Origin of the sequence: Methylorubrum thiocyanatum (assembly GCA_014138645.1) — a bacterium.
Classification (GTDB): Bacteria; Pseudomonadota; Alphaproteobacteria; order Rhizobiales; family Beijerinckiaceae; genus Methylobacterium; species Methylobacterium thiocyanatum.
Map to the genome: position 1 here is coordinate 1 of JACJIB010000006.1, position 56,841 is coordinate 56,841.

Here is a 56,841-nt window from a genome sequence, read left to right on the forward strand (position 1 = left end):
CGCAGTCCGGCCGAGGGGTTGGCCTGGTAGAAGTTGTAGATGTTGATGTCGAAGGTGAGCCCGCGCGCGGCCATGTCGGTGGCCCAGGGGGCGAGCGGTCCGGTGCGGACGGGATCGGCGGGTTTGGCGGCGATGTTGGGATCGGTGCGCGGCTGCGTCTGATCGTTGAACTGCCCCACCGGCGAGGGCTGCTGCGCCAAAGCGCCCGTCGCCGCAGTGAGACCTGCCGCCAGCAGGGCGCTCGCCGTGCCGATCCTGACGCCGCGGCGGCGGCTCGGCCTTGTCTGTGTCATTCGCTCAAGCATCGTCAGTCCCCAACCCGTCCTCTGCGCCGGCCTGTCCCACACGGTTCATCCCGCTTGTCGTGGCGCGGCCGGCGGCTCCCTCGCGGAGCGGTTTTCAGTCGTTTGCTTCCTCCGGAAGCGTGTCGGCGGGCGCGCCGGGCGCGTCCGCCGCAAGAGGTCGTCAGCTCAGTGGCTGATCATCCAGGGCCGCGCGTTCGGGAAGCTCTTGGCCGCAGCAGGCGCGGCCGCCGTCTTCTTCGGCGAGCAGCAGCCGCAGCCGGCCCCGTGGCCGCCGGAGCGCCGCGGCTCGTGGCGGCTGCGCTCGTTGGTGGCGTGGGCCGCCTTGAGGCCCGCATCCATCCCGGAGATCCGCGGGGCGGTGAGGAAGGCGCGCTGGCATTCGCCGCCGCAATCCGGGCAGTCATGCGGGTCCTTGAACTGCGCCATCGGACGCAGGACCGTGAATGGACCACAGCTCTCGCAGGCGTAATCGTAGACCGGCATGATCAGAGATCCGGCGAGAGCGGCATCTGGATCGAGCCGTCCAGGAACTTCGTCGGCCCGGCCGCGGACGGGTTGATGTCGAAGTCGAAGATCCCGGTCGGAATCCAGAGCGTGGCGCAGGCGTTCGGGATATCGACAACGCCGGAGATGTGGCCCTGGACCGGGGCGGTGCCGAGGATCGAGTAGGCCTGCGCGCCCGAGTAGCCGAACTTCTTGAGGTACTCGATCGCGTTGAGGCAGGCTTGGCGATAGGCCACGGTGACGTCGAGGTAGTGCTGCTTGCCGTACTCGTCGACGGAGACGCCCTCGAAGATCAGGTGATCGTCGTATTTCGGCGTAACGGGCGAGGGCTTGAAGATCGGGTTCTTGATCCCGTACTTGGCCATGCCGTCCTTGATCAGGCTGACCTTGAGGTGGACCCAGCCCGCCATCTCGATGGCGCCGCAGAAGGTGATCTCGCCGTCGCCCTGGCTGAAGTGCAGGTCGCCCATGGAGAGGCCGGCGCCCGGCACGTAGACGGGGAAGTAGATCTTCGAGCCGCGCGACAGATCCTTGATGTCGCAATTGCCGCCGTGCTCGCGGCCCGGCACCGTGCGGGCCCCGGTGGCCGCAGCCGCTTCCTTCGCGTCACCCTTCAGCCGGCCCATATGCGCGGTCGGGCCGAAGGGGAGGGTGGCCAGCGCCGGCACGCGGCTCGGATTGGTGTCGTAGAGCGCCTTCTCGCGGGTGTTCCAGGTCTCCAGCATCTTCGGATCGGGCAGGCAGCCGATCAGGCCGGGATGGATCAGGCCGGGGAAGCGCACGCCGGGCACGTGGCGCGACTTGGTGAACATGCCCTCGAAATCCCAGATCGACTTCTGCGCCTGGGGGAAGTGCTCGTCGAGGAAGCCGCCGCCGTTGTTCTTCGAGAAGAAGCCGTTGAAGCCCCACTGACTCTCGGGCTTGGCGCCGATGTCGAGCAGATCGACCACGAGCAGGTCGCCGGGCTCGGCGCCCTCGACACCGATCGGGCCGGAGAGGAAGTGCACGATCGAGAGGTCGATGTCGCGCACGTCGTCGGCGGAATCGTTGTTCTTGATGAAGCCGCCGGTCCAGTCATAGGTCTCGACGATGAAGTCGTCGCCGGGCTTCACGGTCGCGACCATCGGGATGTCCGGGTGCCAGCGGTTGTGCACCATGTCGTTGTCGTAGGCCGACTGCGTGAGATCGACCTTGATCAGGGTCTCGGGCATTTCCTTCGCAGCTCCTTGTACTGTCCAGAATTCAGGCAGCCGTCCCCGTTGCGTGTCCGGCATGAGTCCGGCCGCCCCCGTGGATCGTTGTTGTCGTTCTTCGTTCATCCGGCGCGGATCGGCGCCGGATCGGTTCGGGCGGGGCGCCGGAGCGCCCCGCCGATGGCTCAGCTCGCGAGCAGCTCCTTCAGCGCCGCATCCAGCACCGCGATGTCGTCGGGCGAGGTGCCGGGGCCGCCGGCGAAGTGGCCCCAATAGGTCTCGACCGTCCGCAGCTCCGCATTCGGCATGTGCTCGACCTCGATCGCGCTGTCTTCCGGCGGGAAATACAGGTCGGTGGAGGCCGGCATCACGACGGCCTTGGCCTTGATCGCGCCGAGCGCCTTCTTGACGTCACCGCCGTAAAGGTCGTTGGCGGAGATGTCGCCGTTCTGCCAGGTCCAGAGCATGGCGAGCAGGTTGTTGGCGTCCTTCTCCAGCAGCCAGCCCTCCCAGAAGCCGACGAGGAAGTCCTCGAGCGAGGCGTAGCCCATCTGCTTCAGGTCGGCCTCGACCCGGTAGAAGGTCTGCGAGAAGCCCCAGCCGGCATAGACCCGGGCGGCGGCGCGCAGGCCCTTCTGCGGCTGCTCGGCGTAGAACCCGTCGGCGAAGGCGGCATCCGCCTGGAGCGCCGCCTTGACGCCTTCCAGGAACACGAAGTTGTGCCGCGAGCACTTGGCCGAGCCCTGGAACGGCAGGATACGCTCGACCATGTCGGGGAAGATCGCGCCCCAGTGGAAGGTCTGCAGTGCGCCCATCGACCAGCCGGTGACGAGCTTGATCCGCTCGATGCCGAACTTTTCCGTGACCAGCCGGTGCTGCTGCACCACGTTGTCGTAGGCCGTCACCTTGGGAAAGCGCGGCCCGTTGAAGGGCGCGGGCGTGTTGCTCGGCGAGGACGACAGCCCGTTGCCGAACATGTTCGGCACGATGATGAAGTACCGGTCCGGATCGAGCGCCTTGCCCGGCCCGATCAGCCACTCGTTCTCGAGATGCGTGCCGGAATACCAGCAGGGATAGACGATGACGTTGTCCCGTGCCGCGTTGAGCGTGCCGTAGGTCTTGTAGGCCAGCCGCGCGCCGCGGATCGTCTGCTTCGACTGCAGGACGACGTCGCCGAGCTCGAAGATCTCGTAATCGGCCATCGCGGAGATCCTCAGACCGAGAGGAAGCGGGCGACCTGCGCCTCGTCGATGTCGGCACGGAGACTCTCGTGGACGATCGAGCCGTTCTCGATCACGAGAACCCGGTCGGCCACGTCCATGGCGAAGCTCAGCACCTGCTCCGAGACGACGATCGACAGACCGCGCTCGTCGCGAATCTTCTTCAGCGTACGCCCCATTTCACGAATAATCGAGGGTTGAATACCCTCGGTCGGCTCATCGAGAAGAAGAACCTTCGGATTGCTGGCGAGCGCCCGGGCGATGGCGAGCTGCTGCTGCTGGCCGCCCGACAGGTTGCCGCCGCGCCGGCCCTTCATCTCCAGCAGCACCGGGAACATCGTGTAGAGGTCCTGCGGCACCTTCCGCGAGCCGGTGACGGTCAGGCCCGTCTCGATGTTCTCCTGCACCGTCATGGTGGAAAAGATCATCCGGCCCTGCGGCACGTAGGCCAGCCCCTTCGCCACGCGGGCATGGCTCTTCAGGGTGGTGACGTCGGTGCCGTCCACGGTGATGGTGCCCGACTTCGTCGGGACGATGCCCATCAGCGTCTTCATGAGCGTCGACTTGCCCATGCCGTTGCGGCCCATCACGGCGACGATCTCGCCGGGCGCCACGTTGATGTCGATGCCGTGCAGAACCTCGCTCTGGCCGTAGGCGGCGTGGAGATCGGAGATCGCCAGCATCGGCCGCGCGCCGGTCATGACCGGCGGCACGATGGAAGAGGAGGCGGTGGCGGTCTGGAGCATGATCGGTACGCCTTCAATGGCCCAGATAGACTTCGATGACCTTCGGATCGTTCTTGACCCGCTCCATCGACCCTTCCGACAGAACCTTGCCCTGGTGGAGCACGGTGACGCGGTGGGCGATGTCCTCGACGAACTTCATGTCGTGCTCGATCACGAGCACCGAGCGGCCCTTGATGATCTGGTTGAGGAGTTCGGCGGTCTTGATGCGCTCGCCGACGCTCATGCCGGCCACCGGCTCGTCGAGCATCAGCAGTTCCGGGTCCTGGATCAGCAGCATGCCGATCTCCAGCCATTGCTTCTGGCCGTGGCTCAGGAACTCGGCCCGCTCGTCGAGCTGGTCCTTGAGGAAGATCGTCTGCGCGATCTCGTGGATGCGGTCGCGCACTTCGGCGTCGCGCTTGAAGGTCAGCGCCCCGAACACCGAGCGTCCGCGAGGGAACGAGATCTCGAGATTCTCGAACACCGTCAGGTCGTCGTAGATCGAGGGCGTCTGGAACTTGCGGCCGACGCCGGCCTGGACGATCGCGCTCTCGGAGAGCTTGGTCAGTTCCTGGCCCTTGTACTTGATCGAGCCGGAGCTGGCCCGGGTGCGCCCGCAGATCAGGTCGAGCACGGTGGTCTTGCCCGCACCGTTGGGGCCGATGATGACCCGGATCTCGTCCGGATCGACGTAGAACGAGACGTCGTTGACCGCCTTGAACCCGTCGAAGGAGACGGTCAGGGCCTCGACCGCCAGCAGGAAGTTCTTCTCGTCCGCCGGGGTGCCGATGGGAGCCGAAGAGGGGAGGATGGCCGCGTTCATGGGTGTGTCCTCACTCGGCCGGGGTGCCGTGGGGCAGGGCGGGGCTGGCGGCGGGAGCCAGGCCCTTGGCCTTGCGGAACAGGCGGGGTTCGATGTGCTCGCGCCAGATGCCGGCGAGACCGTTGGGGAAGATCAGCACAACGGCGATGAACAGGGCGCCGAGACCGAACAGCCACATGTCGGGGAAGCTCTCGGAGAAGCTCGTCTTGGCCCAGTTGACCAGCAGCGTTCCCCAGACTGCGCCGAAGAGCGAGAGGCGCCCGCCGACGGCGGTGTAGATCACCATCTCGACCGAGGGGACGATGCCGACGAAGGAGGGCGACATGAACCCGACCTGCAGGGTGAACATCGCGCCGCCGATCGCCGCGAAGGCCGCCGCGAGGCAGAAGGCGAAGACCTTGAAGCCCGCCACCGAGTAGCCCGAGAACCGGACACGGTCCTCCTTCTCGCGCATGGCGACGAGGATGCGCCCGAGCTTCGACTTCTTCACGTACTGCGCCATCAGGATGCAGCCGATGAGGAGCCCGCCATTGACGAAGTAGAGGATGAACTTCGCGCTATCCTGGCGGATGTCCCAGCCGTGGAGGGTGCGCAGATCGGTGATGCCGTTGATGCCGCCGGTGTAGCCCTGCTGGCCGACGATCAGGATGGTCAGGATCGCCGCGATCGCCTGGGTGATGATGGCGAAGTAGGTGCCGCCCACGCGCCGCTTGAACATCGCCACCGAGATGATGAACGCGAAGGCGACCGGCACCGCGACGACGAGGAGAAGCGTCAGCGGCAGGGAGTGGAAGGGTTGCCAGAACCAGGGAAGCGCGGTGATCTGGTTCCAGTCCATGAAGTCGGGAATGCCCGGCGTCGACTGGATCTTCGTATTCTCGACGCTCGAAGCCTCGAGCTTCAGGTACATCGCCATGCAGTAGCCGCCGAGACCGAAGAACACGCCCTGGCCCAGCGAGAGGATGCCGGCATAGCCCCAGCAGATGACGAGGCCGAGCGCGACGAAGGCGTAGGTGAGGTACTTGCCGACGAGGTTGAGGCGGAAGCCGTCGAGCATTAGCGGCAGGACCACCAGGATCACGCCGGCCAGCAGCAGCAGGCTCACCCACTCGATCGGCTTCATGAAGGGGTTGTCGTTGACGGTGACCGCCTTCGACAGGGACTGCATCGGACTTGTCTTCGGGTTCGTCATCGGGGCGCGCTCCTCAGCGACGGACCTTGAGGGTGAACAGGCCCTGCGGCCGCAGCATCAGGATCGCCACCACTGCGAGGAGGGTGAGCACCTTGGCCATCGAGCCGGAGAGGAAGAATTCGAGGGTCGACTGGGTCTGCGAGATCGAGAAGGCCGAGGCGATGGTGCCGAGCAGGCTGGCCGCGCCGCCGAAGACCACGATCAGGAAGGTATCGACGATGTAGAGCTGGCCGGAGGTCGGGCCGGTCGAACCGATCATCGTGAAGGCCGAGCCGGCGATGCCGGCAATGCCGCAGCCGAGGCCGAAGGTGGTGCGATCGACCTTCTCGGTGTCGATGCCGACGGCGCCCGCCATCGAACGGTTGCTCATCACCGCGCGGATCTGCGCGCCGAAGCGGGAGCGATAGATCAGCACCGCGACGCCGAGGGTGATGACGGTGGTGACCGCGATCACGAACAGGCCGTTGATCTGCACCTCGATCGAGTCGGTAACGGGGATCGAGCCCATCATCCATGAGGGCAGTTCCACGCCGACCTCGCGCGGGCCGAAGATCGTGCGGTAGGCCTGCTGCAGGATCAGCGAGAGACCCCAGGTCGCCAGCAGCGTGTCAAGCGGGCGCTTGTAGAGGTGGCGGATCAGGGCCCATTCCACCAGCATCCCCATCGCCCCCGATGCCAGGAAGGCGAGTGCCATGGCGACGAAGAAGTAGCCGCCGAACAGCGAGGGCAGGTAGGTCTGGAAGAAGGTCGAGCAGAGATAGGTGACGTAGGCGCCCAGGATCATGAACTCGCCGTGGGCCATGTTGATGACGCCCATCTGGCCGAAGATGATCGCCAGGCCCAAAGCCATCAGAACGTAGACGGAAAACAGGATCAGACCTGCGAAGCCCTGCATCACGAAGATCGAGCTGAGGTCTGCAAGCGAGTAGTCGCCGAACATGATCGGTGTCCCCGGCGGATTTTTCTGGGAGGGCGCAGCAAGTGTCGGGCCACGCCCGTCATTTCGCGGGCGTCCCCTCCCGCGGGGGAGGGGACCGGAGGGTCGCGACTACTGGTAGCCCTTCGGGAAGGGGTTCGGCTCGATCAGCTCGGGGCTCTCGTAGACCACCTCGAACTGGCCGTTCGGCAGGGCCTTGGCGACGCGGGTCTTCGACCAGAGGTGATGATTCGGGTGAATCTTCACGTAGCCTTCCGGCGCCTCCTTGAACTCGATGCCGGGGGAGGCCTCGACCACCTTGTCGACATCGAAGGAGCCGGCCTTCTCGACCGCCATCTTCCACAGGAACGGGCCGAGATAGGCGGCCTGGGTCACGTCGCCGATGACGGTCTTGTCGCCCCACATCTTCTTGAAGGCGGCCACGAACTTCTCGTTGTTCGGGTTCTTCAGCGACTGGAAGTACTTCATGCAGGAATAGGCGCCGGCGATGTTGTCGCCGCCGATGCCGTCGATCTCGTCCTCGGTGACCGAGATCGTCAGCAGGGTCTGCTTCGAGAGGTCGATGCCGGCTGCCTTGAGCTGCTTGTAGAAGGCGACGTTGGAGCCGCCGACGACGTCGGCGAAGATCACGTCGGGCTTCTTGAGCTTGATCTTGTTGATGACCGAGTTGAACTGCGTGTGGCCGAGCGGGAAGTATTCCTCGCCGGCGACGGTGCCCTTGAGCACGTTCTCGATGTGCTTGCGGGCGATCTTGTTCGAGGTGCGCGGCCAGATGTAGTCCGAGCCGACCATGAAGAACGACTTCGCGCCCTTCTCCTTCGCCACCCAGTCGAGGGAAGCGAGGATCTGCTGCGTCGCCTCCTGGCCGGTGTAGATCACGTTCTTGGACTGCTCCAGGCCCTCGTAGAAGGTCGGGTAGTAGAGCAGGCCGTTATACTGCTCGAAGACCGGCAGCGCGGCTTTCCGCGAGGCGGAGGTCCAGCAGCCCATCACCGCGGCGCAATGGTCGTTGACGAGGAGCTTCTTGGCCTTCTCGGCGAAGGTCGGCCAGTCGGAGGCGCCGTCCTCCTGGATGATCTTGATCTTGCGGCCGAGCACGCCGCCCATCTCGTTGATCTGGGCGATGGCGAGCTTCTCCGCCTGGATCGAGCCGGTCTCGGAGATCGCCATCGTGCCGGTGGCCGAGTGCAGGATGCCGACCGTGACCTCGGTATCGGTCACGGCGAGCCCGGTCGTGTTGACGGCCGAGGTCGGCGCGGCGGCGAACGCCCCCCGCGGCATCATCGCCAGGGCGGGCAGGCCCGCGAGGCCCATCAGAAGCTTGCGCCGCAGGGCCGAGTCCAGACCCTTTTCGCGATCCTTGCCCTTATCGTCCGCCATCGTGCCTCTACCCCTGATCTCGCGTCGGCGCGGCTCTGCCGGTCGGCGGCCCTGCTCGAACGGGGTGAAGGCTAGGCTTGATTGTGCGATGCACCCTATACGCTGTTTTGCGTATGTCCGCCGGGCATCCCGGGCCGTAGCCTGCCACTCTCGATTCCGTGAGCGCGAGGCGTTAGGGAAGTCTCCTGCGGCGCGGTCCGGACACCGTACGGTGTCGGCACCGTGACGGACACGCGGCCGGCCCATTGGCGGGCGGGCGGCGAACCGCCCATTGTGAGGACGGCCCCCTGAGCGCCCGGTCCATCATCCCGATCCGTCGCGACTACAACCGCTTCGTGGCGGACGAGACGCTGGAAGACTACGCCCTGCGCTTCACCGCCAAGTCGGCGCGGCGCTGGTCGCCCTTCCGCATCGCGCAGACGGCGCTCGGCTCGCTCTCGTTCCTGGCGCTGGAGGCGATCGGCGGCACCCTGGTGCTCGCCACCGGCTTCACCAACACCTTCGCGGCGGTGCTCGTCGTCGGGCTCATCATCTTCGCCACGGCGACCCCGATCACGATCTACGCCGCCCGCTACGGGGTCGATATCGACCTCCTCACCCGCGGGGCGGGCTTCGGCTATCTCGGCTCGACCATCACCTCGCTGATCTATGCCGGCTTCACCTTCCTGTTCTTCGCCATCGAAGCGGCGATCATGGCCCTGGCGCTGCAGCTCTGCTTCGGCCTGCCGCTGTGGATCGGCTACATCGTCAGCGCGGGGGCGGTGATCCCGCTGGTGGTCTACGGCATCCGCCTGATCAGCCGCTTCCAGCTCTGGACGCAGCCGCTCTGGATCGGCCTCAACCTGCTGCCGCTCGTCTGCATCTGGTTCTCGGGGCCGGTGCCGTTCGAGGCCTTCACCGGCTATCCCGGCCTGGAGGCGGCCGGCGCGGGCTTCGACCTGCGCCTGTTCGGGCTCGCCTCCGGCATCCTTCTGGCGCTGCTGGCCCAGGTCGGCGAGCAGGTCGACTTCCTGCGGTTCATGCCGCCGCCCCAACATTCCCCTCAAGGCAAGGGCGATTGGCGCTGGTGGACCGGGGTGCTCTCGGCCGGCGCCGGCTGGATCGTGCCGGGGATGCTGAAGATCCTGCTCGGCGCCTTCCTCACGGTGCTGGCACTCGGCCACGGCGTCTCGCCGGAGCACGCCGCCGAGCCGACGCAGATGTACGCCGTCGCCTTCAGCTACGTCTCGGGCTCGCCCGGCCTCGCCGTGGCGCTCACCGGCCTGTTCGTGGTGATCTCCCAGCTCAAGATCAACGTGACCAACGCCTATGCCGGCTCGATCGCGTGGTCGAACTTCTTCTCGCGCCTCACCCACAGCCATCCGGGGCGGGTGGTCTGGCTCGTGTTCAACGTCGCCATCGCGCTCCTGCTGATGGAGCTCGGCATCGACAAGACCATCGAGAGCACCCTGCCGCTCTATGCCTGCGTGGTCTCGGCCTGGGTCGGCGCGCTCGCCGCCGACCTCGCGGTCAACAAGCCGCTCGGCCTGTCGCCGCCGGGCATCGAGTTCAAGCGCGCGCATCTCTACGCCATCAACCCGGTGGGCACGGGGGCGATGGTGCTCTCGCTCCTCGCCGGCGGCCTGATCCATGTCGGCCTGTGCGGCGATGCGCTCCAGCCCTTCGCGCCGATCCTGGCGCTCGCCACCGCCTTCGCCGCGGCGCCTGCCATCGCCTTCGCGACCGGCGGCAAGCGCTACCTCGCCCGCACGCCGCAGACCGCCTGGGACCGGCCGGAGATCTCCTGCCGCGTCTGCGAGCACCCGTTCGAGGCCGAGGACATGGCGCAGTGCCCGGCCTATTCCGGGCCGATCTGCTCGCTCTGCTGCTCCCTCGACGCCCGCTGCGGCGACCTGTGCAAGCCGCATGGACGGCTCGAAGCCCAAGCCGGCGAGACGCTCGCCCGCGTCCTGCCCGCCCGCATCGCCGCCTGGATCGGCGCGCCGCTGGGCCGCTACCTCGCGCTGATGCTGACCCTGATCACGGTGATCGGGCTGATCTTCGTCATCGTCCATGCCGGCGCCGCCGCCGCGCATCCCGAGCACGGCGAGACCCTGCGCGCGGCGCTCACCAGCCTGTTCTTCATCCTGATCGTCATCCTCGGCGTGGTCGCGTGGCTGTTCGTGCTGGCGCAGGAGAGCCGCCGCGTGGCGCAGGAGGAGACCGCCCGCCAGACCGCCCTCTACGAGGCGGAGATCGCCGCCCACAAGGTCACCGACGCCAAGCTGCAGCAGGCCAAGGAGACGGCGGAGGCCGCCAACCTCGCGAAAAGCCGCTACGTCGTCGGCATCAGCCACGAACTGCGCACGCCGCTCAACGCCGTGCTCGGCTACGCGCAGTTGCTGGAGGGCGATCCCAGCATTCCGGAACCGCGCCGCAACGGCATCCGGGTGATCCGCCGCAGCGCCCAGCACCTCTCCGGCCTGATCGACGGGCTGCTCGACATCTCGCGCATGGAGGCAGGCCGCCTCCAGACCCACCGCAACGAGATCCGGCTCGCCGACTTCCTGGCCCAGATCGTCGACATGGTCCGCCTCCAGGCGGAGGGCGCGGGTCTGACCTTCCGCTTCACCCGGCCCGAGATCCTGCCGGCCGTGGTGGCGACCGACGAGAAGCGGCTGCGCCAGATCCTGCTCAACCTTCTCTCCAACGCGATCAAGTTCACGGCCGAGGGCGAGGTCGCCCTGGAGATGACCTATCGCGGGCAGGTCGCGGTTTTCACGATCCGCGACACGGGCCTCGGCATCCCGGAGGCCGATCTCGGCCGGATCTTCGAGCCGTTCGAGCGCGGCTCGATGCCCGCCGCCCGCGCGGCGCCGGGGACCGGGCTCGGGCTCACCATCGCGGGTCTGCTGGCGCAGGTGATGGGCGGCGAGATCACCGTCGAGAGCCGGGTCGGGCAGGGGACCAGCTTCCGGGTGCGGCTGATGCTGGCCTCGGTGAACCGCCCGGCGCCCGCCGCGATGCCGGCCCCGGCGGCGGCGCGCCCCGCCCTGGCGGAGCCCGGCCGCCTCGTCCTCGTCGCCGACGACGATGCGGCTCACCGCGCGCTGATGCGCGAGATTCTGGAGCCCCTCGGCTTCACCGTCGCCGAGGCGCCGGATGGCCCGGCCTGTCTCACCCTGGCGCGGGCGCGCGAGCCGGCCCTGATCCTGCTCGACATCGCCATGCCGGGCATGACCGGCTGGGAGGTGGCAAGGACGTTGCGTGAGACCGGCTTCACCGCTCGCATCGCGATGATGTCGGCCAATGTCCACGAAATCAGCCCGACCCGCGGCGCCGATGCGCCGCACGACGACATCATCGCCAAACCGTTCGACATGCAGGATTTCCTGGAGAGGATCACGGGGCTGCTCGGCACAGCCCGCCCGCTGCCCGCATCGCCCGCGGCGCTGCGCCCGATCCTGCGGCCCGAGCACCGGACGGAGCCTGCGAACGGGGCGGCCGGGGGTGGGGAGACGGTGCCGGCCGAGCATATCGCCGCATTGCTGCGTCTCGGCCGCATCGGCCATGTCCGCGGCATCGAGGCGAAGCTGAACGAGTTGGAGAGCGACGCCGCCGTGCCGCCGGCCTTCGTCGCCCGGATGCGCGGCCTCGTGACGGCCTACGACATGCGCCGCTACGTCGGCGTGCTGGAGGGGCTTGCCCGCGATGCCTGAGGCGCAGCGCGACATCGTCCTCGTCGTCGATGATTCCCCCGATACCCTGAGCTTCCTCACCGAGGCGATCGAGCGCTCCGGGGCCACGGTGCTGGTGGCGGTGGGCGGCGACCTCGCCCTCGACCTCGTCGAGGAGATCACCCCCGACATCATCCTGCTCGACGCGGTGATGCCGGGCATGGACGGGTTCGAGACCTGCCGCCGCCTCAAGGCCAAGGGCCGGCTCGCCCACGTGCCCGTCATCTTCATGACCGGGCTGTCCGAGACCGAGCACATCGTGAAGGGGCTGGAGGCGGGCGGGATCGACTACGTCACCAAGCCGATCGCCCCCGACGAGATCCTGGCCCGCATCCGCGTCCATCTGGCCAATGCCCGCTCCGCGCAGAGCGCGCGGGCCGCCCTCGACACCGCCGGGCGCACCCTGTTCGCGGTCGATGCCGCCGGTTCGGTCCTGTGGTGCACGCCGCAGGCCGCACAGGTGCTCGCCGCGCTCGGCAGTTCAGAGCCGCTCGCCTTGCCGCCGAGCGGGCGCGAGTGGCTGCAACGCTGCCTGAGCGGCCATGGCACGGCCCCCCTGGCGCTCACCGACGGGCAAGGCCGCGCCCATTCGCTCAGCTTCATCGGGCGCACCGGCCCCGAGATCCTTCTGCGCCTCTCCGGCGATCCCACCGCCGCCGGCCTGGAGCGGCTGCGCGAGCGCCTGCCGATCACCGGCCGCGAGGCGGAAGTGCTGCTCTGGCTTTCCCGCGGCAAATCGAGCCGCGACATCGGCGAGATCCTGGGCTTGAGCCCCCGCACGGTGACGAAGCACCTGGAGGGCATCTACGCCAAGCTCGGCGTCGAGAACCGCACCGCGGCCTCGGCGGTGGCGGCGCGGCACCTGCGCGATCTGGACTGAACGGCTCTTTCAGCGGCAAGCGAACGACCGCCTCCGCTCAGCGCCGCCTGCGCCCCACAAAACCCGGTCGACCTGCCCCGGTCGATCGATTTCCCGGTGGCCCGGCGAGACCCGGAGACGGATGCGCGAGAGGTGCGGCCGACAAAACAGCCGCCTGTGCGATCCGCGAGCGCAGTCCGTGACTTGAGGCGGAAGGCGCAGGGGTGTACGGCGCAGGCGTCATGCCTTCGCCGCATTCCACGGGGAAGCAGGCCGCCGTCTCGTTCGGGCAGGAATCGTTCTGCAATCGTGCTGCGCCCGAGGCCGCGCACGGCGATCCGGTGCACCGCGCCAGGAGGGCCGCGCCTCGGACCGACCGGCCGGGCCTGCCATCCCGCGGGGCTACGGCGGCCCGAGTGAGCACCGCGTCACGTTTTTACGCGCCATCCGTTGAAGGGGTCATAACGCCGATGTTCCTTGCCAAGTCTTCCATGGCCAAGCCTTCCGCGCGCGCGCTGCGCGTGGCCGCGATCCTCGCCATGGCGGGCCTGGGTGCCGGCCTGGGCGGAACCGCGCTCGCTCAGAAGAAGCCGGCCGCCCCGGCGCCGACCCCCGCGCCCGCGCAGGCCCAGCCGGCCGCGCCCGCCCAGCAGCAGGCTCAGGCCAACGGCCCGCAGCTCATCAACGTGAAGTCCGAGCCGAGCCAGGCCGACTGGACCAAGGTCTGCGGCAAGGATCAGGGCTCGGGCACCGACGTCTGCTACACCACCCGCGACTTCGTCTCGGATTCCGGCCAGCCGGTGCTCGCGGTCGCGCTCTACGACATGAAGAACGCTTCCACGAAGCAGGAGGTGAAGGTCGTCCGCTTCCTGCTGCCGCTCGGCCTGATGCTGGCCCCCGGCATGCGCTTCGACGTCGACGGCAAGGAAGTGACCGGCGGCAAGTTCGCCGTCTGCTTCCCCAACGGCTGCTTCGCCGAGGCCGGCGGCGTCTCGAACGAGCTGCTGAACGGCTTCAAGAAGGGCACCACGCTCAACGTCCGGGTTCAGAACCAGACCCAGCGCGAGGTGGTGTTCGCGGTGCCGCTCGCCGGCTTCGGCAAGGCCTTCGACGGCCCGGCCATCGACCCGAAGGTGCTCGAGGAGCAGCAGAAGAAGCTTCAGGCCGAGATGGAGAAGCGCAGCGAGGAAATGCGCAAGAAGCTGGAGCAGCAGGGCTCGGCCGGTGCCGCTCCCGCCCCGGCTGCTCCGGCCGCCAGCGCCGCGCCGAAGTAAGCCGCCCGCGCAAACGATCTTTGAGAGGAAAGCCCCGCCGTGCTCGCCACGGCGGGGCTTTCCTTTGGGCCACGGCGCAGAGGGCGCGGACGCTGCGTGCAACCATGTCCGGGGCACGGCGTTCAGCATGTCCCAGATCAGTGGGACGGCAACAGTCAATCGCCAAGTTGTCGTTAACGATGTTTCGCCGACCCGCCTTCGGGATAGCGGTAGCAATGGTGACGAAACGCACCGCGCAATCCCGCTGCACAAGGTTAGGGGTTATTTAACGGATCGAGGCGGCCGCGAAGGAGCCGCAACGGAGTTCAGGCGATGAGCCAGCGCATCGAAGACATCAAGTTCATGGCGACGATGACCTTCGTCACCCTGTTCGGCACCTGCCTCACGGCGCTGGTGGGCTGAAGCCCCCGGCCTGTTCGAGGCCCCATCCGATCCGGATGCTCCCCTTATGGCCCGGATCCGTTAAGAAGCCGCTTCTATCTCTCCCCTCCGCGGGGATGTCGCCGGGATCGGGCCCGGCCGGAAGCGTGAACCTTGCGACACATCCACGTCATCGGCATCGGAACGGGCAACCCTGAGCACCTGACCGTTCAGGGCATCCGGGCGCTCGAGGCGACCGACGCGGTCTTCGCCCTCGACAAGGGGGAGGCCAAGGCCGGCCTGCTCGGCCTGCGCCGGCAGATCTGCGACCGCTACATCGAGGGGCGGCCCTACCGCTTCATTGAGGCCGCCGACCCCGAGCGCGACCGCCGGCCAGCGGATTACGGCGTGGCGGTGGACGATTGGCACGCCGCCCGCGCGGCCCTCTACGAGGGCCTGATCGCCGAGCATCTGCGCGAGGACGAGCGCGGCGCCTTCCTCGTCTGGGGCGATCCATCGCTCTACGACAGCACCCTGCGCATCCTCGACCGGGTGCTCGCCCGCGGCCGCATCAGCTTCACCCACGACGTCATTCCCGGCATCACCTCGGTGCAGGCGCTCGCCGCCGCCCACCGCATTCCGCTGCACGCGATCGGCGAGCCGGTGCGGATCACCACCGGGCGAAGGCTGCGCGACGGGCTGGGCGAGGAGCCGGGCGCCACGGTGGTGATGCTCGACGGCGATCCGCGCTTCGAGGGGCTCGACCCGGCACTGACGATCTACTGGGGTGCCTATCTCGGCACGCCGGACGAATGTCTCGTCGCCGGCCGGCTCGGCGACGTGGCCGAGGAGATCCGCCGTGTGCGTGCGGAGGCGCGCGCGCGCCACGGCTGGATCATGGACATCTATCTGCTGCTCAGGCCGGCCGCCTGAGGCCGCGCCCGCCGGTCTTCGCACTGCGGCATAATGTCGAGGTAGGGAAGCCTCCCGCCACGATAGGCGCCGCCTGAGGCCGATTCTTCCGCGGCTCCCGGCTGCGGCGACAAGAGCCGTCTCCGGCCGTTTTTTCGCCCTGGCAGAGGCCTTGCTTCGCCGCCCTCGCGATGGACATTTCCGGGTCGAACGAACACCCGAACCATCCTGTGGGGGCGAGATATGGCGGCTGGCTCGCGGCGGGCCGTGCGCGGTGTTGCCTGCGCGTCGATCGGACTGGCCGTCGCGCTGACGGCGGGGATCCTGTTCGCCGGGCCAGACCGGCCGGCGAGCCCGCGCGGGGCGATCGATCCGGTCGGCAGCGGCCTCTCGACCCACAGCGCCCCCCTCGCGGCGGCCCCGGAGGCCCCCCCGACCCGGATCGTCCTCGGCCCCGGGGGGCGCGATCTGCGCCTGTCCGGCGAACTGACCGAGGGCGCCGCCGAGCGGCTCGCACGGCTGCTCGCGGCCCATCGCGGGGTCGAGCGCATCCATCTCACCAGCGAGGGGGGCCTGGTCGACGAGGGCGCAGCCATCGGCGCGCTGATCGCGGCGCACGGCCTCGTCACCTACGTGCCGGATTACTGCGTCTCCGCCTGCACCTTGGCGTTCGTGCGCGGGCGCGAGCGCTGGGTTCTGGCGGAGGCGCGGCTCGGCTTCCACGCCCCCTACGAGACCGATCCGTCGGGCGCCGAGATCGCGGTCGACAGTGCGCCCGAGCGGGCCGCCTACCTCGCCGCGGGCGTGAGCGCCGATTTCGTCGAGGCCGCCCTCGCGATCCGGCCGGACGATCTGATGATCCCCGAGGCCGAGACCCTGGTGAGGGCCGGCGTCGCCACCGGCATCGTCGAGGCCGACCGCTTCCCCGATTCCACCCTCGACGACGGCGCCGACGCGGAGCGGGCCCGTGCGGTGATCCTGCACGACGTGCCGCTGCTCGATGCGGTGGAGGCGGGCGTGCCGGGCACGGTCGCGCCGATCGCCGCGTGGTATCTCGACGGCTACCGCCGGGGCCGCCCGGAGGGGGACGCCTTCGCCGGCATCCGCGGGATGGCCGCTCATGCGGTTGCACGGAGCCTCGCGCAGGCCGATCCCGGCGTGCTGGTCGATCTCGGCCGGATGATCCTGCGGGCGATGCAGCGCCCGAGTCCGGACCGGCTGCAGGTCTGCGCGGCGGCGAGGGCGGGGGCAGGCGCCGTACTGACGCGGCCACGGCTCGACGCAGCGCAGCGGGCGCAGGGCCGCACTCTCCTGGCGCGAGCCCTCGGATTGAGGAGTACGGAGGCACCGCCCGCGCCGCAAGGTGTCGGGGATGGGGACCCGGATCGGCCCGATCTTACAACGGCCGCGGCGTCACCCCCCTTCCGCGGGCGCGGCTGCTCGGCCCTGCGCAAAGCTTTCACGGCCGCTCTGGCCCGCCCCGCAGCCGAGGCGGCGCAGGCCCTGCGCCCGCTGCTCTTCCCGGCCGCGCCGGCACAGGTACGTCCGGCGCTCGAAGCTTCCGCGCAGCCGCGATAAGCCGGCGCCCCTCAATGCACCTGCCGCCCGCCGCCGCGCAGATGGCGGGCGAGTTCGTGGCCGACCTCGACGGCCACCTCATCGACGAGGCGGGCCAGTGGCGGGTTGCGCAGGCCGGCCACCAGCCCCTTCATCGCGGCGGCATGGTCGGCGAGGCGGTTGACCTGCCGCTGCGCCTGCTGCGCGTCCGAGCCGACGGGGCGGCGTCCCTCCGTCAGGTCGAAGGCGAGGCCCTGCGTCGTGACCGCACCGGTGGCGGGATCGCGGCCGCAGCGCCCCATCAGGCGCAGCCAGCGGGCGCCGTCCGGGCCGGGCCGTGTGCGGAACTCGGCCTCGAACGGGCGGCCGTCCTCCCCGGCCGCCCGCAGCACGCCAGCGACCCGGACGGCGTCCTCGGCCTCCACCGCCGCCAGCGCCAGCGTCAGGGAGGTGCCGGTGGCCGCCTCAGACGGCACGGCAAGCAATCGGGCGAGGACCGGCGACAGGGCGATCCGGTCGGACGCCGGATCGTGGGCCCAGGCACCGAGGCAGGCCGATCCGGCAAGGGCGGAAGAAAGGTCAGGTTGGAAAGCCGTCATCTCGGGTACCGGCAGGCTTTCTCCGGACGCACGAATCCGCGGCCCGGGGCGCGCTCACGAAGCTCGGGCTCACCGAACGGCACCGCTCCGGTCGCCGCGCCGGAGACGCATCGCGCAATTTGAGGTAAATTCGCTTCGCTGAATCAGCTTGAGGTTAGATTAACAGAGGTTGGTCCGGTGCGTAAAGCGCTCAGGTAGCGGGCGAACTCAATTCCAACCTCAGGTCACATCAGCGACCGGTAGGGACGGCGCCCTTAACGGCCGGTTAACCATGTTGCGCGAAATCCGGGATCTGGGCATCCCGGCATCACAGGACCGGACCGCCCGATAAAACCGAAAACGGTGGGGGTGGCCGGCATGAAAGCGATCACGTTCGTCACGCAGAAGGGAGGCAGCGGCAAGAGCACCCTGTGCATCTCGCTCGCGGTGGCCGCGCAGGAGGCCGGGCATACGGTCTGCATCCTTGAAATGGATCGGCAGGCCACGATCACCGACTGGCTCGATCACCGCGTGGCCGAAAGCCCCGAAGTGGCGCAGATCGACGCCACGCAGATCGACCTCGTGATGGAGCGGCTGGCCGAGTCCTCCTACGACTACGTGTTCATCGACACGCCGGGCATCGATTCCAACGGCACCCTTTCGGCGATCCGCGCGGCGGACCTGTGCATCATCCCCTGCCGGCCGACGCCCGCCGACCTGCGCGCCTTCAAGCCGACGCTCGCCGCCATCTATCGCCTCGAGAAGAAGTTCGCCTTCGTCCTCAACCAGACCCCGCCGCGCTCCTACCGCATCCGTGACGCCGCCGACGGACTCGCCGTGCTCGGCATCCTGCCGGACGTCAACATCGTGGCGCGCAACGACCATCAGGACGCCATCGGCGTCGGCCAGGGCGTCACCGAGTTCAATCCGAAGGGTCAGGCCGCGGGCGAAGTGCGCCGGCTGTGGAGCTGGATCGAGCGCCGGATGCAGGCGACGGGACAGCGCATCCGCAAGGGAGCGGCCGCGGAGACGGCCAAGGACACGAGGAAGCATGTCAAGGCCGCCTAAACTCGACCTCGCCTCGATCGTCGCCTCCGCCGGTCCGGCCGGCGGGGCGCGCAAGGGCGGCGCCCGTTCGGCCGCGCGGGCCAACCCGCCCACGGGCGCGGAGATTGTCCGGCTCGACGTTTCGGCGCCGGCTCCCCGGGCCGCGACCCTGAAGGAGCGGGCCAAGCAGATGTCGGTCTATCTGGAGCCGCCGGTCTACGACCAACTCCGGGATCTCGCCTATGCCGAGCGCACCAAGATGCACGCCCTCATGCTCGAGGCGCTCGACCTGCTGTTCAAGCAGCGCGGCGCCCGCTCCATCGAGCAGGTGCTGGGCGAGAACGCGCGCTGACCGGACCGGCAGGCGTCCCGCGGGTGTGGCCGGCCGGATTGCCGATCCCGTCCGCCGGGCGCCTCCGGGCCCTCCCCACGGATGCGGGCGCGACGTTTCGGACCGTTTCGTCCGCCGCATCAGGGACCTGCGCGCCGTTGCTCGTGCGATCGGTCCGCTTTCCTGCGCCGCCGGGGCCGCTGTTCAGCCTTCCTTTACCGCGTCCGGACGATCCTCTGGGGACGGCCGGATGTGTTCGGCCGTGAGCGTAGCGTGATCCCTGAGGCCCAGCTTTCCGCGGCCCTGAGGGAGCCTGTGGCGTAGGCGGGGAGCGGGCGGGCGACATGACCCATGTCATGCCACGGGATTTGGCGCGGGGCGGGAAGACCCCGGAGGATCCGGCGCGCGTCGCGGCGCCGGTCCTGCGGCCGGCCCTGCAGCTCCTGGCGGTCTGCGCGGTGGCGCTGACCACCGCCAACTGTGCCAACAACCCGGCCAAGTTCGCGGGCGGCGCGTCCTCCGGCAACGAGGTCGATCCGAAATACGGCGTGAAGGCGAGCCGCCGCCTCTACAACGAGGGCGACGTGATCCCGAAGGGCGGCGGCCGGCGCTTCTCGGGCAAGCCCTACGTGGTGGCGGGCAAGACCTACGTGCCCCGCGAGGATGCCCGCGGCTACGTGCGCGAGGGCCTCGCCTCCTGGTACGGTAGCGCCTTCCACGGCCGCGTCACGGCTAACGGCGAGATCTTCGACCGCCATTCCATCGCCGCGGCCCATCCCACCCTGCCGCTGCCGAGCTATGTCCGGGTGACCAACCTCGACAACGGCCACTCGATGATCCTGCGGGTCAACGACCGCGGGCCCTACCATGCCGGACGCCTCATGGACGTGTCCGAGGAGGCGGCCCGCGCCCTCGAGTTCCACCGCAAGGGTACGGCGCGGGTGCGGGTCGAGTATGCCGGCAAGGCCTCGATCGCCGGCAGCGACGACCGCAAGCTGCTCGCGACCCTGCGCACCGACGGCAGCCCCGCCGTGATCGGGCGGGCGCCGGTCATGATGGCCGATCTCGGCCCCTCCGAACCCGATCCCGCCCCGGAGCGTCTCGAACGCGCCTCCCGCGCGCTCGCCTTCCGCCCGGCGGGTGAGCGCGACGACGACGCGCCGGAGACCGCGCCCGCCGCGCGTCCGGCCCGGCCGGCTCCGGTCGTGCTGGCGAGCGCCGCCGTCGCAGTGCCGGCGGCGCTGCAGCCGACCGCCGCCCGCGCCGCCCCGTTCCGCCCGAACCCGGTGGCGCTCGCCGCCGCTCCGGCGAAAGCGACTCCCGCCAAGCCTGGCCTGTCCGAGCCGCGCCGCATGGTGGCCGAGACCGGACGCGCCGCTCAGCCGGCGCACGGCCGGTCCAAGGAGGCTCCCGCCCCGATCACGCCGTCGCGCCTCGTCGCCGCTCCGGTGAAGGGTGCGTCCGTATCGGTCCGCACGGCCCAAGCCGTGCCGATGAAGGCGGCGCCGCTCCAGCACGTCGCCACCAAGAACCCTGCCAAGCCCGCCGTGAAGACAGCGGCGGCCGAACCGGCGCACCGCATGGCGGCGTTGCCCCCGACCTCGAAACAGGCGATCGCCAAGCTCGCCGGCGCCGCGCCGGCCGGGACCGCCGCGAAGCCGGGCGCCAAGGCCGCGACCAAGGCAGTGACCAAGACCGCCGCCCAGACCCCCGCCGCATCCGGCGCCAAGTCGAAGCGCTCGCAGGTGGCGGCGGCGAACTGACCCCGCCTCGACCGAGGCGGGGTAGCGGCGAGGGGGAGGGCGAAGGCGTCTAATCCGCCTTGGCGCTCACATCGAGCTTGTCGAGGACCGCCGCCGGGGTCGGGGCCGTGCTGACATCGACCATGCCGAGACCCTCGCCGCTCTTCGCCTTGGCGCTGATCGAGAGGATGCCGGGCTTGGCCACGAACTTGCCCATCGCCGCGCCGATCGCCTTGGCGGCGGCCGAGTTGCCGAGGATCACCGGCACGCCGATCACGCTCGCGGTGACGTATTCCTTGCGCAGTTCGTCGGGCTTGAGGCTCAGCACCTTCGCCTGGGCGTCGATGAAGCGCTCGAACAGGCCGCCGTTCTCAAGCGTCAGGTCGAGCGCCTTGGCCGTGGCCGAGAGCATGGCGAAACCCGAGACCGCCGCGTCCGGGTCGAACACCTCGGGGCCGATGCCGCCGAGGGTCGCGTTGAGATGGAGGCGGCCCATATCCTTGCCCGAGAGCGACAGCTCCTTGAAGCTCAGCTCGCGCTTGTCCTCGCTCCAGGCGGTGTCGGCCGTGGCATCGAGATCGAGGTCGCGGTAGCCGAAGAGGCCCAGCGAACCGAGGCCCGGCACGCCCTCGACGGCGGAGGCCGGCATGGTGAGGCCGGTCAGGCTGAAGCGGCTCTCGGTCGGCACGCCGTCCTTCGGCGGCCCGAAGCTCATGCTGGCGCCGCGCAGGCCGATATGGAGCGGCGGGAGCGCGACCGGCTTCGGCGCCTTGAGCGGATCGCCGGAGGCGACCGGCCCCGGCGCCACCGCCGCCTGGGCGAGATCGAGCCCGAGATCGGACAGGGTCAGCGTGCCGATGACCGGCGTCAGGCGGCGCAGCTCCGCCTCCTGCGGGTCCTGGGCCGGTGCGGCGCCCCTGCTGGGATTCGCGTCGGCGGGCGCCGGCGCCTTGGCGAGGCGGCGCAGGGCGGTGATGGTCGGTTCCAGGGAGAAGCCGGTGAGCGTGAGGCGTCCGACCTTGCCCTGCGCCTCCTTGGCCCCGAAACCGACATCGGCCAGCTTGATCGCGGCCTCCGTCCCGCCGGCATAGCTCATGCGGCCGATGCTGAAGGAGAGCGGGTCCTCGCCCTTCACCTCCTTCACGTTCAGGTCCGTCGCCTCCAGGCTGCCGACCGAGACCGCCTCGGCGAGGTCGGCGAGCAGGCCCGCGGCACGGGCGCGCTTGGCCCGGTCATCCTCGGCGAGGCCGCCGTCGCCCAGCGCCTCCACCGCCCCGCGCCAAGTGGCCGGCGTCTGGCGTCCGGCGAGGTCGCGCCCTGTGAGACGGGCGATCGACACCGTCGTGCCGCGTTCGTCGATGAAGGCGATCGCCTCGACAGCAAGCGACGCGTAGAGGCGTAGGAACGGCGTGGTGGCGCTTCCGGCCTCGCTGTAGAGGCGGGCCAGGGCGGTGAGATCGACCTCCTCCGCACGGATCCGGCCGTAGCTGCCGCGGCCCGCCTGCGGCGCGCCCTCGACGGAGAGCGTCGCGCCGGCGGCGGTGAGCTCGCTGATCCGCCCTGCGCGGATCGTGCGCGCCGCCACGTCGCGATAGGTCACGACCTGCCGCTTCTCGCCGTCGCGGCGCTCGACACGCAATTCCGGCATGGTGAGGCTGCCGGCATCGAGGCGCTGGAGCCGGGCCGGCCAAGAATCCTTCGATGCGTCCTTCGCGTCCTTGGACTCGGACTTGAGGATCGCGAGCAGGTCGTCGCGGGAGAGCCGCGTGCCGCTCACCGTGACCTTCGGCGCGGTGACGAGGGTGTCGCCGAAGGCGAGGCTCACATTGTCGAGGACGAGATCCTGGACCGCGGAGGCCGCCTCCTGGGCGGCGGCCGGCGCCGACGGCGCGGGCCCGGCCAGCAGCGCCACCGCGCAGGCCGAGGCGAGCAGTGCCCGCAGGAGAACGGGACGGCGCGTCGATGACGTCATGGCTGGATCGGATCGCAGGCTGGCGGGAGATCGGAGATGGGCCGTGAGGCTCCATCCCTGCCGGTTTTCCACAGGCGTGGCAATTGCTCCCGCGCCACGGAGGCGGACGCATCGCCCCCGGATTTCGCCGGCGGCGCCTCAGATCGCGAAGGAGGTGCCGCAGCCGCAGGAGGCCGTCGCCAGCGGGTTCTCGATCTTGAAGGACTGACCGATCAGATCGTTCACGAAATCGATGGTCGCACCGCCCATATATTCGAGCGAGACCGGATCGACGAGCACGGTGGCGCCGTCGCGCTCGATCACGATGTCGTCGCCCTCGCGGGCGCTCGTGATGTCGAAGGCATAGGAGAAACCCGAGCAGCCGCCGCCGTTGACGCTGATGCGAAGCGACGAGCCGGGGGGCTCGGAGCCCATGATCTCGTTGATGCGCTTGGCGGCGCGGGGAGTGAGGGTGATGTCGGCCATCGTGGTACGGCCCCGTTTCTCGAACCGGTGTCGTGAAGCCTGTGCGTCCGCGATTGCCGCGGGCGACAGCCCACACAAGATATGAGGCATGAGGGCCGGCCGCAACGCGGCCAGGGAGGGGAAGGGCTGTGCAGGTGCGGCAGAACGGCGAGCGCTGGCGGGCGCCCTACGCCACCGATCCGGCGGCGACCCGCGGGCGGCTGATCCCCGAGGCGTTCTCGCCGACCCGCAGCGACTTCCAGCGCGACCGCGACCGGATCATCCATTCCACCGCCTTCCGGCGGCTGAAGCACAAGACCCAGGTCTTCGTGCATCACGAGGGCGACCATTACCGCACCCGGCTCACCCACAGCCTGGAGGTGAGCCAGATCGCCCGGGCGCTCGCCCGCGCGCTCGGCCTCGACGAGGATCTCGCGGAGGCGCTGGCGCTCAGCCACGACCTTGGCCACACCTGCTTCGGCCATACCGGCGAGGACGCGCTGCACGCCTGCATGGCCGATTACGGCGGCTTCGACCACAACGCCCAGGCGCTGCGCATCGTCACCCGGCTGGAGCGGCGCTACGCCGGCTTCGACGGGCTCAACCTGACCTGGGAAACGCTGGAGGGCCTCGTCAAGCACAACGGCCCGCTCCTCGACGCGTCCGGCGCGCCGACCCGGCGCTACGCGGCCACCGGCATCCCGGCGGCGGTGCTCGAGTACAACGCGGTCAACGACCTCGAACTGGCCTGCTTCGCCGGCCCCGAGGCGCAGGGCGCGGCGCTCGCCGACGACATCGCCTACGACGCCCACGACCTCGACGACGGGCTGCGGGCCGGGCTGTTCGATCTGGCCGACCTCGCCAGGGTGCCGTTTCTCGCCGGGCTCCTCGACGAGATCGATGCCCTCCATCCCGGCCTGGAGCCCTCGCGAAAGATCCATGAGCTGGCACGGCGCGTCATCACCCGCTTCGTCGAGGACGTGATCCGCGAGGGCGAGGCGCGCATCGCGCGGCTGGCCCCGGGCAGCGTCGGCGACATCCGCGCCGCCTCCGAACCGGTCATCGCATTCTCGCCCGCCATCGCGGCGGCGGATGCCGACATCAAGCGCTTCCTGTTCGCGCGGATGTACCGCCATCCCGAGGTGATGGCGGTGCGCGCCAAGGCGGCGGCCATCGTCGACGACCTGTTCTCGGCCTTCCGCGCCGACCCGGCGCGGATGCCGGCCGAATGGTCGGAGGGGCTGGAGAATGCCAGCGAAGCCCGCATCGCCCGGCGCATCGCCGACTACATCGCCGGCATGACGGACACCTACGCGGTGCTGGAGCACGGCAAGCTGTTTGCGGCGACGCCCAACCTGCATTGGAGCCCGCCGAGCCGCGGCCTGCCGCTGACGGAGCCGTGAGGCGCCGTCAGCCGATCATCCGAGGATCAGTTGCAGACGCAGGTCGCGCCGTAGCCGGTGTTGTAGAGCGGGGCGTAGCCGTTGCTGACGGGAGCGTAGCCGTAATCGTAGACCGGCGCGGCGTAGCCGCCGTAGCCGCCGCCCCATCCGTAGCCGCCGGTCAGCGCGCCGCCGGCCAGCCCCAAGCCGAGGCCCAGACCCGCGCCGGCCAGACCGATCCCGGCCCCCGCGAGGCCGAGCCCGACGCCCCGGCGATAACCGTAGCCCCGGCCGTAGAAGCCGCGGGCGGCGTAACCGCGGTCGCCGTAGAAGCCCCGGCCGCCGAAGCCGCGATGCCCGTAGGCGCCGCGGTCGCCCGCGAAACCGCCGCGATACCCGCCGAAGCGGGCGCCGTAGCCGTGGTGGCCGAAACCATGATGGCCGTAGCCGCCGCGAAACCCACCGCGATTGCCGAAGCCGCCGGCCTCGGCGCCTGCGGGGACGAGGACCAGGGCGGCGAGGGCCGTGGCGGCGAGGGCGAAGGACTTCATGTCGACTGTCTCCGGGGCAAGGATCTTGCCGCCGACAACGCCATCCCTCGCGCGAAGCGTGCAACGCTGCATTCTACCGAGACACCGTCTTGTCCCCGCGGGACGGGCGATGGAACGGCGGATGCGACAGGGCAGGGCCAGACCGAGGAGGGTCAGAGTTGAGCGCAGACCGCACCACCCCGCGCGAGACCCGCGCCGCCTATCCCCGACTCGTGCCGCTGGCGACGCGCTGGGGCGACAACGACGTCTACGGGCACGTCAACAACGTCGTGTACTACGCCTTCTTCGACACGGCGGTGAACAGCCTGCTGGTGGAGGCCGGCGCCCTCGACATCGCGCGCTCCCCCGTCATCGGCCTCGTGGTCGAGACGGGCTGCCGCTACTTCGCCCCGGTCGCCTTCCCCGACCGGATCACCGCCGGCGTGCGGGTGGCCCATCTCGGCCGCACCAGCGTGCGCTACGAGATCGCGATCTTTCGCGAGGACGAGCCGGAGGCCGCCGCGCAGGGCCACTTCATTCACGTCTATGTCGATCGCGAGACCCGCCGGCCGGTGCCGCTGCCGGAGCGGTTGCGGGCGGTGCTGGCGGAGCTCGTGCCCGGCCGGAGCGAGGCGCCGTGACACTCCCGTCCGTGATTGCTATGCCGCCCCACGGTTCCGGCCGCCCGACGCGCGGGCCCGCCGGCACGCGGTCACGACGAAACACCTGAGCCCCATGAACATCTTCGCCCTCTTCGAGACGCGCGTGCGCGAGGCGCTCGAATCGCTCACCCGCTCCGGCCGGCTGCCCGAGGGGCTCGACCTGTCGCGCGTGGTGGTGGAGCCGCCGCGCGATCCCGCGCACGGGGATCTGGCCACCAACGCCGCCCTGGTGCTGGCGAAGGACGCCAAGCAGAACCCGAAGGCGCTCGGCGAGGCTCTGGCCGAGGAATTGCGGGCCGATCCCCGCATCGTCGAAGCGAGCGTGGCGGGGCCGGGCTTCATCAACCTGCGGCTCGCGCCGGAGGTGTTTCACGAGGTGATCCGGGCGGCGCTCCGCGAGGGCGAGGCGTTCGGACGCGGAAACATGCCGGGCGGGCCGGTCAACATCGAGTACGTCTCGGCCAACCCCACCGGCCCGATGCATGTCGGCCACGGACGTGGCGCGGTGTTCGGCGATGCGCTCGCGAACCTTCTCGCCGCCGCCGGGCGGCCGGTGACGCGCGAGTACTACATCAACGATGCCGGCGCGCAGGTCGACGTGCTGGCCCGCTCCGCCTACCTGCGCTACCGCGAGGCGCTGGGCGAGACGATCACGATCCCCGAGGGGCTCTATCCCGGCGACTACCTCAAGCCCGTGGGCGAGGGGCTCAAGCAGGCGCACGGCGACGCGCTCCTCGGCAAGCCAGAGCACGAATGGCTGCCGACGGTGCGCCGCTTCGCCATCGACGCGATGATGGACATGATCCGGGAGGATCTCGCGGCGATCGGCATCCGCCACGACGTGTTCTTCTCGGAAGCCACGCTCCAGGGCGGGAGCGGCGACCAAGGGGGCAACCGCGTCGCCGAACTGCTCGACGCCCTGCGGGCGAAGGGGCTCGTCTACGAGGGCCGCCTGCCGCCGCCCAAGGGGCAGTTGCCCGAGGACTGGGAGGACCGGGAGCAGACCCTGTTCCGCTCGACCCAGTTCGGCGACGACGTGGACCGGCCTCTGTTGAAGTCGGACGGCTCCTACACCTACTTCGCCTCCGACATCGCCTATCACCGCGACAAGTGGCTGCGCGGCGCGAGCGAGCTCATCGACGTGCTCGGCGCCGACCACGGCGGCTACGTGAAGCGCATGCAGGCGGCCGTGAAGGCCGTGAGCGATGGGGAGGCCCGCCTCGACGTCAAGCTCTGCCAGTTGGTGCGCCTCTTGCGCGCGGGCGAGCCGGTGAAGATGTCGAAACGCGCCGGCGAGTTCGTGACGCTGCGCGACGTCATCGACGAGGTCGGGCGCGACGCGATCCGCTTCATGATGCTCTACCGCAAGAACGACGCGACGCTCGATTTCGACCTCGCCAAGGTCGTGGAGCAGTCGAAGGACAATCCCGTCTTCTACGTGCAGTACGGGCATGCCCGCCGCTTCTCGGTGCTGCGCCAGGCCCGCGAAGCGCTCCCGAACGAGGATTTTTCGCGGGAAGGTCTGCTGGCCGACGCGGATCTCTCGGCACTCACCGACCCCGGCGAGATCGAGATGATGCGTCTGATTGCTCAGTATCCGCGGGTGCTCGAATCGGCGGCTGCGGCGCACGAACCGCACCGAATCGCGTTCTACCTCTACGAAACGGCAAGTTCGCTTCATAGTTTCTGGAATAAGGGCAAAGACTTGCCGCAATTACGGATTGTTAATCCAACCGACAGAAACTCCACTCGGGCTCGCTTGGCCCTCGTCGAGGCCCTGGGCGGCGTTCTCGCCTCCGGCCTGGCGGTTTTGGGCGTCTCCGCACCCGACGAGATGCGGTGACCAGGGACGGCTGTTGAGAGGATGAGGCCATGACGGGACACGCTTCGCGCGCGACGGTCGATTTCGATGCCTTCGAGCGCGAGCTGCGTCAGACGTCGCAGGAGGCGGTTCGGGCGAAGGCGCCGCAGGCCGCCCCCAAGGGCGACCCGCTCGCGGAACTGGCCCGCATCGTCGGGCAGGACGATCCCTTCCGCGCCCTGCTCGAGGCGCGGGAGAAGAGCAGCCCCGAGGCGCCGGCCGCCCCCGCGAAACGGGCACCCGAGGCGGGCCGCCCGGCCCGCGTCGAGCCGACCTTCGTGGACGCGCCCGCGCACCATCCGGCTCCGGCCCAGAACCAGGCTTTCGGCCAGAGCCCGGCGGACGCCTTCGACCAGTACCTCGCCTCGGTCGAGCAGGGCATGTACGCCGATGGCGCGACCGATCCGGCCGCCTTCGCCGAGGCCGACGAGAGCTATCGCACCGGCCCCGTCGAGCGCCCGCGCGCCCGCAACCGCCTGGTTCAGGTCGGCGCCGGCCTTGCCGTGGTCGCCGTCTGCGTCGGCGGCGCGCTGGCCTGGCGCGGCACCCATGGCGGCAGCAGCGGCGGCCCGATCACCGTGCTCGCCGACAAGACCCCGCTGAAGGTGCAGCCCACGGCGAGCGACGGCGTCGAGATCCCCGACCAGAACAAGCAGATCTACGACCGCAACGCCAAGGACGGTCAGATCAAGATCGTGAACCGCGAGGAGCAGCCCCTCGACGTCAATCAGGCGGCCCGTACCGCTGCCGCGCGCAACGACGGCGCCGAGCCGGGGCAGGGCGGGGCGACCCCCGGTCAGGGCGGCATGCTCTCCGACACCTTCGGTGAGCCGCGCCGGGTGCGCACCGTCTCGGTCAAGCCGGACACGCCGGTCCACCAGCCGCAGGCGGTTCAGGCCGAGGCGGCTCAGGCCCCGGTCTCGCCGATCCCGACCATGAGCATGCCCGACACCTCCGCCGCGAGCACCGCGACGCCCTCCGCCGAGCCCCGGCGCGCCGCGTCGTCGCCCTCGCGGACCCTGGCCTCGAACCCGGCACCGGTCGCGACCACGCCCGTCGCCGAGGCGCCGCCGGAGTCGCCGGCCGCCCCCGCCGCCCGCCCGAAGGCCCCGCAGCGCGTCGCCTCCGTCTCGCCCGAGACCACCGCCAGCACCTCCGAGCCTGCGCCCGCTTCGCCCTCGCTCACGGCGCCGGTCAGCGGCTACTCGGTGCAGCTCGGCGTGCGCGGCAGCGAGAGCGAAGCACGGGCCGCCTTCCGCGAGATGCAGGGCAAGTACAGCCAGCTCGCCGGCAAGCCCGAGCTGATCCGGCAGGCCGAGGTGAACGGCAAGACCCTGTTCCGCGTCCGCGTCGGACCGCTGGCCAAGAACGAGGCCTCCAGCCTCTGCAGCGCGCTCCAGGGCGCGGGCGGCCAGTGCTTCGTCGCCAAGAACTGAGGCGAACACCCGCCGCATCCGCCGGCTCGGCGCCGATCGTCCCCTCCGATCCCTCATCCTGAGGTGCCCGCGTCAGCGGGCCTCGATGGATCCTCCAGATCCCGCACGATTCCTGGACGATCCATCGAGGCCGCATCGCGGCACCTCAGGATGAGGGCGTGAGCGGGATCGAAGTCGTGTTCGGCCCTTGCAATGGCGGCAAGCCCTCTCGCCCGCCTCGCTGCATCCGAGGAACGCAGGCCCCATGATCTCCGCCAGTTCGACCTCTGCCAGCATGACCTCCGCCAGCACGCCCCGCGCCGTCATCCTCGGCTGCTCCGGCACGGCGCTGACGCCCGAGGAGGCTGCCTTCTTCCGCGACCTGCGGCCCTGGGGCTTCATCCTGTTCAAGCGCAACATCGGCACGCCCGACGCCGTGCGCGCGCTCACCGCCGCCCTGCGCGAGACCGTCGGCCGGGCGGACGCGCCGATCCTGATCGACCAGGAAGGCGGGCGGGTGCAGCGCATGGGCCCGCCGCACTGGCCGAAATATCCGGCGGGCGGGCGCTTCGACGCCCTCGGGGACGAGGCCGCGGCGACGGCCCGGCTCGGTGCCCGGCTGATGGCCCACGATCTCTCCGACGTCGGCATCAATGTCGATTGCGCGCCGATGCTCGACGTGCCGGCGGCAGGCTCTGACAACATCATCGGCGACCGGGCCTACGGCGACACGCCGGGGCGGGTGATCGAACTCGGCCGCGCCGTGGCCGAGGGGCTGATGGCGGGCGGGGTGCTCCCCGTCATCAAGCACATTCCCGGACACGGTCGGGCGACCTGCGACAGCCATCTCGACCTGCCCGTGGTCGAAGCCGACCGGGTGAGCCTGGGAGAGAGCGACTTCCGGCCGTTCCGGGCGCTCGCCGACATGCCGCTCGCCATGAGTGCGCATGTGGTCTTCAACGCCCTCGATCCCGAGCGCCCCGCGACCCTGTCGGAGCGCGTGATCCGCGAGGTCGTGCGCGGCGAGATCGGCTTCGACGGCCTGCTGATGACCGACGATCTGTCGATGCACGCACTCCAGGGCCCGTTCCGGGATCGCGCCGAGGCCGCCTACCGCGCCGGCATCGATGTGGTGCTCCATTGCAACGGACGCATGGACGAGATGCGGGCGGTGGCCGAGGCGACGCCCGACCTGACGGGGGAGGGCGCCCGGCGCGCCGCGGCCGCGCTCGCCCGCCTCGCGCCCCCGGAGGCTTTCGATGTGGCCGAGGCCCGCGCCCGCTTCGAGGTCGCCTTCTCGAACACCTTGCCGAGCGCCTAACGGCACGCCTGCCGAGGAGGCGGACTGCGACAAAGAAGGGCAAGGGCTGCGCGGCCTTTGCCCGCTTCTGCGCCCTGCGCTGCTTGTGTTCGCGCCACTCGATCCCTAGGTTCGCCGCAAATCAAGTGGAGGCGCCGCCGAAGTTGGTGCGGCGCAGGAGGTTGCCATGGGCAGCATGAGTGTCTGGCACTGGGTCATCGTAGCGGTCGTCGTCATGCTGCTGTTCGGCCGCGGCAAGGTGTCGGAGCTGATGGGCGACGTCGCCAAGGGCATCAAGGCCTTCAAGAAGGGGATGGCCGACGACGAGACCCAGCCGACGAATACGACGAGCGTTCCGCCGGTGGGGCCGAACGATCCGGTCCGCACGCTGCCGCACCAGGGCGCGCCGGGCACGGCTCCGCAGCAGACGCATGTGCCGGCGGGCGACCACAAGGCCGTCTGAACGAGGGCCGGGTCACTGGCTGGAACGGCGGTCGGGCACGGTTGAAGATCGGCTCCGGGCAGGATAGCGCGGGCCGCGCGCCCGTCCTCATCAGGCGCGGCCCCGCGGGACGGACGACGCAATGTTGGACATGAGTTGGGGCGAGGTGATGCTGATCGGCGGCGTCGCCCTGATCGTCATTGGGCCCAAGGACCTGCCGAAGGCCCTGCGCACGCTGGGCCAGATCACCACCAAGGTCCGGCGCATGGCCGGCGAGTTCCAGTCGCAATTCAACGAGGCGATCCGCGAAGCGGAGCTGGAAGAGGTTCGCCGCGACGTCGAGGGCGTGAAGCGCACCGTCGATGCCGCGCGACCGAGCTTCAACCCCGTGGACACGATCCGCAACGAGATCCGCACCGCGGTGGAGGGCCGGGCCGGCGGCCCGAGCGCCGCCAAGGACTCCGCGAAGGACGCCACCGGGGACGTCGGCAGCTTCGACGTGCCGCGGCCCACCCCCGAGCAGCAGACGGCGCAGATGCACGGCGCGGCGACCCCCTCCGTCGCCGCCGAGACGTCTCCCACCATCCCCGACAGCAAGCCCGAGACAGGCCCGACTCCATGAGCGACGAGCGCGATGAGGCCGAGATCGAGGCCTCGCGGGCACCCCTTCTGGAGCACCTGATCGAACTGCGCTCGCGGCTCATCAAGTCGCTGATCGCGTTCATCGTGATGTTCTTCGCCTGCTTCTTCTTCTCGAAGCAGATCTACAACGTGCTCGTGCACCCCTACGTCTCAATCGTGGGGCCGCAGAATGCCGAGCTGATCGCGACCCACTTCCTCGAACAGGTCTTCACCAACATCAAGCTCAGCGTGTTCGGCGCAGGCTTCCTCGCCTTCCCGGTCATCGCCACGCAGGTCTACGCCTTCGTCGCGCCCGGCCTCTACCGCAACGAGCGGCAGGCCTTCCTGCCTTATCTCGTCGCCACGCCGATCTTCTTCCTGCTCGGTGCGCTCGTCGTCTACTTCCTGGCGATGCCGCTGCTGATCCAGTTCTCGGTCTCGCTCCAGCAGATCGGCCAACCGGGCGAGGCGACGATCCGGCTGCTGCCGAAGGTCGACGAGTACCTCTCGCTGATCATGACGCTGATCTTCGCCTTCGGGCTCGCGTTCCAGATGCCGGTGATCCTCACGCTTCTGGGCCAGATCGGCGTGATCGACGCGGCCTTCCTGCGGGAGAAGCGGCGCTACGCCATCGTGCTCGTGTTCGTCGCCGCCGCGGTGCTGACGCCGCCGGACGTGATCTCGCAGCTCTCGCTGGCGATCCCGATGCTGCTCCTCTACGAGGCCTCCGTCTTCTCGGTCGCCCGCATGGAGAAGATCCGCGCCGCGCGGCGCCGGGCGGAGGGGATCGAGGATTGATCCGCCGGCATCCTCCGCAGCGCCCGTCGCCGCGCCTCGCGGGGATGGACCGCTGAGAGGAATGTAAGAAAAGTTGCGCATCACCATCTTGTGCGCAACCTTGAAAGCGGATCGCACCGCGCCAGGATTCTCCGACTTCAATCGGAGAAAGCCTCATGTTCCACACGATGCGCACCGCCATCGCGGTCGCCGCCCTGACGACGCTGGCCGGTGCGGCCCAGGCCGCGGATCTGCAGCGGGTCCGCGGCACGATCGAGAGCAGCGATGCCGGCTCGGTCACCATCAAGACCACCGACGGGGCGTCCGAGACGGTTCAGCTCGGCGGCGCCAAGTTCGCCTGGGTGGTGAAATCGAGCCTCGACCAGATCAAGGACGGCACCTTCATCGGCACCGCCACCAAGGGCGAGAACCCGATGACGGCGCTGGAAGTGGTGCTGTTCCCCGAATCCATGCGCGGCACGGCGGAAGGCCATTACGGCTGGGACGCGATCCCCGACCACACGGCGGGCGGCGGCCCGGTGGTGAAGAGCTCCATGACCAACGGCACCGTGAAGGCCTCGGCCGGGGCCGGCGCGGGCGGTGCACCGAAGGTCAAGAGTTCGATGACCAACGCTACCGTCGCCAGCAGCACCGCGGCCTCCGGCGGCGAGCGCACGCTGACCGTGACCTACGACAAGGACGGCTCGAAGACGATCGTGGTGCCGCAAAAAGCGCCGATCGTCGCCTTCGAGCCCGCCGACAAGTCGATCCTGACGCCGGGCGGCAAGATCTTCGTGGTCGCGGCCAAGGACGGCGGCAAGCTCGAAGGGAAGCTCGTCGCGGTGGGCAAGGACGGCCTCACCCCGCCGATGTGAGGGCCTCTGGAGCCTTTGGCACCGGCCGCTGCGCCGGTGCCAAAGGCGGCCGCGATGCGGCGCCCTTCGCGGCGAGGACGCCCGCCTCGCCGCTCGGGTCGCGATGGAAGCGGATGCCCCCTCCTTCGAGGGCCTCGCGGATGGCGCGCCGCGTCGCGTCACGGACCATTCCCTCGGCCTCGAAGCGCTTGACGCTCGACAGCGAGACCCCGGCCGCCGCGGCCAGCGTGGGGGCGGACCAGTCCAGCAGGGCTCGCGCCGCCCGGACGAGGGCGGGCGTGACATCCGGGAGGGGCTGCCCGGCGGACGCTGCCAGCCCCGCCCCGCCGGAGAGGCCGAGGAGCAGGATTCCGAGCCACTCGACAACATGCCCCCTGCCGTCACGCAGGGGCGTGACGCGGCAGGTGTAGCGCCGGTGGAGCCCGTCGGCGCAGCGTAGCCGGAAATCGGTGTCGAGGGTGCCCTCCCGGATCAGGGCTTCCTGCCACGCCCCCGCCGCCGTCGCGCGGTCGTCGGGATGGAGCACCGCCTGCCAGCCGTCGCCCTGCTGGTCCGGGCCGGCCTGTCCGGTCAGGGCCTGCCAGCTCGCACTCGGCCGCCGCTGCCCCTGGGGCGAGGCCGTCCACTCCGCAGCGGCGAGGGTGCGGGTGAGGTTCTGATAGCGAAGCCGGTTCTCCTCGGCGAGGAGGGTGGCCTCCTGCGGCAGCGTCACGTCGAAGAGGACGCCCTCGGCCCGGATCGGACGCGCCGCCGGGCCCAGCACGACCTGCCCCTTGAGCCTCACCCAGCGCACGCTTCGGTCGGGCCGGACGATGCGGAAGGTGCGCGACACCGGATGGCCGCGCTGGAGGATGTCCAGGATGTCGGCCTGCATGGCGCGGTCATCCGGATGAACGAGGTCGGCGAACAGAGCGTGCAACTCCGCATCCGACATGAGGCCGGTGATTCGCAGGAGCCCGACCGAGCCGTCGATGCGGCCGGTTTCCAGATCGAGCCACCAGAAGCCGACCTCGCCCGAATCCTCGACGAGCTTCAGCAGTTGATAGGCGCTCCCCCTGCGACGGTGCATGCCTCATGCCTCCCGGCACGTCGAAACTGACCTCATCGGTCGCTCACCATCGCCTTTCGCCTTGAAATGCGCTGTCTGGTGTCAGTTTGCCGAACGGCGCAGCCGATCAAGTCTAAGAACTTTAACGACTGAAAAACATTACGATCATACATCCACAAGGCAAGGAAAAGCTTCGTTTCTCCCTTACATTTTCAGTCATTCCCTCAAGAGACACCACCATGTCGAAGCGGTCATCGGGCAGCGATGCGTTGCGGGTCATTGCGGGCAATGGCGGCGGCTTCGACCCGCCGGGCGCGATCCGGCCCCGCCACGCGCCATCCCCGGCCGCCGAGGTGCCGCCGGCCGAATGCGTCCCGACGCGGATCGAGGACTTCGACGGGGTCGCTTCGTCCTCTCCCGGCCAGCGACGGCACGAAAGCGGGACCACGGGCGCGATCCACATCCTGCCCTGTGCCCCAGACCTGTCGCAGGCAGCGGTGGACGTTCTCAAGCGCAGCATCGAGAGCGGCCAGGATCTGGGAAGCCGCCGCCATCACATCCGGATGCTCGAGGCGTCCCTGGCCGTCGCTCAGGCTGAGGTCAGGCGGCGGGCCGAACTCATCCGCAGTCTCGGCCCCGACCTCGGCGTCGATCTGGATGGACTGTACCAAGAGTTCATACACTACGCCGACTCGGTCGGCCGCCTGTCGAGCGTTCTCCTGAGCAACTTTCCTGAATCGCCCGATGACGAAGAGCCGCCCGTCGGTCGAGGATGAGCCGCTCCGCCTCCGTCACGACGACCGTTACGGCCGCCCCTGGCTCCCCGCCAGGGACGGACGGAGCGGGCGCGCCACCGCCGTGGCGGCAAGCCCGAGCCCCAGGAGCGACACGACGGCTGCCAGGGCCGGCAGCTCCGAATAACCCGCACCGAGCGTCAGCGCCGTGCCGCCGAGCCAGGCGCCGAGCGCATTGCCGAGATTGAACGCGCCCTGATTGAGCGTGGAGGCGAGGTTCGGCGCGTCGCTCGCCGCCTCCACCACCCAGACCTGGAGCGGCGAGACCAGGGCGAAGGCGAGCCCGCTCCACAGGACCAGCACCGCCAGCGCCGGCCCGGCATAGGGTGCGACCAGCCCGAAGGCGGCGAGCACCGCGATCAGCCCGATGAAGCTTCCGAGGACGGTGCGCATCAGGCTGCGGTCGGCGAGCCAGCCGCCGGCGAGATTGCCGATCGTGAGCCCGAGACCGGCCGCGAACAGCGCCCCCGTCACGCCGCCGGGCGTCAGATGCGTCACGGTGAGCAGGAACGGGGCGATGTAGGTGAAGACGGTGAAGAAGCTCACCGAGGACAGCGTCGAGACCAGCATCGGCCGCAGCACCGGCCAGCGCCCGAGCGCCCGGAACTCCTTCGCGAGGCCGCCGCGCGTGCCCGGCATCCCGCCGGGCAGGGCCAGCGCGATGGCCGCCCCCGCCGCAAGGCCGATGCCGACCACTGCCCAGAAGGTCGAGCGCCAGCCGAGGGCCTGACCGAGCGCGGTGCCGAGCGGGACGCCGAGCACGTTGGCGAGCGTCAGCCCGGCAAACATCAGCGAGACGGCCTGCGTCCGCTTCTCCCGCGGCACGAGGTTGCGCGCGACGATGGCACCGATGCCGAAGAAGGCGCCATGAGCGAAGGCGGTGGCGACCCGCGCGGCCATCAGCCAGTCGTAGCTCGGGGCCAGGGCGCAGGCGAGGTTGCCCAGCGTGAAAACCGCCATCAGCGCGAGCAGGGCCGCCTTGCGCGGCAGCGGCGCGGTGGCCATCGCCACGATCGGCGCGCCGACCACGACACCGAGCGCGTAGCCCGAGACGAGATGGCCCGCCTGCGGGATGGTGACGCCGAAGTCGCGCGCCACCTCGGGCAGGAGGCCCATGATGACGAACTCGGTCGTGCCGATGCCGAAGGAGGCGACGGCCAGCGCGAGGATCGGCAGGGAAACCATGCAGAAGCTCCAGAGGCAGCAGGCGTGCTGCACTGCAATGTAAGCGCTGCAACATGGCCATCTACCGCCCGCGAGACAGCCGCGTGACCGGGAGGCTGGTCTGCGTTCACGGCAGGACGACCCCGCGCGACAGCCCCGAGCTCCCTTCTCAGCGCCGCCTTCTCGATCCCGGTACGAAGACCGCAGGATCGAAAAAGAATCTCCCTGCCTGCCCGCGAACAACAACCAAACTCTCCTCCGCTCCGGAAAAACAACGCAAAAACAATCCGTTGATTTGCCCCACCTCAGGTCCCTAAATTTCAGGACAACAACGTCCCAACAACGCTCCGCAGATCTTCGAAGACCGAAGGTCCGAAACGCTCCTTCCGGAGTTTTCGGGCGTCGGTCTCCCGTGCCTGCGGTCCTGACCCGGATCTCTCGCGATGCCCGCACGGATCGTTGCCTTCTCCGGCAACACGCACCGCCCCTCCCGCACCCGCACCCTGGTCGAGGCGGTGGCCGCCGAGTTGTCGCGCCTGCGCCCGATCGACCTCAAGGTCTACGATCTGGTCGATGCCGGCACCGGGATCGCGGTCGCGAGCCGATCCGCCCTGCCGCTCCCGGCGGCACGGATCGTGGAGGCCCTCGAATCGGCGGATGCGCTGATCGTCGGCTCGCCGGTCTACAAGGGCAGCTATGCGGGCCTGTTCAAGCACCTGATCGACTTCGTCGCCCCCGAAGCCTTGATCGGCAAACCGGTGGTGCTGACCGCGACCGGGGGCGGCCCGCGCCATGCGCTCGTGGTCGAGCATTCGCTTCGCCCGCTGTTCGGCTTCTTCTCGGCCCAGGCCGCGCCGACCGCGGTCTATGCCGGCGATACCGAGATCAGCGAGGGCCGCGTCGCCGACGAGATCGTGCGCGCCCGGGTGGCCCAGGCCGCGGCCGAACTCGCCCGGCTCCTCGACGTCGCGCAGGGCGCAAACGTCTCCGCCGCGGCCTCGGCGCCGCTGGCGAGCGCCGCCGCCCGCTGAGGCCCGCGATGCTCGATCGCCGCCAGCTCCTCGCCGGCCTCGCCGCGGCCGGCACCGCGCTCCCGCTGCGCCGCGCCGATGCCGTGGAACCGGGCGTGCTGCGCATCGGCTACCAGAAGAACGGCATCCTGGCCGTCGCCCGGGAGCAGGCCACGATCGAGGCCGCGCTGAAGCCGCGGAACGTCAGCGTGCGCTGGGTCGAGTTCTCGTTCGGCCCGCCGCTGCTGGAGGCGCTGAATCTCGGCGCGATCGATTTCGGCCAGACCGGCGACGCCCCGCCGATCTTCGCCCAGGCCGCGGGCGCAGGTCTCGTCTACGCGGCGGCGCAGCCCAAGGGCGGCTCGGGCTCGGCGATCCTGCTGCCGAAAGGCTCCTCCATCGCCACGCTCGCCGACCTCAAGGGCAAGCGCGTCGCCTTCGCCAAGGGATCGAGCGCGCACAACCTCACCGTCGCGGCGCTGGAGAAGGCGGGCCTCACCTACCGCGACATCACCCCGGTCCTGCTCGCGCCGGCCGACGGCGCGGCGGCGTTTGCCGGCGGCACGATCGACGCCTGGACGGTGTGGGATCCCTACTTCGCCATCGCCGAGGAGGGGCAGGGCGCCCGCATCCTCGTGCAGGCCTCGGACATCACCCCCACCAACAACTTCTTCCTCGCGAACAAAGCCTTCGCCGAGGAGCAGCCCGACGCGCTCAAGGCGGCCATCGCGGCGCTCGGCGAGGTCGCGGTCTGGTGCGAGGCCAACCGTCCCAGCGTCGCGGCGAGCCTGTCGAAGATCACCGGCGTGCCGCTCGCCGCCACGCGCCGCGCGGTCGAGCGCATCCGCTTCGTCATCGCGCCGATGGATGCGGCGGTGACCACCGAGCAGCAGCGTATCGCCGACCGCTTCCACGCCATCGGCGTGATCCCTCGCCCGGTGCGGGTGTCCGACATCGTCTGGACGCCACCCGAGACCTCCAACAAGACCCAGAACAACGGGTGAGCCGAACCATGGCCGATTCCGCCGCGATCCGATCGCTCCCCGGCCGCGCGAACCGCGCCGAGGCCGCCGCGCCGCTTGCGCGTAGAGCCCAGCCAAGCAAGTCCCAGCCAGGCAGGTCCCTACGCTTGCCGACGGGCAAGCTCCTGCCCTGGCTGCTGCCGACGCTCGTCATCGTCGGCTGGCAGGCGGCGGCCTCGCTGGGGCTGGTCTCGACCCGGTTCATGCCCGCGCCGCTCGACGTCGCCGCCGCCGGCTGGCGCCTCGCCCAGACCGGCGAACTCTGGGAGAACCTGTGGGTGAGTTTTGCCCGCGCGGCATCCGGCTTTCTCATCGGCGGCGGCATCGGGCTCTTCTTCGGGCTCGCCAACGGCCTCTCGAACCTCTCGGAAAAGCTCACCGACACCACGCTGCAGATGGTGCGCAACGTGCCCCACCTGTCGCTGATCCCGCTGGTGATCCTGTGGTTCGGCATCGACGAGGGGGCCAAGCTCTTCCTCGTGGCGCTCGGCGTGTTCTTTCCGATCTACGCCAACACCCTGCACGGCATCCGCTCCGTCGATCCGCAGCTGATCGAGATGGGGCGGGTCTACGGCATGAACCGGCGCGAGCTGTTCTGGCGCGTGGTGCTGCCCGGCGCGCTGCCCTCGATCTTCGTCGGCATCCGCTACGCGCTCGGCATCATGTGGCTGACGCTGATCGTCGCCGAGACGATCTCGGCCAATTCCGGGCTCGGCTACATGGCGATGCAGGCCCGCGAGTTCATGCTGGTCGATGTCGTGGTGCTGGCGATCCTGATCTACGCCGCGCTGGGCAAGCTCGCCGACAGCCTGACCCGGGCGCTGGAGCGCACCTGCCTCGCCTGGAACCCGGCCTACCGCAACACCTGATCCCTCATCCCGCGAGCGCATCCATGTCCGCTGCCACCGCCCTGCGCGTCGAGGATCGGTCCGCGCACCGTCCCGACGCCGGCCTCGCCATCGCCCTGCGCGGCCTGACCAAGAGCTTCGACGGGGGCGCCCCCGTCATCCGCGGCCTCGACCTCACCATCCCCGCCGGCCAGTTCGTCGCCGTGGTCGGCCGCTCGGGCTGCGGCAAGAGCACCCTGCTGCGCCTGATCCTCGGCCTCGAAGAGCCCACCGCCGGCCGCGTGACGGTCGACGGCGGTGTTGGCAATGGTGCCGGCCAGTCGAAGAAGATCATGTTCCAGGAGCCGCGGCTGCTGCCCTGGGCCCGGGTCGCCGACAACGTCGCCGTCGGGCTCGGGCGCGAGACGCCCCGCGCCGAGCGGCGCAAGCGGGCGCTCGGCGTGCTCGACGAGGTCGGGCTCGCGGAGAAGGCCGGCAACTGGCCCGCGACCCTGTCCGGCGGCCAGCGCCAGCGCGTGGCGCTCGCCCGCGCGCTCGTCAGCCGCCCGGCGCTGCTGGCGCTCGACGAGCCGCTCGGCGCGCTCGACGCGCTCACCCGCATCGAGATGCAGGAGATGATCGAGCGCATCTGGGAGGCACAGGGCTTCACCGCGATCCTCGTCACCCACGATGTCGGCGAGGCGGTGGCGATGGCCGACCGCATCCTCGTGGTCGAGCAGGGCACGATCGCCCTCGACGTCCCGGTCGACGTGCCGCGCCCGCGCCGCCGCGGCGACCCGGCGCTCGCCGAACTCGAAGGCCGCATCCTCGAGCGGCTTCTCGGCCACCGCGCCTGACTTTTTTTCGATTTTTGGAGCGTACCCCATGACCGCGCAGAGCCGCCCCCCCGCCGACGGCAAGACCGACGTTCTCTGGTTCCTGCCCACCCACGGCGACGGCCGCTATCTCGGCGCCTCCGAAGGCGCCCGCGACGTCTCGCTGCCCTATCTGCGCCAGATCGCCCAGGCCGCGGACGACCTCGGCTATTACGGCGTGCTGCTGCCGACCGGCCGCTCCTGCGAGGATTCCTGGGTCGTCGCCTCGGCGCTCGCCCCCCTGACCCAGCGCCTGCGCTTCCTCGTCGCCGTGCGCCCCGGCCTGCAGGAGCCGTCGGTCGCCGCGCGCATGGCCGCGACCTTGGACCGGATCTCGGATGGGCGCCTCCTCATCAACGTCGTGACCGGCGGCGACCCCGTCGAACTGAAGGGCGACGGCGTCTTCCTCGACCACGACGAGCGCTACGTCGTCACCGACGAGTTCCTCCACATCTGGCGCGGTCTGATGGCCGGCGAGACCGTGAACTTCGAGGGCAAGCACCTGCGCACCGAGAACGGCCGGGTGATCTTCCGCCCCGTGCAGGCGCCCTATCCGCCGCTCTATTTCGGCGGCTCCTCGCCCGCCGGCATCGAGGTCGCGGCCGAGCATTGCGAGGTCTACCTCACCTGGGGCGAGCCCCCGGCCGGCGTCGCCGAAAAGATCGCCCGCGCCCGGGAGGCGGCCGAGAAGAAAGGCAAGACCTTCTCTTACGGCATCCGTCTGCACGTGATCGTGCGCGAGACCGAAGCCGAGGCCTGGGACGCGGCCGACCGGCTGATCTCGCGGCTCGACGACGCCACCATCGCCCAGGCTCAGGCCACCCTGAAGCGCCAGGACTCCGTCGGCCAGAGCCGGATGATGGCGCTTCACGGCGGCGACCGCTCGAAGCTCGTCGTCTCGCCGAATCTCTGGGCCGGCGTCGGCCTCGTGCGCGGCGGGGCGGGCACCGCGCTCGTCGGCTCGGCCGATCAGGTCGCCGACCGGATGAAGGAATACATCGATCTCGGCATCGACCGCTTCATCCTCTCCGGCTACCCGCATCTGGAGGAAGCCTACCGCTTCGCCGAGCTGGTCTTCCCGAAGCTTCCCTTGCGCGCGACCACTGGCAACGCGCCGAGCACGGCCCGCAACAACGGCCCGTTCGGCGAGGTCATCGCCAACGACATCGTCCCGACCCGCCGCGTCGGCGCCCACTGAGCGGGGAGTTTCCGTCCGATGACCGCCCGCACCCGCGCCGTCCCCGCATCCTCGCTGCTGCCGCGCCTCTGGCTGGCGCTCGCCGCACTGATCTTCGTCAGCCTGACGCTGGCGGCGCACGCGCAGGAGCCCACGGTGCGGGTCGGCTACCAGAAATACGGCACCCTGGTCCTGCTGAAGGGCCGCGGCACCCTCGAGCCGCGGCTGAAGGCGCTCGGCTACCGGGTGCAATGGTCGGAGTTCCCCTCCGGCCCGCCGCTGATGGAGGCGCTCAATGCAGGCGCCGTCGATTTCGGCTCGGCGGGCGAGACCCCGCCGATCTTCGCCCAGGCGGCGAGCGACGCGCTGGCTTACGTCGCCCACGAGCCGGCCGCGCCCAAGGGCGAGGCGATCCTGGTGCCGAAGGCGAGCCCGATCCAGTCGGTCGCCGACCTGCGGGGGAAGAAGGTCGCGCTCAACAAGGGCTCGAACGTCCACTATCTGCTGGTGCGGGCCATCGAGGCGGCGGGCCTGAGCCTGTCCGACATCACTCCCGTCTACCTCGCGCCCGCCGATGCGCGGGCGGCGTTCGAGCGCGGCGCGGTGGATGCCTGGGTGATCTGGGATCCGTACTTCGCCGCCGCCGAGGCCGGCGGCAACGCCCGGGTGCTGGCCGACGGCACCGGCCTCGTGCCGAACCACCAGTTCTATCTCTCCTCCAAGAGCTTCGCCGCCGAGAACGGCCCGGCGCTCGACGCCATCGTCGCGGCGATCGCCGAGGTCGACGCCTGGGCCAAGGACAACACCGACGCCGTGTCCAAGGAGCTGGCGCCGTCCGTCGGCATCCCGGCGCCGATCCTGAGCGTCGCGCTCAAGCGCCAGACCTACGGCATCCGGCCCCTCGACGAGGCCGTGACGAAGGAACAGCAGCGCATCGCCGACACCTTCCACGGATTGAAGCTCGTGCCGAAGACCGTCGACATCGCCGGTGCCGTGCGCAAGCCGGGAAGCTGAACGGGCCTCTTCCCCCGATCTCTCCTGCTCCTTGTGGGGAGGAGCCGGAGGTGGGGGTGCCTCAGAATGAAGCGGAGCGGTGCCTCCTGCACCACCCCCACCCCGAACCCCTCCCCACGAGGGGGAGGGGAATCCCTCTCGAGAAAACCAGAAATAGCTCATGAACCGCCGGTCCGCCGCCCGCCTCGTCCTCGCTGGCTTCGCGCTCAGCCTCCTCGGCCGCAGCCCGGCCGCGGCGGAGGACGCCACCCTGCGCATCGGTTACCAGCGCTCATCGGCGCTGATCTCGCTGCTGCGCGAGGACGCGACGCTGGAGACGGCCCTGAAGCCCCTCGGCGTCAGCGTGTCGTGGCACGAATTCACCAGCGGCCTTCCGATCATGGAGGCGCTCAATGTCGGCCGCATCGACGTCTCGGCGGATGTCGCCGACACCGTGCCGGTCTTCGCCCAGGCCGCGGGCGCCAAGATCACCTACATCGCCCAAGAAGCCGCCTCGCCGCAGGCGCAGGCGATCCTCGTGCCGGGTGATTCCCCGTTGAAGAGCGTGGCCGAGTTGAAGGGCCGCAAGGTCGCGGTCACCAAGGGCGCCGGCAGCCACTACCTGCTGCTCGCCGCGCTGAAGGCGGAGGGGCTGCCGTTCAAGAGCATCACCCCGGCCTACCTCACCCCGGCGGACGGACGCAGCGCGCTGGCCGGCGGCAGCGTCGATGCCTGGGTGGCGTGGGACCCGTTCCTGTCGGCGGCGCAGATCCAGGCCGGAGCGCGCATCCTGAAGGACGGCACCGGGCTCTCGGCCTACAAGCGCTATTATCTCGCCTCCGACGCCTATGCGGAAAAGCGCGCCGACGTGCTGACCCTGCTCGTCGCCAAGCTGCGCGAGGCCGGGGCGTGGGTGAAGGCCAACCCGGACGCGGCCGCCGCGCGGCTGGGCGCCCTGTGGAAGATCGAACCCGACATCGTGAAACAGGCCAATGCCCGCCGCTCCTACCGGGTCGAGCCGGTGAGCCGCGAGGGGCTCGCCGAGCAGCAGACCATCGCCGACGCCTTCCGCGGCGAGGGGCTGCTGCCGCGCCCGGTCGACGCCGCCGCGCTGCCGGTCTGGGATGCACCCTCGCGCTGAGGGAGAGTGCGCTTCGAGGACGTTCACGATGACCCGTCAGGCCAGCCTGCCCCCCATCGCGGTGATCGGGGCGGGGTTCAGCGGCACCATGGCCGCGCTCCAGCTCCTCTCCGCCCTGCCGCCGGAACGGCCGGTCCTGCTCTGCGAGCGCGGAGGCAGCTTCGCCCGCGGGCTGGCCTACGGCACCGGCAACCCGGCCCATCTGCTCAACGTGCGCGCCGCCAACATGAGCGCCTTTCCGGACCGGCCGGGCCACTTCGAGGATTGGCTCTCCGGCGCCGATCTCCGTGAGGGCGTGGTCAAGACCCCGGCCGGCACCTTCGTGGCACGGGGCCATTACGGCAGCTATCTCACCGATCTCCTGACCGCAGCCGTGACCGGGCCGGGCGCACCGCGCCTGCACCTCGTCAACGACGGCGTGGTCGATCTGGAGCCGCGGGGCGGCGGCTTCCTGCTGCGCACCGAGGGCGGACAGACGCATGCCATCGCCGGGGCCGTGCTCGCCATGGGCAACCTCGCATCGGCCGCACCGAAGAGCCGCCACAGCCTGGACCCTTGGGCGCCCGAGAGCTTCGGGCGCCTGCACCCGCACGCGCCGGTCCTCATCGTCGGAACCGGGCTGACCATGCTCGACGCCGTGGCGAGCCTGCGGGCGCAGGGCTTTGCCGGCGCGATCCTCGCCCTGTCGCGCCGCGGCCTGCTGCCGAACGCCCACGCCCCCGCCGAGCCCTGGCCGACCCCCGATCTCACCCCGGCCGACTTCGCGTCCCTGCAGCGGCTCCTGACCCGCATCCGCACGGAGGTGGCGCGGGCGGCCGAGACGGGCGCGGGCTGGCACGGTGTCATCGACGCCCTGCGCCCGCTCACCGACACGATCTGGCGCAGCCTGCCGCCGCGCGAGCAGGCCCGGTTCCAGCGCCACCTGCGCCCCTTCTGGGACGTGCATCGCCACCGCACCGCCCCGCCCGCGGCCCGGACCATCGCCGACGAGATCGCCCGCGGCGCCCTGACGGTGCGGGCCGGGCGCCTGCTGGACATCGAGGACGAGGCGGCGCAGGCGGTGGTGACCCTGCGTCTGCGCGGCGCCGAGCGCCCCGAGCGCCTCGCGGTCCAGGCGATGATCGACGCCACCGGCTTCGGTCACCTCAAGGAGAGCCGCGACCCGCTGCTGCGGCGGCTGATGGACCGGGGCCTCGTCCGTCCCGGCCCGTTCGGGCTCGGCCTCGACGCCGGCGTCGATTACCGCGCGCGCGGCGCCTCGCCCGGCGAGGGCAGGGGACCGCTCTGGATCCTCGGGCCGCTCCTGCGCGGCGTGCTGTGGGAATGCACCGCGGTGCCCGACATCCGCAACGAGGCGGCGGACTTGGCCGGTCTCGTCGCCGCGAACCTCGACCGCGCCGCCGCGGCCTGACCCAAAACCAACGTCCGCGCCGTCCCGAGGCGGCGGAGAGCCTCGGCTCTCCGCCGCCTCACGCATTCGTGACGCCGGCCGAACGCGGTCCCGATCCTCCGGCTCGCGGGTCGAACGCAGCGCAAATCCCTGTTCTCAATGCCGTTTCGCACCGCATGCGGGCGCAATTTGGCGCGCCGGCTCACAAATCGGAATCGTTCTAAAGAGCTGGACGCGAGTTTGGAGCTGTTCTAATTAAAGGGCGTGACGGCGGGACGTGACGGGCCGGACGGTTCGGAACGGCAGACCCGCCAGCCAGAGACGACCGAACGGATATCGGAGAGAGATCATGGCCACCAACAGCAACGCCGCCTGCCAGAGCTGCCGCTTCTTCGACGACCACAAGACCAACGGCGCCCAGGCGTCGGGCGATCAGGGCCTGTGCCGCTTCAACCCGCCGGTGAGCCAGCCCGATCCGCAGGGCCAGGGCCTCTGGCCGGTGGTCGCTTCCAAGGATTGGTGCGGCCACTTCACCGCCGACGTCACCCCGGCCGAGTGATCGGCCGGACGCGACAGAGTTCTCTGAAAGGGGGCCGGTGCCGTGCGCACCGGCCCTTTTTTTGCGGGTTACCCCGCATGTCCCGGCTCGGCCGCACGAAGGCCGGCGAATTGCGTCGGGACCGCCCCGCATCGGTCATGATCCGGTCACCTTCCGATTCGATGGCTGCGGCGAAGGGGCAACGGTCCGCGAGCGGACGGCCCGGTCGTCAAGTTGAACGGTGCGGCCGGTCTCGCCGCCGCGCCCGAGTGGGGATGATTGCATGATCTTCGGACCGATCGGTGCACGCGCGCCTTTCCTCCGCACCGGCCGCGCCGCGGCCCTCGCCGCCGGCCTCGCGGCCCTGTCGGCCGTGCCCGCCGCGGCCGCCGCGCCGGCGCATGACCCGAGCGGCACGTGGCTGACGCAGGACGGCAAGGCCCGAATCCGCGTCGAGAAGTGCGGCCCGCAGGAGAAGAACCTGTGCGGCTATGCGGTGTGGCTGAAGACCCCGCTCAACGACGAGGGCAAGCCCCGGGTCGACTTCCGCAATCCCGACCCGAAGAAGCGCGCCCGCGCCTCCCTCGGCCACCAGCTCATCCTCGGGCTCAAGCTGAACGAGGATGCCCATTACGAAGGCAAGATCTACAACGCCGAAGACGGCAAGTTCTACGACGTCACGATCTGGTCGGACGAGCCGGAGGAGTTGACGGTCAAGGGCTGCCTGATCGCCTTCCTGTGCCAGTCGCAGACCTGGAAGAAGGTCGGCGACACCCTGCCCGGCCAGCTCACAGGCCCGACCAACGGCCCGAACGGCCCCCGCGCCGACGCCGAATGGGCGCCCAAACCCGCCGCGGGCACGGCGGCCGCCGGCCCCGCCGCCACCGGCAGCGCCGGCCCGGCCGCCGCCAAGCCGGCGCCGAAGCCCGCCGCGCCGAAGGCCCCGGCCGCCCCGGCCCCGGCGCAGTAACCGACCCGTTGCTCCCGGGGCAGCGTCAGAGCTGCGACGGCGGGTTTGCAAGACGCGCTCTCGTCCCCTCCACCGCCGTCATTCCGGGGCCGCGAAGCGGAACCCGGAATCCACACACGATGCGGCGCTGACGAATGGCGTCGAGGCCGATCATGGATTCCGGGTTCGCTTCTCAGCGCCCCGGAAGGACGGCGGAGGGGGACCGAAGAGTCCGATAAGGCCATCAGGCCGTCGGCGTCGCCACCCTCTGGCGCAAGCCCGCGATCACCGCTTTCAGCATCTCGGCGCTGGCCTCCTCCGAGAAACCGCCGGGCGTGCGCGCGGCGTAGATGCGCTCATGCACGAAGGCGAGCTTGGCGATCACCGCGGGCGTCAGCCTGAAGGGATAGAGCGGCGGCTGGCCCATGGAACGGTTGAGCGAGTTCACCGCGTAGGTGAGCGGGATCCAGGCCTCCACCACCCGCTCGAAATCCGGGGTCTCGTAGGGGTCGAAATCGACGCAGGTGGACAGAGCCTCCGATTCCGCCTTGGCCCGCAGCTTGGGCCGGAGGCGGATCTCGAAGGCGCTGCCCGTCTCCAGCGTATCGACGATGTGCAAGTAGTGGGCGAAGGTCTCGGCGAAATCCTCCCACGGGTGGGCGGTGGCGTAGGAGGAGACGAAACTCTCCTGCCAGTCGGACGGCGGCCCCTTGCTGTGATGGCGCCGGAGCGCGGCGCCGTAATCGAGGCGCTCGTTCCCGAACAGGGCGCGGAAGGCCGGCAGGCTGGCGTCGAAGCGCACCAGCAGGTTCCAGAAATAGTGCCCGATCTCGTGGCGGAAGTGGCCGAGCAGGGTGCGGTAATACTCGCCGAACATCTTGCGGCGCCGCTCGCGCTCGACGTCGTCGGCCTCGGCGATGGAGAGGGTGATCAGCCCGTCGAGATGGCCCGTCATCACCGGCGGCCCGGTCGACTCGGCCAGGAAGTCGAAGGCGAGCCCATCGGAATACTGCGCCCGCGTCACGAGCGGCAGGTCGAGGCGCAGCAGCGAGTAGAACAGCCGGTGCTTGGCCGCCTCGATCTGGCGCCAGCGGTCGAGATTGGCCGCCACGCTCAGGTCCGGCACCACGCGGTTGTGGCGGCAGGTGACGCAGTAGGTCTCAGGCGAATCCTCCGGCACCATCCAGTTGCAGGCGCCATGGGCCGCGTTGGCGCAGAAGCGGTACTTGCGGCCCGGATGGGCATAGGCGCGGAACAGCAGCCCGCGCCCGTCCTCGCCGCTGGGCTCCAGCGCCGACACCTCGTGCCGGTCGCAGACATAGCCGAGTCGCCGCTCGCAGCTCTCGCAGACCGTGCTTTCGAACGAGACCGGCTGGTCGCAGGCCTGGCACTGAAAAATCTTCATGGGAAGGCCCGCTCCGTCCGCTGCGGGGACCAGACAAGGACCGGACCGCATGCCAGACCAAGGGCTGCGAGCCGGGAGAGGTTCCGCCGGCGGCCGAGCAGCCGAACGCTTCGCGCGCCGGCTGCATGGTTCTTGCTTTTTTGATCGCTCCATTCCGATCGATGGGATGTATAAGGCGTACAACCAGCGGCCGAGTGCGCCGCCTTCCTCGCGTCGAGAGATCTCGAAACAGTCCGGAGCCTCCGTGTCGATCCAAGCCGCCCTGCACCACGTCACGCATTACCGCTACGACCGGCCCATCGCGCTCGGGCCGCAGACAATCCGCCTGCGCCCGGCGCCGCATGCCCGGACGAAGGTGCCGGCCTACGCGCTGAAGGTCAGCCCGGAGAACCACTTCATCAATTGGCAGCAGGATCCGGCCGGCAACTGGCTCGCCCGCCTCGTCTTTCCGGAGAAGACGACGGAGTTCCGGGTCGAGGTCGATCTCACCGCCGACCTCGCGGTCATCAACCCGTTCGACTTCTTCGTCGAGCCCTATGCCGAGCAACGCCCCTTCGACTATGAGGCCGACCTGAAGGTCGCGCTCGCGCCCTACCTCGTCCTCGACGAGGCGCAGGGTCCGGAGATCGACGCCTTCCTCGCGGAAATCCCCGAGGAGACCCACACGGTCAGCTTCCTCGTGGCGCTCAACGAGAAGGTGCGTTCGCACGTCGCCTACGGGGTCCGGATGGAACCCGGCGTGCAGACCGCCGCCGAGACGTTGACGCTCAAGAGCGGATCCTGCCGCGATTCCGCGTGGCTCCTGGTGCAGGTGCTGCGTCGGCTCGGCTTCGCCGCCCGCTTCGTCTCGGGCTACCTGATCCAGCTCGTGCCCGACACCACCGCCGTCGATGGCCCGGCGGGCACCACCACCGACTTCACCGACCTGCACGCCTGGGCCGAGGTCTACCTGCCGGGCGCCGGCTGGATCGGGTTCGACGCCACCTCGGGCCTGCTCACCGGCGAGGGACACATCCCGCTGGTGGCCACGGCGCACTACAACGCCGCCGCGCCGATCTCCGGCTTGGCCGAGCCGGCCAAGGTCGAGTTCGCCTACGAGATGACGATCAGCCGCGTGGCGGAAGCGCCGCGCATCACCAAGCCGTTCTCCGACGAGATCTGGGCGGCGATGGATGCGCTCGGCGAGCGGATCGACGCGGATCTGACCGCGCAGGACGTGCGCCTGACCATGGGCGGCGAGCCGACCTTCGTCTCGGTGGACGACTTCGAATCGCCGGAGTGGAACGTCGCCGCGGTGGGGCCGACGAAGCGCGGCTTGGCCGACACGCTGGTGCGGCGCCTGCGCGACCGCTTCGCGGCGGGCGGCATGCTGCATTACGGCCAGGGCAAGTGGTATCCCGGTGAGAGCCTGCCGCGCTGGGCCTTCGCCCTGTACTGGCGCAAGGACGGCGTGTCGATCTGGCGCAACGCCGATCTGATCGCCGTCGAGGACGGTCCCAAGACCCCAAACACCAAGACCGCGACCATCAAGGACGCCGAGCGTCTGATGGGCGCGTTGTCGGAGCGGCTCGAACTCGGCCGCTTCGTCTTCCCGGCCTACGAGGACGCGGTCTACTGGAAGGCGCGCGAGAGCGAGTTGCCGGTCAATGTCACGACCGCGGCGGCGCAGACCGGCAGCCTGGAGGCCGATGCCCGGTTCAAACGCGTGTTCGGCCGCGGCCTCGACAATCCCGTCGGCTACGTGCTGCCCCTCGCCAACCTTGCGGTGGGGGAGGGCCGCGCCTGGATCTCGGAGGCCTGGGCCTTCCGCCGCGGCGGCGCGTATCTTAGCCCCGGCGACTCGCCGATGGGCTTCCGCCTGCCGCTCGCCTCGCTGCCCTACGTGCCGCCGGATTCCTACCCCTACTACCACCCGCAGGATCCGATGGAGGCCCGCGGCGACCTGCCCGCCGAGCCCGGCGGGCTCAAGGATGCCCCGCTCGCCAAGGGCAAGGATCGCGGGAACGGCGCCGGCATCGAGGGCGTCGCCGTGCGCACGGCGCTGGCCGTGGAGCCCCGCGACGGCGTGCTCTGCGTGTTCATGCCGCCGCTGGAGCGGGTGGATGAGTATCTCGACCTCGTCGGGCATCTGGAGCGGGCGGCGGAAGCGATCGGCCAGCCGATCCATATCGAGGGCTACGAGCCGCCCTACGATCCGCGCCTCTCGGTCATCAAGGTCACGCCCGATCCCGGCGTGATCGAGGTCAACGTCCACCCCGCCGCCTCCTGGCGCGAGGCGGTGGACATCACCGCCGGCCTCTACGAGGAGGCGCGCCAGACGCGCCTCTGCGCCGAGAAATTCATGATCGACGGGCGCCACACCGGCACCGGCGGCGGCAACCACGTCGTGCTCGGCGGCGCCAGCCCCTCGGACTCGCCGTTCCTGCGCCGGCCGGACCTGCTGAAGAGCCTCGTGCTGTTCTGGCAGCGCCATCCCTGCCTGTCCTACCTCTTCGCCGGTCTCTATGTCGGCCCGACGAGCCAGGCGCCGCGCATGGACGAGGCGCGCCACGACGGCCTCTACGAACTGGAGATCGCGCTCGCCCAGGTGCCGGGGCCGGACGAGGCGAACATCCCGCACTGGCTGGTGGACCGATTGTTCCGCAACATCCTCGCGGACGTCACCGGCAACACCCACCGGGCCGAGATCTGCATCGACAAGCTGTTCTCGCCGGACGGGCCGACGGGGCGGCTCGGCCTCCTCGAATTCCGCTCCTTCGAGATGCCGCCGGACGCGCGCATGAGCCTGGCCCAGCAAGTCCTGCTGCGGGCGATCGTGGCGTGGCTCTGGCGCGAGCCGCAGACGGGGGGCTGTGTCCGCTGGGGCACGGCGCTGCACGATCGCTTCATGCTCCCGCATTTCCTCTGGGCCGACTTCCTCTCCGTGCTGGAAGACCTGCGCGGCGGCGGCTACGACTTCGACCCTCAGGCCTTCGCGGCGCAGGCCGCGTTCCGCTTCCCCATCTTCGGCCGGGTGGAGCAGGGCGGCGTGAGCCTCGAACTGCGTCAGGCGCTGGAGCCCTGGCACGTGCTAGGCGAAGAGGGGACCGCCGGGGGAACCGTGCGCTTCGTGGACGCATCCGTCGAACGGCTTCAGGTGAAGGTCGAGGGCTATGTCCCCGGCCGGCACGTGATCGCCTGCAACGGCCGGCGCCTGCCGATGACGCCGACCGGCGCCAGCGGCGAGGCGGTCGCGGGCCTGCGCTTCAAGGCGTGGCAGCCCGCCTCCTCGCTGCACCCGACGATCCCGCCGCACGGGCCGCTGACCTTCGACATCCTCGATGTCTGGAGCGGCCGTTCGCTCGGCGGCTGCCGCTACCATGTCAGCCATCCGGGCGGGCGCAGCTACGACAGCTTCCCGATCAACGCCTATGAGGCGGAGGGGCGCCGTCTCGCCCGCTTCGAGGCGATGGGCCACACCCCCGGCCGCATCGCGATGCCGGCCGAGGAGCGCACGAGCGACTTCCCCCTGACCCTCGACCTGCGCACCCCCGCACCCCGATGACAGCCTCCGCCGCCCTCGCGGACGGGCCCTTGCCCGACGCCTCCGCCTGGGCGGCCGACGATCCGGCCGCACGCATGCGCCGCTGGACGGAAGCCTACGCGCCCCGACCCGGCCTTGCCGACGAGCTGGTGGATGCGGAAGGCGCCCTGCGGGGCGGCTGGCCGCGCTTTCTCGAGCGCCTCGCCCGACTCGACGACCGGGAGGTTGCCGCGCGCTTCCTCTCCGCCGAGCGGCATATCCGCGACGCCGGCATCTCCTACCGGGTCTACGGCGACGGGCGCGAGCATCCCTGGCCGCTGGGTTCGCTGCCCCTCGTCATCGACGCCGCCGACTGGGCGGAGCTGTCCGCCGGCATCGTCCAGCGCGCCGGTCTGATGGAGCGCATCGTCGGCGACATCTACGGCGCCGGCCGGCTCGTGGCGGAGGGCTTTCTGCCCGCGGGCGTGGTGGCGGGACATCCCGAGTTCCTGCGGCCGGTGCACGGCATCGCCCCTCCCGGAGGGCGCTGGCTGCCGATCTATGCGGCCGATGTCGGCCGCGGACCGGACGGGCGCTGGCAGGTTCTCGCCGACCGCACCCAGGCGCCCTCCGGCCTCGGCTACGCCCTGGAGAACCGGATGGTGCTCGCCCGCGCCTTCCCGGACCTGTTCGCCGACCTCCATGTCGAGCGCCTGCCCGGCTTCTTCCAGGCGTTCCGCGCCGGTCTCGCCGCGTCCTGCGAGCGCAGCGATCCGCGCATCTGCCTGCTGACGTCGGGCCCCTACAGCAGCACCTATGTCGAGCAGGCCGCGCTCGCCCGCTATCTCGGCTTCCTGCTCGTCGAGGGCGACGACCTCGTGGTGCGCGACGGGCTCCTGCACGTGCGCACCATCGCCGGGCTCAAGCGCACCGACGCGGTCTGGCGCCGGATCGACGCCGATTATCTCGACCCGATGGAGCTGCGCTCGGATTCGCGCCTGGGCGTACCGGGCATCCTCCAGGTGCTGCGCCGGGGTGGGGCGGTGGTCGGCAACATGCCGGGCTCGGGCGTGCTCGAATCGGCCGCGCTGAGCCCCTACCTGCCGGCCATCGCCCGGCGGCTCACCGGCGAGGAATTGCGCCTCACGGGTCCGCGCACCTGGTGGTGCGGCGACCCCGACGGGCTCAATCATGCGCTCTCCAACCTCGATCACCTGACGCTGCGCCCCGCCGCGACGCCGCTGCGCGGCCCGGAGCGCGACGCGATGCTCGCCGGCCCCGCCCTCGACGCCGCCCGCGCCCACGCCGTGGCGGCCTTGCGCGAGCGCCCGTTCGACTGGGTGGCGCAGGAGACCGCGCCGCTCTCGACCATGCCGGCGTGGCAGGACGGCCGTCTGGTGGCCCGCCCCTTCGTCATGCGCGTCTTCGCCGCCGCCACGCCGGAGGGCTGGCGCGTGCTGCCGAGCGCCTTCTGCCGCGTCGCCGAGCGCGAGGGCGCCGACCCGAGCGAGATGCGCGCCGGCATCCGCTCCGCCGATGTCTGGGTCCTGTCCGACACCCCCGTCGATACGCCGACGCTCGTGCATACGAGCGCCCCGCGCATCCGCCGCATCGCCGGCCACCTGCCGTCGCGGGCGGCCGACAACCTGTTCTGGTTCGGGCGCTATCTGGAGCGGGCGGAGGCGGTGATCCGCCTCGTCCAGGCCCATCTCGGCGTGTTTACGGAAGCCGTCGCCGCCGACGCGTCGGGCGAGGCCGGCGCGCCGACCGCGCTCGCGATCCGTGCGCTGCTCAAGGAATGGGGCTCGGTGAGCGCGGCCGATCTCGGCCCCGCGGCGCTCGCCGGGGAGGCGCTTTCGGGCAAGACGGTCCACGGCTCGGCCCTGTCGCATGGCCTGGAGGCCCGGCGCATCGCCGCCTCCCTGCGCGAGCGGCTGCCGGCGGAATCCTGGCGGGCGCTGGCGGATCTGCGCGACACCCTGGTCTACGCCGAGGGTTGGGCGCCGACGGAGGCGCAGCTCTTCGGCAAGGCCGAGCGGGCGCTCGGCCATCTCGCCGCGCTTTCCGGCCTGATCCACGAGAATATGGGCCATGCCGCCGGCTGGCGCTTCGCGGATATGGGCCGGCGCATCGAGCGGGCGATCAACACCTGCAGCTTCGCCCTGCGCTTCTGCGGCGAGGAGGCCAGCGCCGAGGATCTCGGGGTGATGCTCTCGCTCGCCGATTCGCAGATCGCCTACGGCGCCCGCTACCTCGTCGGCGTGAGCCGCGACGCGGTCTGCGACATGGCGGTGCTCGATCCCAACAATCCCCGCTCCGTCGCCTACCAGATCCAGGCGATCACCGCGCATCTCGACGCCCTGCCGGCGCTGGCCGCGGACGGCTTGCCCGAGGCGCACCGCCGCCGGGCGCTGGCGCTCGCGGTCACGCTCCAGACGTCCGAGGCCGCCGATTTCGACGCCGAGGCGCTGGAACGCTTCGAGTCCGATCTGGAGGGCCTCGCCAACGGGATCGCCAGCCGCTACTTCCCCAACGGCCCCGACGCGCTCCGGCCCGAGAAGCTCACGGGTCTCGCGTGATCTACACCCTGCGGCACCTGACGACCTATCGCTACGCCCGCACCGTCCGCTTCGCACGCTGCAACCTGCGTCTGCGTCCGCGCGACGGCGAGGGGCAGCGGGTGCTGGAGAGCGCGCTCCACGTCGCCCCCGAGCCGACGCGCCGCCTGGAGCGCCGCGACTTTTTCGGCCTCGACACCCTGACCCTGACGCTGGACGAGCCCCATCGGGAATTCACGGTCGAGGCCGTCTCCCGCGTGGCGGTGGAGCGCCCGGCGCCGCCGCCGCCCGAGGCCGGCCCGTCCTGGGAGACGGTGCGGGCGGCCGCGCTGGCGCTGCCCTCGCTCGGGCCGGACGGTCCGGCGCATTTCCAGTTCCCGAGTCAGCGGGTGCCGCTCGACCCCGCCGTCACGGAGTACGCCCGGACAAGCTTTCCGCCCGGGCGCAGCGCCTATGGCGGGGCGGTCGAGCTGATGCACCGCATCCGCGACGATTTCCGCTTCGATGCCAAGGCCACCACCGTCTCGACGCCGCCGGCGGAGGCCTTCGCCCTGCGGGCCGGCGTGTGCCAGGACTTCGCCCACGTGATGATCGCCGGGCTTCGCGGCCTCGGCCTGCCGGCGGCCTATGTCAGCGGCTACCTGCGCACCCGTCCGCCCCCCGGCCGCCCACGCCTGCGCGGGGCCGATGCCAGCCACGCCTGGGTCGCGCTCTGGTGCGGGCTAGAGATGGGGGAGGGCGGCTGGATCGGCCTCGACCCGACCAATGACTGCGTGGTGCGCGACAACCACATCGTCGTGGCGCGCGGCCGCGACTATGCCGACGTCGCGCCGATCGACGGGATCGTCGCCTCGGCCGGGTCACAGAAACTCACGGTCGAAGTCGATGTCATCCCGGAGGATGAGGCGGCCTGACGACAGGATCAGCCGCCGGTCCGCGCGTCCCACCCCGCCATCGCCAGACGCGCGACCGCTTCGAGTTCCGCCCGGCTCGCCCCGTCGCGGGCCTGGAGCGACATCCCGCCCTGCACCGTCACCACGAAGCGGGCCAGCGCCGGGATATCGACCGCGGCGCCGAGTTCCCCCGCCGCCGCGGCGCGGTCGAGCCGTTCCACGACGGTCTCGAATCCGAGAGCGCGCGCCGCCCGCACGCACGCGCCGAGTTCCGCCTGCCCCTCGCCGCCGACGGCCGAGAGCGTCACCATGCAGCCGCGCGGTGCGTCGGGCGCGCTGACCGCGGTCAGGGCCGAGGCCGTGTCCATCAGCAGCGCCTCGACCGCCCCGCGTGCGGTGGCGGCGGCGGCGAAGTTGCCCCAGACGCGCCCCTCGAACTGCGCCCGGTAGTGCCGCAGGGCCTCGGCATAGAGTGCCTCCTTCGAGCCGAAGGCCGCGTAGAGGCTTGGCGAGCCGATCCCCATCGCTGCGGTCAGGTCGGAGATGGAGGTGGCCGCAAATCCCTTGCGCCAGAACAGATGCATGGCCTGGGTCAACGCCGCCTCCCGGTCGAAGGCACGCGGCCGGCCGCGACCGCGCGCTGGGCCGCAACGCGGCGGTACGACGCTGGGCGAAGGGGCCGAGGAAGGGGCCGAGGAAGTGGCTGGGGAGGCGCCGGGCTCAGAATTCTGCATCGATCGTTCTATAATTCGCTTGACCGCAATCGGCAACGCACGTAGCCATTTATGTGTCGTTCGATACAGAAAGATCAACCAATGAGTGACCTGGTAGGCAAGCGCGCCCTCGTGACCGGCGCTTCCCGTGGGATCGGCGCCGCCATCGCGCTGGCGCTGGCGGAGCGCGGCGCGGATGTCGCGATCACCTACGAGCGCTCGGCGGAGCGGGCGGAGGAGGTCGTGCGGGCGATCGATTCGAAGGGCCGGCGCGGCCTTGCGATCCAGGCCGACAGCGCCGACGCGGCGGCAGTGAAGCGCTCGGTCGATGCGGCCGCGGCGGAACTCGGCGGCCTCGACATCCTCGTGAACAATGCCGGCATCGCCCGCGGCGGTCCGGTGGCGGAGATCACGCTCGCCGATATCGACGCGCTGCTGGCCGTGAACGTGCGCTCCGTGGTGCTGGCCTCGCAGGCGGCGATCCCGCATCTCGGGAAGGGCGGACGGATCATCTCCATCGGCTCGTGCCTCGGCGAGCGGGTGCCGTTTCCCGGCGTCACGGTCTACTCGATGACGAAGTCGGCCCTGCTCTCGTTCACCCGCGGACTGGCCCGCGAACTCGGCCCCCAGGGCATCACCGTGAACCTCGTGCAGCCGGGCTCGACCGATACCGACATGAATCCGTCCGACGGGGCGCAATCGGACCTGCAGCGCTCCATGACCGCGCTCGGGCATTACGGAAAGTCGGAGGACATCGCCGCCGCCGTGGCCTTCCTGGCGAGCCCGGCCGCGCGGCAGATCACCGGCACCACCCTCACGGTCGACGGCGGCGCGAACGCCTGACCCGTCGCGGCGGCCCGGACGCGGTCCGGGCCGCCGGCTTCAGCCGGAGACGCCTGCCCGGTAGAGGCGCCCGCGCTCGGTCCAGACGACGGTGAGCAGGGCGAGCCCGCCGAGCCCGGCATAGCCGTAGGCCACCGGCATCACCGTGCCGTCGAAGGCGTGCCCGATCAGGAAGCCGCAGAAGGCGCCCAGGATCGTGGTGTAGAAGCCGAGGAACGAGGAGGCGGTGCCGGCGATCGCGCCCAGCGGCTGCAGCGCGAGCGCGTTGAAGTTCGGCAGGGCGAAGCTGATCAGGAACTGGTTCAGCGCCAGCACCGAGAGGAACAGCACCAGCGGCGGATGCCCCTGGTAGTGCAGGCCGATACCGACCTGCACGAGGCCGATGGCGGTGAAGGCGGTGACGCCGGCATGCGACAGGGTCCGCATCCCGAGCCAGCGCACGACGCGGGAATTGATCAGCGTCGCCGCCCCCATGGCGCCGGCCACCACGCCGAAGGCGACGGGGAACAGCCCGCCGAGATGGTAGAGCCCGGTGTCGAACACCTGCTGGGCCGAGCCGACATAGCCCATGATGCAGCCCGTCAGCAGGCCGAGCGCCGTGGCGTAGCCGATCGCCACGCGGGTGCGCAGCACGGTGGCGAGCGCCTGCCCCGTGGCCCGCAGCGAGAGCGGGCGGCGGTACTCGGGATGCAGCGTCTCGGGCATGCGCAGGGCGAACCACAGCGTCAGCACGCCGCCGAGCGCCAGCATCGACACGAACACCCAGATCCACGAGCCGAGCAGCAGCATGGTCGCGCCGATCGCCGGCCCGAGCATCGGCACGATCAGGAACACCATCATGATGAGCGACATCACGCTCGCCATCTCGCGCCCCGAGAAGCGGTCGCGCACGATCGCGGTCGAGAGGACGCGCCCGCCGGCCGCCCCCATGCCCTGGATGACGCGGGAGGCGAGCAGCCACTCGTAGCTCGGCGCCAGCATCGAGAGGATGCAGCCCGCGGTGTAGATGCCGAGGCTGATCAGCAGGGTCGGCCGGCGCCCGATCGCATCCGAGACCGGCCCG

49 protein-coding genes and 1 pseudogene (1 of these 50 only partly in view) are annotated in these 56,841 nt (G+C 70.3%); 32 read left to right on the forward strand and 18 right to left on the reverse strand.

The window, feature by feature from the left end:
- The 9 genes and pseudogenes from HNR51_RS16715 to urtA form a co-directional block, all read right to left on the reverse strand.
- Positions 1 to 305 (reverse strand): annotated as a pseudogene (locus HNR51_RS16715) (carbohydrate porin); the annotation flags it as partial.
- A gap of 165 nt (positions 306 to 470) precedes the next feature.
- Entirely contained in the window at positions 471 to 788 is a 318-nt protein-coding gene (locus HNR51_RS16720) for an FmdB family zinc ribbon protein (RefSeq protein ID WP_152277755.1), read from the reverse strand.
- Positions 789 to 790: 2 nt separating this feature from the next.
- On the reverse strand, positions 791 to 2,020 hold the full coding sequence (fmdA, locus tag HNR51_RS16725) for a formamidase (protein ID WP_012455431.1): 1,230 nt from the start codon (positions 2,018 to 2,020) through the stop codon (positions 791 to 793).
- Positions 2,021 to 2,187: 167 nt separating this feature from the next.
- Positions 2,188 to 3,204 carry an alpha/beta fold hydrolase gene (locus tag HNR51_RS16730; RefSeq protein WP_182555683.1) on the reverse strand — a complete coding sequence of 339 codons (1,017 nt, stop codon included), beginning with the start codon at positions 3,202 to 3,204 and terminating at the stop codon, positions 2,188 to 2,190.
- Positions 3,205 to 3,215: 11 nt separating this feature from the next.
- A complete protein-coding gene (gene urtE / locus HNR51_RS16735; protein ID WP_141954920.1) occupies positions 3,216 to 3,905 on the reverse strand; it encodes an urea ABC transporter ATP-binding subunit UrtE in 690 nt (229 codons plus the stop codon).
- Between the two features lie 76 nt (positions 3,906 to 3,981).
- Entirely contained in the window at positions 3,982 to 4,770 is a 789-nt protein-coding gene (urtD, locus tag HNR51_RS16740; RefSeq protein ID WP_012455434.1) for an urea ABC transporter ATP-binding protein UrtD, read from the reverse strand.
- A 10-nt stretch (positions 4,771 to 4,780) separates the two neighbouring features.
- Positions 4,781 to 5,962 carry an urea ABC transporter permease subunit UrtC gene (urtC, locus tag HNR51_RS16745; RefSeq protein ID WP_012455435.1) on the reverse strand — a complete coding sequence of 394 codons (1,182 nt, stop codon included), beginning with the start codon at positions 5,960 to 5,962 and terminating at the stop codon, positions 4,781 to 4,783.
- Positions 5,963 to 5,975: 13 nt separating this feature from the next.
- Positions 5,976 to 6,902: an urea ABC transporter permease subunit UrtB gene (gene urtB / locus HNR51_RS16750; protein ID WP_012455436.1), complete on the reverse strand. Its 927-nt coding sequence runs from the start codon at positions 6,900 to 6,902 to the stop codon at positions 5,976 to 5,978.
- A 108-nt stretch (positions 6,903 to 7,010) separates the two neighbouring features.
- Complete coding sequence (gene urtA / locus HNR51_RS16755) at positions 7,011 to 8,279, reverse strand: urea ABC transporter substrate-binding protein (RefSeq protein ID WP_012455437.1); 1,269 nt, start codon at positions 8,277 to 8,279, stop codon at positions 7,011 to 7,013.
- A 473-nt stretch (positions 8,280 to 8,752) separates the two neighbouring features.
- Between urtA and HNR51_RS16760 the strand changes: the two genes are divergently transcribed.
- The 5 genes from HNR51_RS16760 to HNR51_RS16780 all read left to right on the forward strand — a co-directional run bounded on the left by HNR51_RS16760 (position 8,753) and on the right by HNR51_RS16780 (position 16,978).
- A complete protein-coding gene (locus HNR51_RS16760) occupies positions 8,753 to 11,977 on the forward strand; it encodes a hybrid sensor histidine kinase/response regulator (RefSeq protein ID WP_182555957.1) in 3,225 nt (1,074 codons plus the stop codon).
- Positions 11,970 to 12,875, forward strand: a complete 906-nt coding sequence (locus tag HNR51_RS16765) for a response regulator transcription factor (RefSeq protein WP_012455439.1) — start codon at positions 11,970 to 11,972, stop codon at positions 12,873 to 12,875. Before HNR51_RS16760 ends, HNR51_RS16765 begins: the two co-directional genes overlap by 8 nt.
- A 449-nt stretch (positions 12,876 to 13,324) precedes the next feature.
- Positions 13,325 to 14,128 (forward strand): invasion associated locus B family protein, encoded by an 804-nt coding sequence (locus HNR51_RS16770; protein WP_182555684.1) that lies wholly within the window; start codon positions 13,325 to 13,327, stop codon positions 14,126 to 14,128.
- Between the two features lie 534 nt (positions 14,129 to 14,662).
- Positions 14,663 to 15,421 (forward strand): precorrin-6A synthase (deacetylating), encoded by a 759-nt coding sequence (cobF, locus tag HNR51_RS16775; RefSeq protein ID WP_012455441.1) that lies wholly within the window; start codon positions 14,663 to 14,665, stop codon positions 15,419 to 15,421.
- 222 nt (positions 15,422 to 15,643) lie between these two features.
- Complete coding sequence (locus tag HNR51_RS16780) at positions 15,644 to 16,978, forward strand: COG3904 family protein (protein ID WP_182555685.1); 1,335 nt, start codon at positions 15,644 to 15,646, stop codon at positions 16,976 to 16,978.
- Between the two features lie 11 nt (positions 16,979 to 16,989).
- Here HNR51_RS16780 and HNR51_RS16785 read toward each other — a convergent pair whose 3' ends face one another.
- The gene (locus HNR51_RS16785) at positions 16,990 to 17,556 is read right to left on the reverse strand and encodes a hypothetical protein (RefSeq protein ID WP_182555686.1); all 567 of its coding nucleotides are present in this window, start codon (positions 17,554 to 17,556) and stop codon (positions 16,990 to 16,992) included.
- 357 nt (positions 17,557 to 17,913) lie between these two features.
- Between HNR51_RS16785 and HNR51_RS16790 the strand changes: the two genes are divergently transcribed.
- The 3 genes from HNR51_RS16790 (at position 17,914) to HNR51_RS16800 (ending at position 20,676) form a co-directional block, all read left to right on the forward strand.
- The gene (locus tag HNR51_RS16790; RefSeq protein WP_012455444.1) at positions 17,914 to 18,603 is read left to right on the forward strand and encodes a division plane positioning ATPase MipZ; all 690 of its coding nucleotides are present in this window, start codon (positions 17,914 to 17,916) and stop codon (positions 18,601 to 18,603) included.
- Complete coding sequence (locus HNR51_RS16795; protein ID WP_012455445.1) at positions 18,587 to 18,934, forward strand: ribbon-helix-helix domain-containing protein; 348 nt, start codon at positions 18,587 to 18,589, stop codon at positions 18,932 to 18,934. The genes HNR51_RS16790 and HNR51_RS16795 overlap by 17 nt, the downstream gene beginning before the upstream one ends.
- 323 nt (positions 18,935 to 19,257) lie before the next feature.
- Positions 19,258 to 20,676: a septal ring lytic transglycosylase RlpA family protein gene (locus HNR51_RS16800; protein ID WP_182555687.1), complete on the forward strand. Its 1,419-nt coding sequence runs from the start codon at positions 19,258 to 19,260 to the stop codon at positions 20,674 to 20,676.
- A 49-nt stretch (positions 20,677 to 20,725) separates the two neighbouring features.
- On the opposite strand, the gene HNR51_RS16805 is transcribed toward HNR51_RS16800, so the two are convergent.
- Entirely contained in the window at positions 20,726 to 22,627 is a 1,902-nt protein-coding gene (locus tag HNR51_RS16805; protein WP_182555688.1) for an aq_1923 C-terminal domain, read from the reverse strand.
- 138 nt (positions 22,628 to 22,765) lie between these two features.
- Complete coding sequence (locus HNR51_RS16810; protein WP_012455448.1) at positions 22,766 to 23,092, reverse strand: HesB/IscA family protein; 327 nt, start codon at positions 23,090 to 23,092, stop codon at positions 22,766 to 22,768.
- Between the two features lie 128 nt (positions 23,093 to 23,220).
- Here HNR51_RS16810 and HNR51_RS16815 point away from each other — a divergent pair, with 128 nt between their 5' ends.
- Positions 23,221 to 24,474 (forward strand): deoxyguanosinetriphosphate triphosphohydrolase, encoded by a 1,254-nt coding sequence (locus HNR51_RS16815; RefSeq protein WP_182555689.1) that lies wholly within the window; start codon positions 23,221 to 23,223, stop codon positions 24,472 to 24,474.
- 26 nt (positions 24,475 to 24,500) lie between these two features.
- Here the strand turns inward: HNR51_RS16815 and HNR51_RS16820 are convergent, their stop codons facing one another.
- Entirely contained in the window at positions 24,501 to 25,004 is a 504-nt protein-coding gene (locus HNR51_RS16820; RefSeq protein WP_182555690.1) for a hypothetical protein, read from the reverse strand.
- A gap of 158 nt (positions 25,005 to 25,162) precedes the next feature.
- Here HNR51_RS16820 and HNR51_RS16825 point away from each other — a divergent pair, with 158 nt between their 5' ends.
- The 8 genes from HNR51_RS16825 (at position 25,163) to HNR51_RS16860 (ending at position 32,936) form a co-directional block, all read left to right on the forward strand.
- Positions 25,163 to 25,624 carry an acyl-CoA thioesterase gene (locus HNR51_RS16825; protein WP_182555691.1) on the forward strand — a complete coding sequence of 154 codons (462 nt, stop codon included), beginning with the start codon at positions 25,163 to 25,165 and terminating at the stop codon, positions 25,622 to 25,624.
- A 94-nt stretch (positions 25,625 to 25,718) separates the two neighbouring features.
- Complete coding sequence (gene argS, locus HNR51_RS16830; protein ID WP_182555692.1) at positions 25,719 to 27,488, forward strand: arginine--tRNA ligase; 1,770 nt, start codon at positions 25,719 to 25,721, stop codon at positions 27,486 to 27,488.
- A 29-nt stretch (positions 27,489 to 27,517) separates the two neighbouring features.
- Positions 27,518 to 28,942 carry an SPOR domain-containing protein gene (locus tag HNR51_RS16835; protein WP_182555693.1) on the forward strand — a complete coding sequence of 475 codons (1,425 nt, stop codon included), beginning with the start codon at positions 27,518 to 27,520 and terminating at the stop codon, positions 28,940 to 28,942.
- 244 nt (positions 28,943 to 29,186) lie between these two features.
- Positions 29,187 to 30,242, forward strand: coding sequence for a beta-N-acetylhexosaminidase (gene nagZ / locus HNR51_RS16840; RefSeq protein ID WP_182555694.1), 1,056 nt, complete (start codon positions 29,187 to 29,189; stop codon positions 30,240 to 30,242).
- Positions 30,243 to 30,408: 166 nt separating this feature from the next.
- Entirely contained in the window at positions 30,409 to 30,684 is a 276-nt protein-coding gene (locus tag HNR51_RS16845; RefSeq protein WP_012455455.1) for a twin-arginine translocase TatA/TatE family subunit, read from the forward strand.
- A 121-nt stretch (positions 30,685 to 30,805) separates the two neighbouring features.
- Positions 30,806 to 31,285, forward strand: a complete 480-nt coding sequence (gene tatB / locus HNR51_RS16850; RefSeq protein WP_182555695.1) for a Sec-independent protein translocase protein TatB — start codon at positions 30,806 to 30,808, stop codon at positions 31,283 to 31,285.
- A complete protein-coding gene (tatC, locus tag HNR51_RS16855) occupies positions 31,282 to 32,082 on the forward strand; it encodes a twin-arginine translocase subunit TatC (protein ID WP_012455457.1) in 801 nt (266 codons plus the stop codon). Before tatB ends, tatC begins: the two co-directional genes overlap by 4 nt.
- Positions 32,083 to 32,237: 155 nt before the next feature.
- On the forward strand, positions 32,238 to 32,936 hold the full coding sequence (locus HNR51_RS16860; protein WP_012455458.1) for a hypothetical protein: 699 nt from the start codon (positions 32,238 to 32,240) through the stop codon (positions 32,934 to 32,936).
- Here the strand turns inward: HNR51_RS16860 and HNR51_RS16865 are convergent.
- Positions 32,920 to 34,005 carry a PAS domain-containing protein gene (locus tag HNR51_RS16865; RefSeq protein WP_182555696.1) on the reverse strand — a complete coding sequence of 362 codons (1,086 nt, stop codon included), beginning with the start codon at positions 34,003 to 34,005 and terminating at the stop codon, positions 32,920 to 32,922. The genes HNR51_RS16860 and HNR51_RS16865 overlap by 17 nt on opposite strands.
- 218 nt (positions 34,006 to 34,223) lie before the next feature.
- Here HNR51_RS16865 and HNR51_RS16870 point away from each other — a divergent pair, with 218 nt between their 5' ends.
- Positions 34,224 to 34,760, forward strand: a complete 537-nt coding sequence (locus HNR51_RS16870) for a polysaccharide deacetylase family protein (RefSeq protein ID WP_182555697.1) — start codon at positions 34,224 to 34,226, stop codon at positions 34,758 to 34,760.
- A 27-nt stretch (positions 34,761 to 34,787) separates the two neighbouring features.
- On the opposite strand, the gene HNR51_RS16875 is transcribed toward HNR51_RS16870, so the two are convergent.
- Positions 34,788 to 35,963: an MFS transporter gene (locus HNR51_RS16875; RefSeq protein WP_182555698.1), complete on the reverse strand. Its 1,176-nt coding sequence runs from the start codon at positions 35,961 to 35,963 to the stop codon at positions 34,788 to 34,790.
- A 422-nt stretch (positions 35,964 to 36,385) separates the two neighbouring features.
- On the opposite strand from HNR51_RS16875, the gene msuE reads away from it, so the two are divergent.
- From msuE to HNR51_RS16925, 10 genes are all read left to right on the forward strand, one after another.
- Positions 36,386 to 36,973 (forward strand): FMN reductase, encoded by a 588-nt coding sequence (msuE, locus tag HNR51_RS16880; RefSeq protein WP_063987964.1) that lies wholly within the window; start codon positions 36,386 to 36,388, stop codon positions 36,971 to 36,973.
- Between the two features lie 8 nt (positions 36,974 to 36,981).
- Entirely contained in the window at positions 36,982 to 37,956 is a 975-nt protein-coding gene (locus HNR51_RS16885) for an aliphatic sulfonate ABC transporter substrate-binding protein (protein WP_182555699.1), read from the forward strand.
- Positions 37,957 to 37,964: 8 nt separating this feature from the next.
- On the forward strand, positions 37,965 to 38,843 hold the full coding sequence (locus HNR51_RS16890) for an ABC transporter permease subunit (protein WP_182555700.1): 879 nt from the start codon (positions 37,965 to 37,967) through the stop codon (positions 38,841 to 38,843).
- A gap of 23 nt (positions 38,844 to 38,866) precedes the next feature.
- Positions 38,867 to 39,658 (forward strand): ABC transporter ATP-binding protein, encoded by a 792-nt coding sequence (locus tag HNR51_RS16895; protein ID WP_012455465.1) that lies wholly within the window; start codon positions 38,867 to 38,869, stop codon positions 39,656 to 39,658.
- 28 nt (positions 39,659 to 39,686) lie between these two features.
- Positions 39,687 to 40,874, forward strand: coding sequence for an FMNH2-dependent alkanesulfonate monooxygenase (gene ssuD, locus HNR51_RS16900; RefSeq protein WP_152277778.1), 1,188 nt, complete (start codon positions 39,687 to 39,689; stop codon positions 40,872 to 40,874).
- 18 nt (positions 40,875 to 40,892) lie between these two features.
- Complete coding sequence (locus tag HNR51_RS16905) at positions 40,893 to 41,867, forward strand: sulfonate ABC transporter substrate-binding protein (protein WP_182555701.1); 975 nt, start codon at positions 40,893 to 40,895, stop codon at positions 41,865 to 41,867.
- Positions 41,868 to 42,027: 160 nt separating this feature from the next.
- A complete protein-coding gene (locus HNR51_RS16910; RefSeq protein ID WP_012455468.1) occupies positions 42,028 to 42,987 on the forward strand; it encodes an aliphatic sulfonate ABC transporter substrate-binding protein in 960 nt (319 codons plus the stop codon).
- A 28-nt stretch (positions 42,988 to 43,015) separates the two neighbouring features.
- Positions 43,016 to 44,398: an FAD/NAD(P)-binding protein gene (locus HNR51_RS16915; RefSeq protein WP_182555702.1), complete on the forward strand. Its 1,383-nt coding sequence runs from the start codon at positions 43,016 to 43,018 to the stop codon at positions 44,396 to 44,398.
- Between the two features lie 328 nt (positions 44,399 to 44,726).
- On the forward strand, positions 44,727 to 44,936 hold the full coding sequence (locus tag HNR51_RS16920; protein ID WP_012455470.1) for a hypothetical protein: 210 nt from the start codon (positions 44,727 to 44,729) through the stop codon (positions 44,934 to 44,936).
- 262 nt (positions 44,937 to 45,198) lie between these two features.
- Positions 45,199 to 45,885, forward strand: coding sequence for a DUF2147 domain-containing protein (locus HNR51_RS16925; RefSeq protein ID WP_012455471.1), 687 nt, complete (start codon positions 45,199 to 45,201; stop codon positions 45,883 to 45,885).
- A 223-nt stretch (positions 45,886 to 46,108) separates the two neighbouring features.
- Here HNR51_RS16925 and HNR51_RS16930 read toward each other — a convergent pair whose 3' ends face one another.
- Positions 46,109 to 47,269 (reverse strand): zinc-binding metallopeptidase family protein, encoded by a 1,161-nt coding sequence (locus HNR51_RS16930; RefSeq protein ID WP_182555703.1) that lies wholly within the window; start codon positions 47,267 to 47,269, stop codon positions 46,109 to 46,111.
- A gap of 244 nt (positions 47,270 to 47,513) precedes the next feature.
- Here HNR51_RS16930 and HNR51_RS16935 point away from each other — a divergent pair, with 244 nt between their 5' ends.
- From HNR51_RS16935 to HNR51_RS16945, 3 genes are read left to right on the forward strand one after another with little or no spacing between them, the layout of a single operon-like run.
- Entirely contained in the window at positions 47,514 to 50,813 is a 3,300-nt protein-coding gene (locus tag HNR51_RS16935; protein ID WP_182555704.1) for a transglutaminase family protein, read from the forward strand.
- Complete coding sequence (locus HNR51_RS16940; RefSeq protein ID WP_182555705.1) at positions 50,810 to 53,350, forward strand: circularly permuted type 2 ATP-grasp protein; 2,541 nt, start codon at positions 50,810 to 50,812, stop codon at positions 53,348 to 53,350. The genes HNR51_RS16935 and HNR51_RS16940 overlap by 4 nt, the downstream gene beginning before the upstream one ends.
- A complete protein-coding gene (locus HNR51_RS16945; RefSeq protein ID WP_182555706.1) occupies positions 53,347 to 54,243 on the forward strand; it encodes a transglutaminase family protein in 897 nt (298 codons plus the stop codon). Before HNR51_RS16940 ends, HNR51_RS16945 begins: the two co-directional genes overlap by 4 nt.
- Positions 54,244 to 54,251: 8 nt before the next feature.
- On the opposite strand, the gene HNR51_RS16950 is transcribed toward HNR51_RS16945, so the two are convergent.
- A complete protein-coding gene (locus tag HNR51_RS16950; protein ID WP_182555958.1) occupies positions 54,252 to 54,806 on the reverse strand; it encodes a TetR/AcrR family transcriptional regulator in 555 nt (184 codons plus the stop codon).
- Positions 54,807 to 55,037: 231 nt separating this feature from the next.
- Between HNR51_RS16950 and HNR51_RS16955 the strand changes: the two genes are divergently transcribed.
- Entirely contained in the window at positions 55,038 to 55,778 is a 741-nt protein-coding gene (locus tag HNR51_RS16955; RefSeq protein WP_182555707.1) for an SDR family oxidoreductase, read from the forward strand.
- 39 nt (positions 55,779 to 55,817) lie between these two features.
- Here HNR51_RS16955 and HNR51_RS16960 read toward each other — a convergent pair whose 3' ends face one another.
- On the reverse strand, positions 55,818 to 56,841 hold the 3' portion of the coding sequence (locus HNR51_RS16960) for a multidrug effflux MFS transporter (protein WP_012455478.1). Its footprint extends 143 nt past the window's final position; 1,024 of the gene's 1,167 nt are visible here — the last part of the coding sequence; the start codon falls outside the window, past its right edge — the gene reads right to left on this strand; it ends in the stop codon at positions 55,818 to 55,820.

Coding starts and splice junctions, on each gene's coding strand:
- urtB (WP_012455436.1), bottom strand. CDS start 6,902: ATGTTCGGCGACTACTCGCTTGCAGACCTCAGCTCGATCTTCGTGATG.
- HNR51_RS16925 (WP_012455471.1), top strand. CDS start 45,199: ATGATCTTCGGACCGATCGGTGCACGCGCGCCTTTCCTCCGCACCGGC.
- HNR51_RS16765 (WP_012455439.1), top strand. CDS start 11,970: ATGCCTGAGGCGCAGCGCGACATCGTCCTCGTCGTCGATGATTCCCCC.
- urtE (WP_141954920.1), bottom strand. CDS start 3,905: ATGCTGGCGATCTCCGATCTCCACGCCGCCTACGGCCAGAGCGAGGTT.
- HNR51_RS16835 (WP_182555693.1), top strand. CDS start 27,518: ATGACGGGACACGCTTCGCGCGCGACGGTCGATTTCGATGCCTTCGAG.
- HNR51_RS16790 (WP_012455444.1), top strand. CDS start 17,914: ATGAAAGCGATCACGTTCGTCACGCAGAAGGGAGGCAGCGGCAAGAGC.
- HNR51_RS16820 (WP_182555690.1), bottom strand. CDS start 25,004: ATGAAGTCCTTCGCCCTCGCCGCCACGGCCCTCGCCGCCCTGGTCCTC.
- HNR51_RS16720 (WP_152277755.1), bottom strand. CDS start 788: ATGCCGGTCTACGATTACGCCTGCGAGAGCTGTGGTCCATTCACGGTC.
- urtC (WP_012455435.1), bottom strand. CDS start 5,962: ATGACGAACCCGAAGACAAGTCCGATGCAGTCCCTGTCGAAGGCGGTC.
- HNR51_RS16770 (WP_182555684.1), top strand. CDS start 13,325: ATGTTCCTTGCCAAGTCTTCCATGGCCAAGCCTTCCGCGCGCGCGCTG.
- HNR51_RS16810 (WP_012455448.1), bottom strand. CDS start 23,092: ATGGCCGACATCACCCTCACTCCCCGCGCCGCCAAGCGCATCAACGAG.
- HNR51_RS16890 (WP_182555700.1), top strand. CDS start 37,965: ATGGCCGATTCCGCCGCGATCCGATCGCTCCCCGGCCGCGCGAACCGC.
- argS (WP_182555692.1), top strand. CDS start 25,719: ATGAACATCTTCGCCCTCTTCGAGACGCGCGTGCGCGAGGCGCTCGAA.
- HNR51_RS16895 (WP_012455465.1), top strand. CDS start 38,867: ATGTCCGCTGCCACCGCCCTGCGCGTCGAGGATCGGTCCGCGCACCGT.
- msuE (WP_063987964.1), top strand. CDS start 36,386: ATGCCCGCACGGATCGTTGCCTTCTCCGGCAACACGCACCGCCCCTCC.
- HNR51_RS16940 (WP_182555705.1), top strand. CDS start 50,810: ATGACAGCCTCCGCCGCCCTCGCGGACGGGCCCTTGCCCGACGCCTCC.
- HNR51_RS16920 (WP_012455470.1), top strand. CDS start 44,727: ATGGCCACCAACAGCAACGCCGCCTGCCAGAGCTGCCGCTTCTTCGAC.
- fmdA (WP_012455431.1), bottom strand. CDS start 2,020: ATGCCCGAGACCCTGATCAAGGTCGATCTCACGCAGTCGGCCTACGAC.
- HNR51_RS16930 (WP_182555703.1), bottom strand. CDS start 47,269: ATGAAGATTTTTCAGTGCCAGGCCTGCGACCAGCCGGTCTCGTTCGAA.
- HNR51_RS16805 (WP_182555688.1), bottom strand. CDS start 22,627: ATGACGTCATCGACGCGCCGTCCCGTTCTCCTGCGGGCACTGCTCGCC.
- HNR51_RS16870 (WP_182555697.1), top strand. CDS start 34,224: ATGTCGAAGCGGTCATCGGGCAGCGATGCGTTGCGGGTCATTGCGGGC.
- HNR51_RS16950 (WP_182555958.1), bottom strand. CDS start 54,806: ATGCATCTGTTCTGGCGCAAGGGATTTGCGGCCACCTCCATCTCCGAC.
- HNR51_RS16860 (WP_012455458.1), top strand. CDS start 32,238: ATGTTCCACACGATGCGCACCGCCATCGCGGTCGCCGCCCTGACGACG.
- HNR51_RS16955 (WP_182555707.1), top strand. CDS start 55,038: ATGAGTGACCTGGTAGGCAAGCGCGCCCTCGTGACCGGCGCTTCCCGT.
- HNR51_RS16785 (WP_182555686.1), bottom strand. CDS start 17,556: ATGACGGCTTTCCAACCTGACCTTTCTTCCGCCCTTGCCGGATCGGCC.
- HNR51_RS16915 (WP_182555702.1), top strand. CDS start 43,016: ATGACCCGTCAGGCCAGCCTGCCCCCCATCGCGGTGATCGGGGCGGGG.
- HNR51_RS16730 (WP_182555683.1), bottom strand. CDS start 3,204: ATGGCCGATTACGAGATCTTCGAGCTCGGCGACGTCGTCCTGCAGTCG.
- HNR51_RS16910 (WP_012455468.1), top strand. CDS start 42,028: ATGAACCGCCGGTCCGCCGCCCGCCTCGTCCTCGCTGGCTTCGCGCTC.
- tatC (WP_012455457.1), top strand. CDS start 31,282: ATGAGCGACGAGCGCGATGAGGCCGAGATCGAGGCCTCGCGGGCACCC.
- urtA (WP_012455437.1), bottom strand. CDS start 8,279: ATGGCGGACGATAAGGGCAAGGATCGCGAAAAGGGTCTGGACTCGGCC.
- tatB (WP_182555695.1), top strand. CDS start 30,806: ATGTTGGACATGAGTTGGGGCGAGGTGATGCTGATCGGCGGCGTCGCC.
- HNR51_RS16885 (WP_182555699.1), top strand. CDS start 36,982: ATGCTCGATCGCCGCCAGCTCCTCGCCGGCCTCGCCGCGGCCGGCACC.
- HNR51_RS16795 (WP_012455445.1), top strand. CDS start 18,587: ATGTCAAGGCCGCCTAAACTCGACCTCGCCTCGATCGTCGCCTCCGCC.
- HNR51_RS16865 (WP_182555696.1), bottom strand. CDS start 34,005: ATGCACCGTCGCAGGGGGAGCGCCTATCAACTGCTGAAGCTCGTCGAG.
- nagZ (WP_182555694.1), top strand. CDS start 29,187: ATGATCTCCGCCAGTTCGACCTCTGCCAGCATGACCTCCGCCAGCACG.
- ssuD (WP_152277778.1), top strand. CDS start 39,687: ATGACCGCGCAGAGCCGCCCCCCCGCCGACGGCAAGACCGACGTTCTC.
- HNR51_RS16780 (WP_182555685.1), top strand. CDS start 15,644: ATGGCGGCTGGCTCGCGGCGGGCCGTGCGCGGTGTTGCCTGCGCGTCG.
- urtD (WP_012455434.1), bottom strand. CDS start 4,770: ATGAACGCGGCCATCCTCCCCTCTTCGGCTCCCATCGGCACCCCGGCG.
- HNR51_RS16905 (WP_182555701.1), top strand. CDS start 40,893: ATGACCGCCCGCACCCGCGCCGTCCCCGCATCCTCGCTGCTGCCGCGC.
- HNR51_RS16875 (WP_182555698.1), bottom strand. CDS start 35,963: ATGGTTTCCCTGCCGATCCTCGCGCTGGCCGTCGCCTCCTTCGGCATC.
- HNR51_RS16845 (WP_012455455.1), top strand. CDS start 30,409: ATGGGCAGCATGAGTGTCTGGCACTGGGTCATCGTAGCGGTCGTCGTC.
- HNR51_RS16800 (WP_182555687.1), top strand. CDS start 19,258: ATGACCCATGTCATGCCACGGGATTTGGCGCGGGGCGGGAAGACCCCG.